General features: G+C 63.1%; 55 protein-coding genes, 3 tRNA genes, 1 other RNA gene and 1 pseudogene (1 of these 60 only partly in view). 25 read left to right on the forward strand and 35 right to left on the reverse strand.

Annotation, left to right across the window (positions count from 1 at the left end; all coding sequences use genetic code 11):
• Positions 1–340 carry the 3' portion of an OsmC family protein gene (locus RI444_RS12910; RefSeq protein WP_207604532.1) on the forward strand. The gene continues 140 nt to the left of window position 1, outside the view, so 340 of the gene's 480 nt are visible here — the last part of the coding sequence; its start codon lies beyond the left edge, outside the window; it ends in the stop codon at positions 338–340.
• Here the strand turns inward: RI444_RS12910 and RI444_RS12915 are convergent.
• Positions 337–1362: an NAD-dependent epimerase/dehydratase family protein gene (locus tag RI444_RS12915; protein ID WP_062096997.1), complete on the reverse strand. Its 1026-nt coding sequence runs from the start codon at positions 1360–1362 to the stop codon at positions 337–339. The two genes, RI444_RS12910 and RI444_RS12915, sit on opposite strands and share 4 nt — an antisense overlap.
• Positions 1363–1483: 121 nt before the next feature.
• Here RI444_RS12915 and RI444_RS12920 point away from each other — a divergent pair, with 121 nt between their 5' ends.
• Both RI444_RS12920 and RI444_RS12925 read left to right on the forward strand, forming a co-directional pair.
• Positions 1484–2161 carry a mechanosensitive ion channel family protein gene (locus tag RI444_RS12920; RefSeq protein WP_079941275.1) on the forward strand — a complete coding sequence of 226 codons (678 nt, stop codon included), beginning with the start codon at positions 1484–1486 and terminating at the stop codon, positions 2159–2161.
• Positions 2162–2213: 52 nt separating this feature from the next.
• Positions 2214–2627 (forward strand): globin, encoded by a 414-nt coding sequence (locus tag RI444_RS12925; RefSeq protein ID WP_082038915.1) that lies wholly within the window; start codon positions 2214–2216, stop codon positions 2625–2627.
• A 42-nt stretch (positions 2628–2669) separates the two neighbouring features.
• On the opposite strand, the gene RI444_RS12930 is transcribed toward RI444_RS12925, so the two are convergent.
• Positions 2670–3341: a hypothetical protein gene (locus RI444_RS12930; protein WP_207604531.1), complete on the reverse strand. Its 672-nt coding sequence runs from the start codon at positions 3339–3341 to the stop codon at positions 2670–2672.
• Between the two features lie 63 nt (positions 3342–3404).
• Here RI444_RS12930 and RI444_RS12935 point away from each other — a divergent pair, with 63 nt between their 5' ends.
• Positions 3405–4310: an acyl-CoA thioesterase gene (locus tag RI444_RS12935; protein ID WP_021470711.1), complete on the forward strand. Its 906-nt coding sequence runs from the start codon at positions 3405–3407 to the stop codon at positions 4308–4310.
• A gap of 83 nt (positions 4311–4393) precedes the next feature.
• On the opposite strand, the gene ettA is transcribed toward RI444_RS12935, so the two are convergent.
• From ettA to RI444_RS12950, 3 genes are all read right to left on the reverse strand, one after another.
• Positions 4394–6076: an energy-dependent translational throttle protein EttA gene (ettA, locus tag RI444_RS12940; RefSeq protein WP_031215996.1), complete on the reverse strand. Its 1683-nt coding sequence runs from the start codon at positions 6074–6076 to the stop codon at positions 4394–4396.
• A 76-nt stretch (positions 6077–6152) separates the two neighbouring features.
• Positions 6153–6662: a DUF6993 domain-containing protein gene (locus tag RI444_RS12945; RefSeq protein WP_242703049.1), complete on the reverse strand. Its 510-nt coding sequence runs from the start codon at positions 6660–6662 to the stop codon at positions 6153–6155.
• Between the two features lie 66 nt (positions 6663–6728).
• A tRNA-Arg gene (locus tag RI444_RS12950) sits at positions 6729–6804 on the reverse strand.
• 222 nt (positions 6805–7026) lie between these two features.
• Here RI444_RS12950 and RI444_RS12955 point away from each other — a divergent pair.
• Both RI444_RS12955 and RI444_RS12960 read left to right on the forward strand, forming a co-directional pair.
• The gene (locus tag RI444_RS12955; RefSeq protein WP_021470714.1) at positions 7027–7587 is read left to right on the forward strand and encodes a single-stranded DNA-binding protein; all 561 of its coding nucleotides are present in this window, start codon (positions 7027–7029) and stop codon (positions 7585–7587) included.
• Between the two features lie 88 nt (positions 7588–7675).
• Positions 7676–8362, forward strand: coding sequence for a DNA alkylation repair protein (locus RI444_RS12960; RefSeq protein WP_021470715.1), 687 nt, complete (start codon positions 7676–7678; stop codon positions 8360–8362).
• A gap of 52 nt (positions 8363–8414) precedes the next feature.
• On the opposite strand, the gene mptB is transcribed toward RI444_RS12960, so the two are convergent.
• Complete coding sequence (gene mptB, locus RI444_RS12965) at positions 8415–9971, reverse strand: polyprenol phosphomannose-dependent alpha 1,6 mannosyltransferase MptB (RefSeq protein WP_207604530.1); 1557 nt, start codon at positions 9969–9971, stop codon at positions 8415–8417.
• Between the two features lie 189 nt (positions 9972–10160).
• On the opposite strand from mptB, the gene orn reads away from it, so the two are divergent.
• From orn to RI444_RS12985, 4 genes are all read left to right on the forward strand, one after another.
• Positions 10161–10754 carry an oligoribonuclease gene (gene orn / locus RI444_RS12970; protein ID WP_021470717.1) on the forward strand — a complete coding sequence of 198 codons (594 nt, stop codon included), beginning with the start codon at positions 10161–10163 and terminating at the stop codon, positions 10752–10754.
• Positions 10755–10885: 131 nt separating this feature from the next.
• Positions 10886–10961, forward strand: a tRNA-His gene (locus RI444_RS12975).
• Between the two features lie 132 nt (positions 10962–11093).
• The gene (def, locus tag RI444_RS12980) at positions 11094–11666 is read left to right on the forward strand and encodes a peptide deformylase (protein ID WP_021470718.1); all 573 of its coding nucleotides are present in this window, start codon (positions 11094–11096) and stop codon (positions 11664–11666) included.
• Between the two features lie 2 nt (positions 11667–11668).
• Positions 11669–12505 carry an acyltransferase domain-containing protein gene (locus RI444_RS12985; RefSeq protein WP_069696370.1) on the forward strand — a complete coding sequence of 279 codons (837 nt, stop codon included), beginning with the start codon at positions 11669–11671 and terminating at the stop codon, positions 12503–12505.
• Positions 12506–12533: 28 nt separating this feature from the next.
• On the opposite strand, the gene RI444_RS12990 is transcribed toward RI444_RS12985, so the two are convergent.
• The 4 genes from RI444_RS12990 to rnpB all read right to left on the reverse strand — a co-directional run bounded on the left by RI444_RS12990 (position 12534) and on the right by rnpB (position 15935).
• Positions 12534–13334, reverse strand: coding sequence for an HNH endonuclease family protein (locus tag RI444_RS12990; RefSeq protein ID WP_021470720.1), 801 nt, complete (start codon positions 13332–13334; stop codon positions 12534–12536).
• Between the two features lie 130 nt (positions 13335–13464).
• Positions 13465–13674, reverse strand: a complete 210-nt coding sequence (locus RI444_RS12995; protein WP_021470721.1) for a hypothetical protein — start codon at positions 13672–13674, stop codon at positions 13465–13467.
• 73 nt (positions 13675–13747) lie between these two features.
• Positions 13748–15199 (reverse strand): glyceraldehyde-3-phosphate dehydrogenase, encoded by a 1452-nt coding sequence (locus tag RI444_RS13000; RefSeq protein ID WP_021470722.1) that lies wholly within the window; start codon positions 15197–15199, stop codon positions 13748–13750.
• Positions 15200–15549: 350 nt separating this feature from the next.
• Positions 15550–15935: RNase P RNA component class A (gene rnpB / locus RI444_RS13005), an RNA gene on the reverse strand.
• A 57-nt stretch (positions 15936–15992) separates the two neighbouring features.
• Between rnpB and RI444_RS13010 the strand changes: the two genes are divergently transcribed.
• The gene (locus RI444_RS13010; RefSeq protein WP_021470723.1) at positions 15993–16757 is read left to right on the forward strand and encodes a YaaA family protein; all 765 of its coding nucleotides are present in this window, start codon (positions 15993–15995) and stop codon (positions 16755–16757) included.
• Positions 16758–16761: 4 nt separating this feature from the next.
• On the opposite strand, the gene RI444_RS13015 is transcribed toward RI444_RS13010, so the two are convergent.
• Both RI444_RS13015 and RI444_RS13020 read right to left on the reverse strand, forming a co-directional pair.
• A complete protein-coding gene (locus RI444_RS13015) occupies positions 16762–17499 on the reverse strand; it encodes a zinc ribbon domain-containing protein (protein ID WP_207604529.1) in 738 nt (245 codons plus the stop codon).
• Positions 17500–17554: 55 nt separating this feature from the next.
• A complete protein-coding gene (locus tag RI444_RS13020; RefSeq protein WP_207604528.1) occupies positions 17555–18466 on the reverse strand; it encodes a Nif3-like dinuclear metal center hexameric protein in 912 nt (303 codons plus the stop codon).
• Between the two features lie 136 nt (positions 18467–18602).
• Between RI444_RS13020 and msrA the strand changes: the two genes are divergently transcribed.
• The 3 genes from msrA (at position 18603) to epsC (ending at position 20756) form a co-directional block, all read left to right on the forward strand.
• Positions 18603–19127: a peptide-methionine (S)-S-oxide reductase MsrA gene (msrA, locus tag RI444_RS13025; protein ID WP_021470726.1), complete on the forward strand. Its 525-nt coding sequence runs from the start codon at positions 18603–18605 to the stop codon at positions 19125–19127.
• A 67-nt stretch (positions 19128–19194) separates the two neighbouring features.
• The gene (gene cysK, locus RI444_RS13030) at positions 19195–20130 is read left to right on the forward strand and encodes a cysteine synthase A (RefSeq protein ID WP_021470727.1); all 936 of its coding nucleotides are present in this window, start codon (positions 19195–19197) and stop codon (positions 20128–20130) included.
• Positions 20131–20171: 41 nt separating this feature from the next.
• On the forward strand, positions 20172–20756 hold the full coding sequence (gene epsC / locus RI444_RS13035; RefSeq protein WP_021470728.1) for a serine O-acetyltransferase EpsC: 585 nt from the start codon (positions 20172–20174) through the stop codon (positions 20754–20756).
• 166 nt (positions 20757–20922) lie between these two features.
• Here epsC and gndA read toward each other — a convergent pair whose 3' ends face one another.
• Positions 20923–22359 carry an NADP-dependent phosphogluconate dehydrogenase gene (gndA, locus tag RI444_RS13040; protein ID WP_207604527.1) on the reverse strand — a complete coding sequence of 479 codons (1437 nt, stop codon included), beginning with the start codon at positions 22357–22359 and terminating at the stop codon, positions 20923–20925.
• 257 nt (positions 22360–22616) lie between these two features.
• Here gndA and RI444_RS13045 point away from each other — a divergent pair, with 257 nt between their 5' ends.
• On the forward strand, positions 22617–23345 hold the full coding sequence (locus tag RI444_RS13045) for a FadR/GntR family transcriptional regulator (RefSeq protein WP_031215998.1): 729 nt from the start codon (positions 22617–22619) through the stop codon (positions 23343–23345).
• Here the strand turns inward: RI444_RS13045 and RI444_RS13050 are convergent.
• The 3 genes from RI444_RS13050 to RI444_RS13060 all read right to left on the reverse strand — a co-directional run bounded on the left by RI444_RS13050 (position 23342) and on the right by RI444_RS13060 (position 26188).
• On the reverse strand, positions 23342–24391 hold the full coding sequence (locus RI444_RS13050; RefSeq protein WP_207604526.1) for an L-idonate 5-dehydrogenase: 1050 nt from the start codon (positions 24389–24391) through the stop codon (positions 23342–23344). The two genes, RI444_RS13045 and RI444_RS13050, sit on opposite strands and share 4 nt — an antisense overlap.
• Positions 24391–25161, reverse strand: a complete 771-nt coding sequence (locus RI444_RS13055; protein ID WP_207604525.1) for an SDR family oxidoreductase — start codon at positions 25159–25161, stop codon at positions 24391–24393. The genes RI444_RS13050 and RI444_RS13055 overlap by 1 nt, the downstream gene beginning before the upstream one ends.
• Before the next feature lie 67 nt (positions 25162–25228).
• A complete protein-coding gene (locus RI444_RS13060) occupies positions 25229–26188 on the reverse strand; it encodes an NAD(P)-dependent oxidoreductase (RefSeq protein ID WP_207604524.1) in 960 nt (319 codons plus the stop codon).
• Between the two features lie 67 nt (positions 26189–26255).
• On the opposite strand from RI444_RS13060, the gene RI444_RS13065 reads away from it, so the two are divergent.
• Positions 26256–27323 (forward strand): D-2-hydroxyacid dehydrogenase, encoded by a 1068-nt coding sequence (locus tag RI444_RS13065; RefSeq protein ID WP_207604523.1) that lies wholly within the window; start codon positions 26256–26258, stop codon positions 27321–27323.
• 272 nt (positions 27324–27595) lie between these two features.
• Here the strand turns inward: RI444_RS13065 and RI444_RS13070 are convergent, their stop codons facing one another.
• The 7 genes from RI444_RS13070 to RI444_RS13100 all read right to left on the reverse strand — a co-directional run bounded on the left by RI444_RS13070 (position 27596) and on the right by RI444_RS13100 (position 32547).
• Complete coding sequence (locus tag RI444_RS13070) at positions 27596–28954, reverse strand: MFS transporter (protein ID WP_043427679.1); 1359 nt, start codon at positions 28952–28954, stop codon at positions 27596–27598.
• Positions 28955–29096: 142 nt separating this feature from the next.
• The gene (locus tag RI444_RS13075; RefSeq protein ID WP_021470736.1) at positions 29097–29891 is read right to left on the reverse strand and encodes an IclR family transcriptional regulator; all 795 of its coding nucleotides are present in this window, start codon (positions 29889–29891) and stop codon (positions 29097–29099) included.
• A 252-nt stretch (positions 29892–30143) separates the two neighbouring features.
• Entirely contained in the window at positions 30144–30434 is a 291-nt protein-coding gene (locus tag RI444_RS13080) for a hypothetical protein (protein WP_062099226.1), read from the reverse strand.
• Positions 30435–30527: 93 nt separating this feature from the next.
• Positions 30528–30603: transfer RNA gene (locus RI444_RS13085), tRNA-Val, on the reverse strand.
• A 54-nt stretch (positions 30604–30657) separates the two neighbouring features.
• On the reverse strand, positions 30658–31587 hold the full coding sequence (locus RI444_RS13090) for an NAD-dependent protein deacetylase (protein WP_179014305.1): 930 nt from the start codon (positions 31585–31587) through the stop codon (positions 30658–30660).
• Between the two features lie 49 nt (positions 31588–31636).
• The gene (locus RI444_RS13095) at positions 31637–32131 is read right to left on the reverse strand and encodes a peroxiredoxin (protein ID WP_062097019.1); all 495 of its coding nucleotides are present in this window, start codon (positions 32129–32131) and stop codon (positions 31637–31639) included.
• Positions 32128–32547: a DUF3052 domain-containing protein gene (locus RI444_RS13100; RefSeq protein WP_021474829.1), complete on the reverse strand. Its 420-nt coding sequence runs from the start codon at positions 32545–32547 to the stop codon at positions 32128–32130. Before RI444_RS13100 ends, RI444_RS13095 begins: the two co-directional genes overlap by 4 nt.
• 383 nt (positions 32548–32930) lie before the next feature.
• Here RI444_RS13100 and aceE point away from each other — a divergent pair, with 383 nt between their 5' ends.
• From aceE to RI444_RS13130, 6 genes are all read left to right on the forward strand, one after another.
• Complete coding sequence (gene aceE, locus RI444_RS13105; RefSeq protein WP_316963915.1) at positions 32931–35711, forward strand: pyruvate dehydrogenase (acetyl-transferring), homodimeric type; 2781 nt, start codon at positions 32931–32933, stop codon at positions 35709–35711.
• Between the two features lie 202 nt (positions 35712–35913).
• A complete protein-coding gene (locus RI444_RS13110; RefSeq protein WP_021474396.1) occupies positions 35914–37158 on the forward strand; it encodes a PucR family transcriptional regulator in 1245 nt (414 codons plus the stop codon).
• Positions 37159–37246: 88 nt separating this feature from the next.
• The gene (locus RI444_RS13115; RefSeq protein WP_021474395.1) at positions 37247–38176 is read left to right on the forward strand and encodes an ACP S-malonyltransferase; all 930 of its coding nucleotides are present in this window, start codon (positions 37247–37249) and stop codon (positions 38174–38176) included.
• Positions 38173–39234 carry a beta-ketoacyl-ACP synthase III gene (locus RI444_RS13120; protein ID WP_207604522.1) on the forward strand — a complete coding sequence of 354 codons (1062 nt, stop codon included), beginning with the start codon at positions 38173–38175 and terminating at the stop codon, positions 39232–39234. Before RI444_RS13115 ends, RI444_RS13120 begins: the two co-directional genes overlap by 4 nt.
• A gap of 107 nt (positions 39235–39341) precedes the next feature.
• Positions 39342–39587 (forward strand): acyl carrier protein, encoded by a 246-nt coding sequence (locus RI444_RS13125; protein WP_011692310.1) that lies wholly within the window; start codon positions 39342–39344, stop codon positions 39585–39587.
• Positions 39588–39720: 133 nt separating this feature from the next.
• A complete protein-coding gene (locus RI444_RS13130) occupies positions 39721–40956 on the forward strand; it encodes a beta-ketoacyl-[acyl-carrier-protein] synthase family protein (protein ID WP_062097025.1) in 1236 nt (411 codons plus the stop codon).
• A gap of 99 nt (positions 40957–41055) precedes the next feature.
• On the opposite strand, the gene RI444_RS13135 is transcribed toward RI444_RS13130, so the two are convergent.
• The 7 genes and pseudogenes from RI444_RS13135 to RI444_RS13165 all read right to left on the reverse strand — a co-directional run bounded on the left by RI444_RS13135 (position 41056) and on the right by RI444_RS13165 (position 48177).
• On the reverse strand, positions 41056–41559 hold the full coding sequence (locus RI444_RS13135; protein ID WP_021474391.1) for a DUF3145 domain-containing protein: 504 nt from the start codon (positions 41557–41559) through the stop codon (positions 41056–41058).
• A 290-nt stretch (positions 41560–41849) separates the two neighbouring features.
• Positions 41850–42776, reverse strand: a complete 927-nt coding sequence (locus RI444_RS13140; protein WP_316963808.1) for a tyrosine recombinase XerC — start codon at positions 42774–42776, stop codon at positions 41850–41852.
• A gap of 62 nt (positions 42777–42838) precedes the next feature.
• Positions 42839–44068 carry a DNA-processing protein DprA gene (gene dprA / locus RI444_RS13145; RefSeq protein ID WP_316963809.1) on the reverse strand — a complete coding sequence of 410 codons (1230 nt, stop codon included), beginning with the start codon at positions 44066–44068 and terminating at the stop codon, positions 42839–42841.
• Positions 44065–44937 (reverse strand): annotated as a pseudogene (locus RI444_RS13150) (YifB family Mg chelatase-like AAA ATPase); the annotation flags it as partial. The pseudogene RI444_RS13150 and the gene dprA, both read right to left, overlap by 4 nt.
• Positions 44938–45245: 308 nt before the next feature.
• Complete coding sequence (locus tag RI444_RS13155) at positions 45246–45563, reverse strand: hypothetical protein (protein ID WP_316963810.1); 318 nt, start codon at positions 45561–45563, stop codon at positions 45246–45248.
• Positions 45564–46219: 656 nt separating this feature from the next.
• Positions 46220–47653, reverse strand: coding sequence for an MFS transporter (locus RI444_RS13160; protein ID WP_316963811.1), 1434 nt, complete (start codon positions 47651–47653; stop codon positions 46220–46222).
• A gap of 224 nt (positions 47654–47877) precedes the next feature.
• Positions 47878–48177, reverse strand: coding sequence for a heavy-metal-associated domain-containing protein (locus RI444_RS13165; RefSeq protein WP_133830822.1), 300 nt, complete (start codon positions 48175–48177; stop codon positions 47878–47880).
• A 285-nt stretch (positions 48178–48462) separates the two neighbouring features.
• Between RI444_RS13165 and RI444_RS13170 the strand changes: the two genes are divergently transcribed.
• The gene (locus RI444_RS13170; protein ID WP_133830823.1) at positions 48463–48858 is read left to right on the forward strand and encodes a hypothetical protein; all 396 of its coding nucleotides are present in this window, start codon (positions 48463–48465) and stop codon (positions 48856–48858) included.
• A gap of 198 nt (positions 48859–49056) precedes the next feature.
• Here the strand turns inward: RI444_RS13170 and RI444_RS13175 are convergent, their stop codons facing one another.
• The 5 genes from RI444_RS13175 to RI444_RS13195 form a co-directional block, all read right to left on the reverse strand.
• Positions 49057–51213 carry a glycogen debranching N-terminal domain-containing protein gene (locus tag RI444_RS13175; protein ID WP_133830824.1) on the reverse strand — a complete coding sequence of 719 codons (2157 nt, stop codon included), beginning with the start codon at positions 51211–51213 and terminating at the stop codon, positions 49057–49059.
• A gap of 232 nt (positions 51214–51445) precedes the next feature.
• On the reverse strand, positions 51446–52171 hold the full coding sequence (locus tag RI444_RS13180; RefSeq protein ID WP_133830825.1) for a winged helix-turn-helix transcriptional regulator: 726 nt from the start codon (positions 52169–52171) through the stop codon (positions 51446–51448).
• A 191-nt stretch (positions 52172–52362) separates the two neighbouring features.
• On the reverse strand, positions 52363–53142 hold the full coding sequence (locus RI444_RS13185; RefSeq protein WP_133830826.1) for an MBL fold metallo-hydrolase: 780 nt from the start codon (positions 53140–53142) through the stop codon (positions 52363–52365).
• A gap of 37 nt (positions 53143–53179) precedes the next feature.
• Positions 53180–53602 carry a PAS domain S-box protein gene (locus RI444_RS13190; protein ID WP_205679365.1) on the reverse strand — a complete coding sequence of 141 codons (423 nt, stop codon included), beginning with the start codon at positions 53600–53602 and terminating at the stop codon, positions 53180–53182.
• A gap of 201 nt (positions 53603–53803) precedes the next feature.
• Positions 53804–54286 (reverse strand): Lrp/AsnC family transcriptional regulator, encoded by a 483-nt coding sequence (locus tag RI444_RS13195; RefSeq protein ID WP_056387789.1) that lies wholly within the window; start codon positions 54284–54286, stop codon positions 53804–53806.
• Between the two features lie 137 nt (positions 54287–54423).
• On the opposite strand from RI444_RS13195, the gene ald reads away from it, so the two are divergent.
• Both ald and RI444_RS13205 read left to right on the forward strand, forming a co-directional pair.
• Positions 54424–55539, forward strand: a complete 1116-nt coding sequence (ald, locus tag RI444_RS13200) for an alanine dehydrogenase (protein ID WP_166183130.1) — start codon at positions 54424–54426, stop codon at positions 55537–55539.
• A 66-nt stretch (positions 55540–55605) separates the two neighbouring features.
• Positions 55606–55863 (forward strand): hypothetical protein, encoded by a 258-nt coding sequence (locus RI444_RS13205; protein ID WP_133830829.1) that lies wholly within the window; start codon positions 55606–55608, stop codon positions 55861–55863.
• Positions 55864–55969 lie beyond the last annotated feature (106 nt).

Genomic DNA, 55969 nt, shown 5'->3' on the forward strand with positions numbered 1-55969 from the left:
TCCCACGTTCCACGGTGACCGGACACGCTACAACCCTGAGCAACTGCTGCTGGCCGCCTTGGCCCAGTGCCACATGTTGTCCTTCCTGCACGTCGCGGTCAAGCACGGTGTGGTGGTCACCGGATACGAGGACAATGCCGAGGGGCTCATGAAGCTCAACCGGGACGGCAGCGGGCAATTCGAGTCGGTAACCCTCAAGCCCCGCGTCACCATCGCCGATGCCGTTGATGAAAGCCTCATGTCGCAGCTTCACCACGAAGCCAACCAAGTCTGCTTCATCGCGCGCAGCGTCAATTTCCCCGTGCTTCACGAACCAACCACGACGACGGCGGCTGCCTAGCCGGGTGGCCCGCCGCTTCGCGCACCGGCAGGACGGCCGCCCTTCCAGCGGGAGAGCAGCCTTCGTTCCGTCAGGCGGCTCAGGCCCGCCCTGCGTTCACGCTCCAGGCCCCTGCTGCGTTCGTCCTCAAGGGTGTCCTTGAGCGTTTCCTGCCAAGGCCGCAGCGCAAAGCCTGCCGCGACGGCGGCTGCGTTGCTCCGGGCTTGGAACCCTTCGTGCCCTGGCGGCAACCACAAGGGAAGCGAGTCCGGGCCGGCCCAGTAGTCGATCCCCTGCTGCACCAGCCAGTCTTCGCTGACGGGGACAACTTCTTCCGTAGCCCCGGACGCACTCCGTGACGCAGCAATATACCCCGCAAAGGGAACCACTTCCCCCACAACGTTGAAGGTTCCCGACAGTCCCCGGGCCGCACCGTAAAGAACCCAGGCTGCAACGTCCCTGACGTCGACGATCTGGGTCGGTGAGTCCGGTATGTCCGGGACCAGGACGGGGTCCGCCTTCGCGGCAAACCGGGCGGGCCAATAACCGTACCTGTCCGAAGCATCCCCTGGACCTCCGATCAGGCCGGGCCTGAGAATGTGGGCCTTCTCCCCTGCTGCCCGGCGCGTCATCTCCTCGATGGCTGACTTTGACTCGCCGTACGTCTCCGGCGTTCCGTGTTCTCCTTCCGGCAAGGGTTGGAGCAACCCGGCGTCCTCTGCTGCGCCGGGAACGGACGGATCGGCATAGACGGAGCAGCTCGAAACGAACGTCCAATGCCCCGCCCGGCCGGCCAGGGCGTCAAGGGCTGCCTTCGCGAAGACGGGATCCCGGGCCACCTCCACGACCTCATCCCAGTGACCGTCGAGGTCCGTGAAGGCCGCCACGCCAGTGGCGCGATCCGCACGGACCCAGGTGGCGCCGTCGGGCACTGCCGCGGAAGTACCGCGCGCCACGCAGGTGACCTCATGTCCGGCGGCGAGGGCTTGCCGCGTGATTTCAGCGGACAGGAAAGCCGTACCACCCAGGACGAGGATTCGCATGCGGCCACGCTACGGCGCGATCACGCAACGGCGCTAGGGTTAATGGTGGACAGAGTGTTCACCCCAGGGAGAACACGGGCCGACGACAAGGAGCCAATACACCTTGACCTTCATCTCTTGGATGGAAACCCTCACGATCGAACCGGAAAAAATCGACGTTGTCTCAATCCTCATCACCGTAGGCGTGGGCCTGCTGGTATGGACCGTGGCACGCTTCATCATCCTTCGCATCACCCGAAGGGTCGCCTCCGGCAGTTCGCTCTTCAAGAAACCGCACTTCAAATGGGTGCAACCTGCCATCCGGGCACTGGACCATGAGCGCCGCTCGCAGCGGGCCCAAACCATCGGCTCGCTGCTGACCAGCCTGGTGAGCGTGATCGTGGTGGTGATCGTCATCATCTACGTCCTGAAGTACATGAACGTCGACGTCGCACCCCTGCTGACCAGTGTGGGCATCCTGGGTGTGGCCATCGGCTTTGGTGCCCAACAGCTCATCCGGGACTTCCTCGCCGGCATCTTCATCACCATCGAAGACCAATACGGCATTGGCGACGTGATCGTCACCAGCGAAGTCATTGGCACGGTGGAATCCGTCGGCCTGCGGATCACCCGCGTCCGGGCGGAGGACGGAGCCATCTGGTACCTCCGCAACGGCGAGATCCTCCGGGTAGGCAACCGCTCCCAAGGAGACTACGTACCCATCGACACGCCTTCGCCGGACAACGACGGAGAAACCAAAGTGAGCGCCGGAGCCCCCGCAGGCACGGCCGCAAAGCCTGAGGAGAAGTCAAGTGAATGATGCCAATTCCGGGCAACCGGGCGCACCGCAGGCCGGGCCGCGACGCCAGCTGATGCAAAACGACCCCTTCAGCCAGCCTGCCTACACGGACAGCTTCTACGCGGCAGTCGGCGGGCACGACACCTTCGTGAAGCTGATCGACGTCTTCTATGACGGTGTGGCCGGGGATCCCCTGCTGCGGCCGATGTACCCCGAAGAGGACCTCGGGCCCGCCAAGCGGCGCTTCCTCATGTTCCTTGAGCAGTACTGGGGCGGCCCCACCACCTATAGCGAGGAACGCGGCCATCCAAGGCTGAGGATGCGGCACATGCCCTTCCGTGTAACGCCGGAAGCGAAAGACCGCTGGCTGTTCCACATGCGTACGGCCGTGGACTCGCTGGGCCTGTCACCCCTGCACGAGGGAACCCTGTGGGACTACATGGAGCGAGCAGCGTTGACCATGGTCAACAGTCCGTCCGCACAGTAGTTCTTCGGTTCTTCCGTTCTTCGGTTCTTGGGTTCGTCGCTGCTAGTTCCGGAAGCCGAGGCCGGCGGCCGTCCTCACCAGAACGTGTCCGCGCGATCCGCTCAGCCGGAACCAGCGGCCGTTGCGGAATACCTGCTGCTCTCCGCCAGCAAGGAAGCCCAAAGCAAAAGCGGCAAAGGCCACCCCTGCCGGGAGCTCTTCAAGCCCCGGCAGGGGCCGGCTCCAGACGGCGGCGCGGGCACTGTTGACCACGGCAGCGCCTGCCACTGCGGGTACGGCCTCTGCCACCTCGGCGATACCGGCTTCGGCTGCGGCCTTAAGTTCGACGTCGGCCATCGCGCCCAAGGCTTCCCAACCGGAGCGCGGAGCCCCGACGCCGGCCCACGACTCCGACACTGTGGACGGCGGGATGGGAAGCTCAACGTCCCCGGCACGCGAGCGGGCCAGCCGATCCAGGACGGAGGCAAGCGTCACGGTGGCGTCCGTCTGGGCTTCCTCGGCGAGGGCCATTGTCCGCAACCCGAGGATGGTGGGGGTGGATTCACCCAGGATCCGCGGCCTGAGGACGCACACATAGGCGGCCAGAACCTTGCCGGCAGCCTGCAGGCGGATGGCGCCGTCATCGATGGTTTTGGCGCGTGTCACGTAGGTCCGCAGGTCGCTGAGATCGTGGGGGTCGGCGAAACGGAAGGACTGGGTCAAGACGTCTGTCACAGCATCGACTCTACCGGCATGTCTTCGGTTGAGAGGGGTTGGGGCGCCGTCTAGAGTCGAACCATGACTGACACGAAGGCCAACCCGGACGCGGAGGCACCCGCAGAAGACCCCATGGAAGTGCTGATCGGCCTGCTGGACCTGGGCGACTTCGACGGAGCACGGACCAACGAGGACATCTTCCTGGGCCCGTCCCAAAGGCAGCCCAGGCACCGCGTCTTCGGCGGACAGGTCCTGGCACAGTCCATGATGGCCGGCATGCGCACGGTTGACGCGGACCGCGTTGCCCATTCGATGCACGGCTACTTCCTCCGTCCCGGGGACGCCAACAAGCCCATCACCTTTGGAGTCGAGCGGTTGCGCGACGGGCGTTCCTTCTCCGCGCGGCGGGTCCATGCTTACCAGGACGGTGTGCCGATCCTGTCCATGATTGCCTCGTTCCAAGTTGCGGACGAAGGGTTGGATCACCAGACTGCCATGCCGGAAGGCATCCCGGATCCCGAGTCATTGCCCAGCACGGCGGATTTGCTGTCCTCCTTCGACCACCCGTTGGCACGGCACATGTCCTCGGAGCGGCCGTTCGACGTCCGGCACGTCGACCCTGCACTCTACGTCACCGCGCCAACCCGGCACGTGGCAACTAATGCCGTGTGGATGAAAACAATAGGCCCCCTCCCTGACGATCCCAACCTGCACCGTGCTGCCCTGGCGTACGCCAGCGACTACACCTTGCTGGAACCCATCCTGCGCAAGCACGGCCTCGCGTGGATGACTCCGGGCATGAGCGTGGCCAGCCTGGATCACGCGATGTGGTGGCACCGACCGGTGCGGGTGGATGAATGGATGCTCTATGTGCAGGAATCACCCAGTGCACAAGGGGCCCGGGGCTTGGCCACGGGGCGGATCTTCAACCGGGAAGGACTGCACGTCGCCACAGTCGCGCAGGAGGGCATGGTCCGGATTCCGTGACCAACGACGAATGGCCGTCCCTTTCGGGGCGGCCATTCGTCGATATTACGCTTAGTCGATTTTGCGGTTAGTCGCGATTGCGATTAATCGCGGGTCAGGCGGCGGTGCGTGACTCGGTGCGGTTTTGCCGCGTCAGGACCGAGCCGTTCCACCTTGTTTTCCTCGTAGGACTCGAAGTTACCCTCGAACCAGTACCACTTGGAGGGGTTCTCGTCATCGCCTTCGTAGGCCAGGATGTGGGTTGCCACCCGGTCCAGGAACCAGCGGTCGTGCGAGACCACAACAGCACAGCCAGGGAAGTCCAGAAGTGCGTTCTCAAGGCTGCTCAGGGTTTCGACGTCGAGGTCGTTGGTGGGCTCGTCGAGGAGCAGGAGGTTTCCGCCCTGCTTCAGCGTCAGTGCCAGGTTAAGGCGGTTGCGCTCACCACCGGAGAGGACGCCGGCCTTCTTCTGCTGGTCCGGGCCCTTGAATCCGAAAGCGGAAACGTAGGCACGCGAAGGCATCTCGACCTGGCCGACCTGGATGTGGTCCAGTCCGTCGGAAACGACCTCCCACAGGGTCTTGTTGGGGTCAATGCCGCCACGGGACTGGTCCACGTAGGAGATCTTGACCGAATCGCCGATCTTCAGCTCGCCGCCGTCGAGGGACTCCATTCCGACGATGGTCTTGAACAGGGTGGACTTACCCACGCCATTCGGGCCGATGACGCCCACGATGCCGTTGCGGGGCAGCGAGAAGGACAGATCCTCGATGAGGACGCGATCGTCGAAGCCCTTCTTGAGGTTCTTGGCCTCAATCACCAAATTGCCCAGGCGGGGTCCCGGCGGGATCTGGATTTCCTCGAAGTCCAGCTTCCGGGTGCGCTCGGCTTCCGCAGCCATTTCCTCATAGCGGGCCAGACGGGCCTTGGACTTGGTCTGGCGGCCCTTGGCGTTGGACCGGACCCACTCAAGCTCTTCCGTGAGGCGCTTGGCCAGCTTGGCGTCCTTCTTGCCCTGGACTTCCAAACGGGCTTTCTTCTTCTCCAGGTAGGTGGAGTAGTTGCCTTCGTACGGGTACAGGTGGCCGCGGTCGACTTCAGCGATCCACTCGGCTACGTGGTCCAGGAAGTAGCGGTCGTGGGTGACGGCCAGGACTGCGCCCGGGTACGAGGACAGGTGCTGCTCAAGCCACAGGACACTTTCGGCGTCGAGGTGGTTGGTGGGCTCGTCAAGGAGCAGGAGGTCCGGCTTCTGCAGCAGGAGCTTGCACAACGCCACGCGACGACGCTCACCACCGGAAAGCACGGTAACATCCGCGTCCGCCGGCGGGCACCGGAGCGCGTCCATTGCCTGCTCCAGCTGGGAATCGATGTCCCATGCGTCAGCGGCGTCAATGGCTTCCTGCAGCTTGCCCATTTCCTCAAGGAGGGTGTCGTAATCAGCGTCAGGGTTGGCCATCTCTTCAGAGATCTGGTTGAAGCGCTGGATCTTGCCGTAGATCTCGCCAACGCCTTCCTGGACGTTCCCAAGGACCGTCTTTTCCTCGTTCAGCGGCGGTTCCTGCAGGAGGATGCCCACGGTGTAGCCGGGGCTCAGGCGGGCCTCGCCGTTGGAGGGGGTGTCCAGTCCGGCCATGATCTTCAGGATGGTGGACTTGCCAGCACCGTTAGGGCCCACGACGCCAATCTTGGCACCGGGGAAGAACGACATGCTGACATCGTCCAGAATAAGTTTGTCGCCAACGGCCTTTCGGGCCTTGGTCATCGTGTAAATGAATTCCGCCATGCCGTTAAATCTAGTGGCTAGGCGGGCAGAACTCACATTTGGACGTGGAACTCACATTCCGGCCGTGGTCTGGCGCCTACCGGACGTCACCAACAAAGCATTTCCCGCTGGCGAGGACGGGAAGCACCGTCATCACCACCCCGCCGTCGCGGATTTGCCCCACGACGCAGCTGCCTCCGGCCAAGGCGGCAGCTTCCATTGCGTCGACCTCGAGCCCGGTGGGCGTCCGGCTCACTGATACCTCCACGTTGCTTGCCGGTATGCCGGCAGCAACCAGGGCGCTCCGAACCGCTTCCCGTTCCGGTTTGGACGTCGTGGCGACTATTTTCTTGAGCGTGGCTTCGACAGTCTTTGTTGCCGCAGAAACTTCCGGCACGAGCGTAGGCCCGGGGGATGCTGTCCCGGATATGGCCGCCGGCTCGGACCCGGTGGGCTCCGATGCGGTCTGAGTGGTCTGTGCAGGCGGCGTGCAGGAGGCAAGTGCCATGGCCGCTGCGACGCACGCCAACACCATGACGCTGCGGCGTCTATGGGTCTTCAGAGGCCCAAGAGTATTCCTGCCCGGCGTTGTCCCGCTCCGTGTCATCAATTCCCCCACTCATTGCGCACTGACAGCAATCCCCCGGAACCCCTGTGGAGTTCCGGGGGTAACTGGCGCCCCAGGAGGGAATCGAACCCCCGACCGGCGGATTAGAAGGCCGCTGCTCTATCCCCTGAGCTACTGGGGCATACCGGCTGCCACGCAGGTGAAGCTGCTGGCGCCACAAAGAGTTTACAGTGCATTCCTCCCGGCCCCTGCCAAGACACCCGCCACCAACGGTCCACTGCTCCTCAACATGCTGCCCCCGCTCCGGTTATGCACATAGCGCCAAAAGGGCATCGACCCTTCCACGTGGCTGGTTGAAGCTGAAAAAGCCGGACAGGCAGCTTCCTACGTCAAAAGGATCACCATGAACGACATCCTCACCCTCCGCGGCTTCGTAGCCTCTGAGGTCAGAACCTCCACCACGGCCCGGGGAACCTCCACAGCTTCCTTCCGGCTGGGAACAACGGAGCGGCGGTACGACAGGGCCAGCAACACATGGGTGGACGGCAATACCAACTGGTACACCGTGCAATCATTCCGCTACCTGGCCGCGCATGTGGGCTGCAGCGTGAAGAAGGGCCAGCGGGTGATCGTGCTCGGAAGGCTGCGGCTCAGGCAGTGGGAGCATGAGGGCAAGGTGTACCACGTTGCCGAGGTGGATGCCGAGGCGGTGGGGCACGATCTCATGTGGGGCTCAGCCAACTTCACACGCATGAACGGCACCTCAGCGCCGGCGGAGTCAGTTGCGCTCCAGCCTCAGGACGCGGCTGAGGCTCCTGCACCTCCGGCCTCCGAGGCGGAGTGGGAATCAACTCCCGAGTCCGCGGCTCCGCCGGAAGATGACGACGTTGTGGTGAACGTTGAGACCGGCGAGGGCATGTCAGTGAACCCGCGGACAGGAGAGCTCGTGGATGCCACCGCCTGAGAGCTGCGAGTTCCGGGGCACGGGCGATGCACCGCAACGGCGGCCGCCCTCCCCGGAACGGTGACCGTCCCCGCCCTAGAGTTGAGGCATGGACAACAGCGACCTCCCCAAGGCTATTCGTTCCACCCTTCGTTCTTCGGCCGACGCCGAACGCGGGCGCGGTGCACAGGCCTATATGAAGTCCGACATGCCGTCCTTGGGAGTCCGCGTCCCCGAGGTCCGCCGAATCGTCAAGGAAGCCATCAAGCAGTTCCCGCCGCGTTCGGCGGAGGACCTTCGCGAGGCCGTCCTGGACTTGTGGCGGAATGCGGAAGTGCGCGAGGAACGTTATGCGGCCATCGATCTGACCGGCATCCGCATAGTCAGGGACGATCCCGGCATGCTGCCTGTCTACGAAGAAATCATCCGGACAGGAGCCTGGTGGGACTTGGTCGATGGTGTGGCCCACCGCCTCGGGACCTTGCTCCGCAAGCATCCGGAGACCATGACGCCGCTCCTTCTCCAGTGGTCCAAAGACAGCGACATGTGGATCCGAAGGGCCTCCATCACCGCCCAGCTGGGATCCAAGGCAGCCACGGACACCTCCCTGCTGGCCGCGGTTATCCGTCCCAACATGGACGACAAGGAGTTCTTCATCCGCAAAGCCATCGGCTGGGCGCTGCGCGAATACAGCAAGACCGATCCGGGCTGGGTCAAAGCTTTCGCCGAGGAGAATGCATCCCGGCTCAGTCCCCTGTCCGCGCGGGAGGCTTTGCGCTTGCTGTCCACGCCATGACCCCGGGAGACGCGGTCGCCCCCTAAATGATGGGGCGGGTCCCTGGCTCGTCTTAGATAATGGGGCGGGTCCCGGGCTCGTCGCGTTTCCGGAAGAGGGTCTTCGTCTTGGGGTCTACGAAAATCAGGTACACGGCGAAGAGCAAAGCGATGATGGCCGCGGCGTTCCTGGCCAAGGTGAGGGCAAGCCCAAGATCTTCACTCTGCAGGTACGGGAAGACGTCGAGTTGATCGGAGATGGCATAGACCATGAAGAAGGAGACCACAAAGTAGAGCGCCTTGACCTGCCAGTCGTTGCGGATTCCGGTCACCGCGAAAAGCGGTATCAGCCACACCACGTACCAGGACTGGATCATGGGGGCCAACAGGACGATCGCTGCGAAAGCAAGGGTCAACCGGCGCATGAGGCGGTCGTGCTCACCCCGGAAGACGAGCCATGCCACCGCGGCCAGCATGAGTACCTTGCCGGCATCGTACACCCACTTGGCCATGCCCCAGCCGTCGAGCCCGAACACGTTCGAAATGGAAGCAACCACCAGTCCGATGAGGCCAACGGGTGCATACCAAATCCACACACTGCCGGGTGCCGAGAGGCCCTTGATCCACCCGAAGCCGAAGCCATTGACCAGGCTCATGGCATAGAGCAGCCCGAACGTCAGCGCAGCAGTCAGGAACCAGAAAAGGAACTTCCGCGGCCAGGAAGCGCCCTTACCGGCCCACAGGAGGCCAATGAAGGGAAGGAATACCACAGTGATGGGCTTGACCGAGATGGAAAGCGCCACCAGCACGATGCCGAGCACTACCCGGTGCGTGGCGCAGTAGTAAAGGCCGGCCAGGGCCAGACCGATCATCAGCGAATCGTTGTGGACGCTGGCAATGAAGTTGGTGAGGAACAGCGGGTTGGCGGCCGTCAACCACAGCGCACGGTGGGGGTTGACGCCGTGAAGTTCCGCCAGCTTTGGTACGTAGATAATGCAGAGGATTACTCCAACCACTGCCACCAGGCGGAACAGCATGATGCACGCTTCAGGCTGGACGTTGGTCACCCACACCACGAACTGTTCGATCCACAGGAAGAGCTGACCGTATGGAACGGGTGCCTCGGTCCACATCTTGTCTGCGCCCAACTGGAAGTAGTTGGGCAGGGCGGAGATCCCGTTCTCGTAGGGGTTCATCCCCTCGACCATCAGCCGGCCTTGGCCGATGTAGGCGTACACGTCCCTGCTGAACAACGGGACAGTGAACATCATTGGCAGTCCCCAGGCAACCACGGCCTGAATGGTGGCTTTCCGGGCTTCCAAGCCCCACACACGGACCCTCTGGCCCAACCGGAGCCATGCCCTCACCAGAAGCATGCCGCCCACGGCGAGGAGCACGATCGACAGTCCGACGCCGACGCCCTCGGTCCGCATCCAAATGAAAAGGGGCAGGCGGCGGAGTTCGGAAACCGGAGCAAGCCAGCCAACCCCGAGCGAACCAACAACCAGGAACATGGAACCGATGAAACCGGCGATCAGCGGGGACTTGGCGTTGTCCACTTCCCCGGTGGCCGCATCTTGCGTCGGCGCAATTTTCCCTGCCTTCGAGGCGGCGGGTACGGGCACCGTCATGTGGTTTGCATCCAATCGTTTGCCCGGCATGTTTCGGGACGAAGTTTCGAGTCTCAAGGGCAGGTCACAGCGGGAAAAAGTCACCGCCATGTCCAAAAAATCGTACCATCGGAGCACTTGGATCAGCCTGAACGATAGGCTAGGCGCGTGCCTATTACTAATGAACGCATCGTCTGGATCGACTGCGAAATGACCGGCCTGGACCTCGTGAACGACGCCCTCATCGAGGTCGCCGCCCTCGTCACGGATTCCGAGCTCAACATCCTCGGCGACGGCGTGGACGTGGTCATCAAACCCGACGACGCCGCTTTGGAGCAGATGAACGACTTCGTCCGCGACATGCACACCCGTTCCAAGCTCCTGGACGAACTGCCGCACGGCAAGACGATGGCCGAAGCCGAAGCCCTGGTGCTCGAGTACATCGAAAAATGGGTTCCGGATCCCCGCAAGGCGCCGCTGGGCGGAAACTCCGTCGGCACGGACCGCATGTTCCTCGCACGGGACATGCCCAACGTCATTGAGCACCTGCACTACCGCGTGATCGACGTCAGCACCATCAAGGAACTCTCCCGCCGCTGGTTCCCCCGCGCCTACTTCCAAGCACCTGCCAAACACGGCGGACACCGGGCCCTGGGAGACATCAAGGACTCCATTGATGAACTCCGGTACTACCGCCAGGCTGTCTTCGTTCCGGCACCGGGCCCGGACACGGCCACCGCGCAACGCATTTCCAAGGAGACAACCGCTTCCGCCGAGACCCTCACCGGCTCCATCGGAGTGTGATCTGCGCCATTTTTAAAGGTTTTTTCGGCGAAACCGGCAAAAGTGGACTTTGAACCCGAAAACAGCAGGTAAGCTATTTGTCGTTGCCTTCACGGAAAGCCGGTCAAACGGTCAAATCCACGAGGCACATGGTGGGCGTAGCTCAGTTGGCAGAGCGCCTGGTTGTGGTCCAGGAGGTCGCGGGTTCAACCCCCGTCGCTCACCCCACCGAGATTGGCTGGAAAGCCGGTTTCCATGAAGGCCGCACCGGTTATCCGGTGCGGCCTTCATTTTGTTTGGGACCGGCCGGCTCCAGCGGTCCGGTCGAAGGCGTCCAGCGACTGACAAGGAAGAACTGACATGACGGTCCTGCCGATCACCATCTGGGGCGAACCTGTCCTGCATCGCCGGGCCAGCGAAGTGGAAACCTTCGACGACGAGCTCCGCACCTTGATCGCCGACATGTTCGAGACCAACGAGGCCGCCAATGGGGTTGGCCTGGCAGCGCCGCAGGTGGGCGTCGGGAAGCGGATCTTTGTCTTCAAGTACGCCAACGATGACGACGCCCCGGATGAAGGCGTGGTGGTCAACCCGGTCCTGACACTTTCAAAAGTGTCCGGCGCCCTCCCCGATCCCGACGAACATGTGGAAGGCTGCCTGTCGTTTCCCGGCGAGCACTATCCCTTGCAGCGGGCCGACTGGGCACGGGTCCAAGGCTTCGACGGCCACGGCAAGCCGCTTGATTTCGTGGCGACGGGCTGGTTCGCCCGGGTAATTCAGCATGAGTACGATCACTTGGATGGCAAACTGTACGTCAACAGGCTGGTGGACCGCTATGCCAGGAAAGCCATGAAGCAGGCCAAGAAGAACGGCTGGGGTGTCCCGGGCCTGACCTGGATGCCCGGCGTGGATCCGGATCCGTTCGGACACTGACCGTGGACGCCGCACACCTCACAGGACTCCTCGAACACCTGGACATCAGGGGTGAGGATGCGCTTGAGTGTGCCGGGTTGCTCGCGTCAAAACCTTCACCGGGAGTCAGCGACGCCATCACCGCCATGGAACATAGGCTTGGGACATTCCCTTCGGAGGGCATTCCAACCGCGGGCCAGACCGAAGCAGAGTGGATCGAGGCTTTCCTCCGCTTCGCACCGACCGTTCACGAATACCACCTCGGCCTGGGCATCAACGCAGCGACGTCCTGGGCGTCCTTGGCGGACCTCGGTTTGCAACTGCGCGTCAACCGGCGCGTCCACGGCCGGTTCGGGCTGGACACCTGGGGCTGGATGACGCTGCATATGGCAGGCAATATGTTCCGCCTGGGACGGTTGCAGTTCCACCTTGTCCGCAGCAATGGCAGCGAATCCCCATCGCCATCCACTGCGGCTTCCGGCTGGGAACTGGGCGTGCACATTCCCGAAGACGGGAGCCTCTCCCCCGGGGTAGTCGATCAGGCCTTTGCTGAAGCCCGTACCTTCTTCGCCCAGCACTTCCCGGACAAACCGGTGACTGAGGCCACCTGCGATTCATGGATGCTGGACCCCTATCTCGCGGAGCACCTTTCCGCGGGCAACATTGCCTCGTTTGCCCGGCGTTTCACGGTGAGCCACTGCACCGATGCCCCCGCCGACGCCGTGTATTTCACGTTCCGGCAACGTGGCCTTGAGGGCCTGGAGGCCCTGCCGCGGAAGACTTCCCTGCAGCGTGTGGTCCTGGAAAGAATCGACGACGGCGGAAATTGGCAGCTCGGCCACGGTCGGCTGGCCCTTTAGGCCGCCCGGACGGCCGGCAGCGAAGCCGTCATCTGGGCTGACTCACAGTTTGCTGATCCGGACAGGAACCGAGCACCCGCTTCATGGCGTCTTTCTCCGCCTGGGTGACCCACAGCCGATAAGCTGCTTTGACCGAGATCTGGCGCGCTACGTAGTGGCACCGGAAGTTCTTGTTGGGCGGAAGCCAGGTTGCGGCGTCGCCGGCCCCCTTCTTGACGTTTTGCGGGCCGTCGGCGGCGATGAGGTTCAGGGGATCGTTGGCCAGCAGTTGCCGTTGTCCTGCGGAGAGCTGCTTGGCGCCTTTCTGCCACGCGTCAGCCAATGCCACCACATGGTCGATCTGCAGGGCGGCACTGGTTTTAGGTCCGCGCCGAAACGCCATCTCTACCCCGGTGTAGGGCTCTTGAAGGCGCCCTGCCGTCACCTTGCATGGTGATCCAGCGCTGAACTCCACGGCGCTCAAATCCCTGCGGAGGACGTCGTTGCGGGTATCGCACCCGTTCCGGTCAACGTCCAGCCATGCCTGCCCAAAGGCTGCCCGATCGTAGTCGTTGGCTGTCCCGCGGCCTTTGACCTCCAGCTGTTCAAGCGCTGCAACCGCGCTCCGGGCCGGTACGCGTGCCGCTCCGGGGAGGGGTTTCATCCAGTCCGGATTGAAGACCGGGGCGGCACTGGGTCCGGTGTTCCAGGGGCCCGCGGCTTCGAACTGCCCTGCTGTGAAGAACCAGCCGAGGCCTGCCGCGAGAGCCGCGGACGCCGCTGCGAGAATGGCCCAGGCCAGGCGGTTCCGGCGGCGAGCCCGCGTGTAGGCAGGCCAAGTGCGGCTCAAGGAGGCTCCATCCGGTTGGTGACGTATTGCCCTTTGAGACTAGGACAAAGCACCGACATCGGAGCCTGTATCCACAGTGTGCAGGAGAAGTCACACGGTGGAGCAAGCCATGGGGTGGTTGTCGCCGTGGCTACTGTTCGCGCATGACGCGCCGCAGGTCTTCGGCGGCAACTTCCAGGAGAGTCCGCAATTGTGCAACGCGTTCATCGGAGACGTCCCCGGCGGCGTTGGCCTTGACTGCCTGGTCCAGAAGTTTCTGTGCCTGCTTGTGGTTTGCCTTCGCGACATCCAGCGCGTGTTCCAGCGTGGTTTCGTGTTCCAGCGTCGATTCGTTTTCCATGCACCCATTGTGGGCAGGTTTCCCGGCCGATTCCAGTGATCCGGCCGGGAAACCCCTGTCTAAGTACCGATGCTTAGGCGTTGGCTGCCTCAAGCACCGCAATGGGAGCGACCACGTCACGCGCAGGGAACGACGGCGGGTTGACCCCTGCCATCTCTTCCATCACGCGTACCACCTGGCAGGAGTACCCGAATTCGTTGTCGTACCAGACGTAAAGAACGAGGTTCTTGTCGGTGGAGATGGTGGCAAGCCCGTCAACGATGCCCGCACGGCGGGAACCAACGAAGTCCGTGGAAACGACGTCCGGGGAGTCGATGTAGTCGATCTGCTTCCGCAGCTGGGAGTGCAGCGACATCTCGCGGAGGTAGTCGTTGACCTCGTCGCGCGTGGTGCTCGTGGAGAGGTTGAGGTTCAGGATAGCCATGGACACGTCCGGGGTAGGAACGCGGATGGCGTTGCCCGTCAGCTTACCCTGCAGCTCCGGGAGGGCCTTGGCAACGGCCTTGGCAGCACCCGTTTCGGTGATGACCATGTTGAGCGCGGCGGAACGTCCGCGGCGGTCGCCCTTGTGGAAGTTGTCGATCAGGTTCTGGTCGTTGGTGAAGGAGTGCACCGTCTCAACGTGGCCGTGGACGATGCCGAATTTGTCGTTGATGGCCTTCAGGACCGGAGTGATGGCGTTGGTGGTGCAGGAAGCGGCGGTGACGATCTTGTCTTCGTCAGTGATGTCGCCCTGGTTGATGCCGTGCACGATGTTCTTCAGGTTGCCCTTGCCCGGAGCAGTCAGGAGCACGCGGGCCACACCCTTGCTCTGCAGGTGCTGGGACAGTCCCTCGGCGTCGCGCCAGCGGCCGGTGTTGTCCACTACCAGGGCATCCTTGATGCCGTAGGCCGTGTAGTCCACCGTGGCGGGGTTGTCCGAGTAGATGACCTGGATCTGGACACCGTTGGCGGTGATCGTGTTGGCTTCCTCGTCCACGCGGATCGTGCCCTCGAAGGAACCGTGGACCGAGTCGCGGCGCAACAGGCTGGCACGCTTGACGAGGTCGTTGTCCGCGCCCTTGCGGACCACGATGGCGCGCAGGCGCAGGCCGTGGCCACCCCCGGCCTTCTCGATCAGGATGCGTGCCAGGAGGCGGCCGATGCGCCCGAAACCGTAGAGTACGACGTCCGTGCTGGTGCGGTTGTCAGCGCCGCGCTTGCCGACGATGTCCGCCAGTTCGGTACGGAGGAAAGCGTCCAGGGACGCACCTTCACCTTCGGCACGGTATTTCTCGGTGAGGCGTGCGATGTCGATTGCTGCCGCGCCGAGCTCCAGCTCAGCCAATGCATTCAGCAGCGGTGCAGTCTCTTCCAACTGCAGCTCAGTGTTGCTCATCCGACGCGCGAAGCGGTGGGCCTTCAGGATGTTCATGGTGGACTTGTTGATCAGGCTACGGCCGTGGATGCTGGTGACCACGTTGTTTTCCCGGTACAGCCGGCCGATCACCGGAATCATGGCTTCGGCGAGGGCCTCCCGGCCCATCCACTTATCAAGACAAGAATCTGACGTCTGGCTCACAGAACTACCTTCCTTGGGTCAACCACATACGTCCTCGTATGCAGATGGCGTCGGCCGCCCGGAGTAGTCCTGCGGCACATGCGCCGCAGGCTTCGGTCCACCCGCAGCGCCTTGAACGAGAGCAAAGAAAATCCGCCGGCTGCGAACGCAGACCAGCGGCAGAACCTCTACGTTCGCTAACCATTCTAGGGCGCCACAGGCGCCACTTCCTCGCCGAGGGGCGTGAAATCACTCACAGCGGCGTCACAATCGGAAAGCAGGGCAGGCACAACCGAAAAGGTGCAGCCACCGCTGCAGGAAGTGCAGGGAGAGAGTGGATGGGTTGGCCGATACGCCGGGTTCTGTCATCCCCTGCCGTTGCCGGCAGAGGAGTGGCGGCCATCCATCTACGAACGCCGTTGCCGACGCCCTCCAGCAGCCTACCCGGACACTCGGGCGAGCAGCCCTCGAACGTGTCCTGTCTGGCCTTGCTCCGGGTGGGGTTTACCTAGCCTCCCCGGTCACCCGGGGAGCTGGTGGTCTCTTACACCACCGTTTCACCCTTACCTGCGCTTGGTGCGGGCACCAGAACGCGGGCGGTCTGTTCTCTGTGGCACTGGCCTGCGGGTTACCCCGAGTGGGCGTTACCCACCACCCTGCTCTGCGGAGCCCGGACGTTCCTCGAGCCACTCGCGTGGCGCGCGACCGCCTGGCCAACCCATCCGCCCTTCAGTCTACCGGCGTCAGGCGCCCGCCCTGTCACCGGTAATATCGACGGGTGCTGATTCTCCTGCCGCCTTCCGAAGGCAAGACCCCCGCTGCCAAAGGCCCTGCCATTGATTGGGAGGCGTTGAGCTTCCCGGAACTGAACCCTTACCGGGCCAAGGTGCTGGACGCATTGGGAACGGTCAGCGCCCACGAGGACGCCCTCGCCTTGCTGGGCGTCGGCGCCTCCTTGCGGGACGACGTCGAACGCAATACCCGGCTGCACGCCGAACCGGCGGCGCCTGCCCACCAGGTCTATTCGGGCGTGCTGTATGACGCATTGGGCTTTGGCACCATGACACCGACCCAGCGACGGAAGGCAACGGAGTCCATCCTGGTGGTCTCCGCCCTGTGGGGCGCCATTGGCTTTGGCGACCATGTGCCCGCCTACCGGCTGTCCATGGGAACCGCACTGCCCGACGTCGGACGCCTCGCCTCCTACTGGAAACCCCAACTGACGGCCGCCCTCGCCGGCCGCACCGAGGGGGAACTGCTGGTGGACTGCCGCTCCAGCACCTACGCGGCTGCCTGGGCTCCCCCGCCGGCGCAGACCGTCTCTGTCAACGTGTTCACGGAGGCCAACGGCAAGAGGACCGTGGTAAGCCACTTCGCCAAGCACACGCGCGGCGAACTGGCCAGGCACCTGCTGACACGTCGCGGAAAAACACCGGCCACACCTGTTCAGCTCCTCAAAGCCACCCAGGAGGCGTGGACCGCCGAACTTGTTGAGGGCACTGCACGCAAACCGCACGCGCTCAACATCATTCTGAGGGGCTAGTCGACTAGTTCCACTCGGCGGACCGGACCAGGATGCATCCCGAATCCGGGCAGAAGACGATCTCGTCGTCGGCGGCTGCTTTCACTTCTGCGAGGTCGCCGGGGCTGAGTGTCATGCCGGACCCCTCGGACTTGCCGTGGAAGAGCCGGGCCGCACCTACGCCGCGCTTGGCAATGGTCTTTTCGTAGATCGCGAGCATGGTGGGGTCCAGGGTCTCCGCAAAAGCTGCCCGCTGCCCGCGGACAACCGCCTCTTCCGCGGCAACCTCCGCGATGGCTTCATCGAGTTCGGCCCTGATGGCACCAAAAGATCCTTGGATGTCGTCCACGATCGCCTGTTGCGCTGCCTGCCGTTCCCGCAGTCCGTCCAGGCGTTCAAGGATCTCCAGCTCGATGTCTTCCAGGTCCGAGCGGCGCTTGTTGAGGGAGGCGATATCGTTCTGCAGCGCAACCAAGTCCTTGGAAAGTCCTGTTCCGCTGTTGAGCCGGGCCTCGTCCCTGTCAATCCGTGAAACCACCTGCTCCACGTCAGCTTCCGCGCGGCGCAGCTCCGCTTCGGCGTCGTGCACGGCCAGCTTGGCCGCACCGAGTTCGCCGTTGGCCACGGTGAGGGCATCAGTCAGGTCCACGATCCGGGGATCCGTCTCCAGGACCTTCCGGCGTCCGGCCAGCGACTTCAGCTTGGCGTCTAGTCCCTGCAGATCAAGCAATTTCAGTTGTTCTGCCGGTGCTGCTTTCGCCACGCTTACCTCCGCTGGTCTGTGTTTTCCCTACGGTTTGCCCGTATGTTCCTAGACTCTAGTCCCCGCCGGGAGTCAGGATGAAGTCCCAGGGATCGCTGTTGGTGCTGCTGACGCGGATCTCGACGTCGAAGCCCTGGTCCATGAGCACGTTGCCAAGCGCTTCGGCCGCGACGGGAAGCCACAGCCATTCGCTGGCGAAGTGCGAGACGTCAATGAGGTAAGGCCTGCCATTCACCGCACCTTCGCGGGCTTCAGAGGCAGGGTGGTGGCGCATGTCCGCGGTCACGTAGACATCGGCGTGGTTGGCGCGGACGGCGTCGAACAGGCTGTCACCTGCCCCGCCGCAGACGGCGACCCGGCGCACCAGGCCGTCCTTGTCGCCTGCCACCCGAACACCGCCGGCCACTGCCGGCAGCATCCCGAACACCCTTGCGGCGAAGTCGCCGAGCGTCATCAACTCGGGCAGGTCCCCCACGCGGCCGATCCCTTCTTCAGGCAAGCCGTTCGCCGCGGTTGCCAGCGGCGTGACGTTGTCCAGGCCCATGGCATCGGCCAGCACATCAGATACTCCTCCTACGGCCGAGTCCCCGTTGGTGTGCACGGTGAGCAGTCCCGTTCCGGCCTCAATGAGGCGGTGCACGGCCAGGCCCTTGGCCGAGGTGGCAGCGACGGAGTTCACCCCTTTGAGCAACAGCGGGTGATGGGTTATGAGGAGTTCGGCGCCCCATTCGATCGCTTCATCAATGACATCCAGGGTGGGGTCCACAGCGAAGAGGACTTTGGTGACCGGAACATCGGGGCGGCCAACAACCAGCCCCACCTCGTCCCAGTCCTCCGCGAGGGATTCGGGCCAGAGTTCCTCCACTGCCAGCAGGACCTGGCCCAGGGTCGGTTCCCCGTTCGCGTCGATCGTGCCAGCTTCATCGCCGGTGTCCCCGTTGGAATGGGCGGTGTCTACTGCTTCCATACTCTTATTCTTACCTACGCAGCCGGATCGGTCAGGGTCCGGCCACGGGCCAAAGTTCAGGGAGGCTGCTCGATTCCGTCACCGTCCCGTAAGGTGTTGCGGGAATCATCACGCCCTGCGAGCCATTGAAGAGATCATGAAAACTTTCGTACTTGGCGGCGGCTGCTTCTGGTGCCTTGATGCCGTTTACCAAAAGACCCGCGGTGTCAGCTCGGTTGTCTCCGGCTATACAGGCGGCCATCTGCCCGATCCCGACTACTACGAGGTGTGCTCCGGAACCACCGGGCATGCCGAGGTGGTGGCGGTGACCTTTGACGAAGCCTCGGTTCCGGAAGAGGTCATCCTCGACATGTTCTTCGCCCTGCACGACCCCACCACGTTGAACCGCCAGGGCTACGACGTGGGCACGCAGTACCGCTCCTCGATGTTCTACACCACCACAGAGGAGAAGATCCTTTTCGAGGAAGCCATTGAGCGCGCCCAGGCATTGTGGTCGAACCCGATTGTTACGGAAGTGACCAGGCTGGGTCATTTCTACGATGCAGAAGATATCCACCAGAACTACTACGCAAAATTCCCGAACCAGGGCTACTGCCAGGTGATTATTAACCCGAAGCTGGCCAAGGCCAGGAAATATTACTCCGCATGGCTAATTGCTTAGCGGGGTTTCCGCCCCGCTGGTTAGGCTGACCTCAGCAATCCCTCTTCAGAGATAGGCATACATTTTCATGGCAAGGATCTACGACGACGTCACCCAGTTGGTCGGACGCACCCCGCTTGTCCGGTTGAACCGCCTTACCGAAGGACTTGACGCCACTGTTGCGGTCAAGCTGGAGTTCTACAACCCGGCCAACAGCGTCAAGGACCGCATCGGCGTGGCCATCATCGACGCCGCCGAGAAGTCCGGTGCCCTGAAGCCCGGCGGCACCATCGTCGAAGGAACCTCCGGAAACACGGGCATCGCCCTTGCTTTGGTGGGCGCAGCCCGCGGCTACAAGGTCATCCTCACCATGCCGGAGACCATGTCCACGGAACGCCGTGTCATGCTCCGCGCCTACGGCGCCGAAATCGTCCTCACCCCGGGTTCCGAAGGCATGCGCGGTGCGGTGGAGAAGGCCCAGGAAATCGTAGCCAACACCGAGAACTCCATTTGGGCACGCCAGTTCGCCAACGAGGCCAACCCCCAGGTGCACCGTGACACCACGGCCGAGGAAGTCTGGGCAGATACCGACGGCGAAGTGGACATCTTCGTTGCGGGCGTCGGCACCGGCGGCACCATCACCGGCGTCGGACAGGTCCTGAAGGAACGCAAGCCCGGCGTCCAGATCGTGGCCGTCGAACCCAAGGACTCCCCCATCCTGAACGGCGGCGCCCCGGGCCCGCACAAGATCCAGGGCCTTGGAGCGAACTTCGTTCCCGAAATCCTGGACACCAACGTCTACGACGAGGTGCTCGACGCCACGCTCGAAGATTCCGTCCGTGTTGCCCGCGAACTCGGTGCCCGCGAAGGCATCCTGGGCGGCATCTCCTCCGGCGCGATCGTGTGGGGCGCACTGGAACTGGCCAAGCGCCCCGAAAACGCCGGCAAGCTGATTGTGGCTGTGGTCTGCGACTTCGGCGAACGTTACATCTCCACCGTGCTGTTTGACGATATCCGCGGCTGATCCTTCGCCCGCACCCACCCCGTTCCTGTAGAAAGGTCTTTGTGAGTTTCTTCGCAAGGCTTAAGGAAGACCTCGACGCCGCCCGGTCCCACGACCCGGCGGCTCGAGGTTCTTTTGAGAACTTTTTCGCCTACTCCGGCCTGCACGCCATTTGGGCCCACCGGCTGACGCACAAGCTGTGGCAGAATCCGGCCCTCCGTTTTCCTGCCCGGCTGATATCACAGCTGGCCCGGTTCATGACCGGTATCGAGATCCATCCCGGTGCCACGATCGGGCGCCGTTTCTTCATTGACCACGGCATGGGGGTGGTGATCGGAGAGACCTCTGAGATCGGTGACGACGTCATGATCTACCATGGGGTGACGTTGGGCGGCCGTTCACTGGCCAAGGTCAAGCGGCACCCGACCATCGGTGACCGGGTCACCATCGGCGCGGGGGCAAAGGTGCTGGGTCCCATCACGATCGGTGCGGACAGCGCCATCGGCGCCAACGCCGTGGTGGTGAAGAACGCTCCCCCGGAGTCCATCATCACCGGCATCCCCGCCACGTGGCGGCACAGGGATGCAAGGTCGGAGACCAAGCCGGCGGTGGACCCCGCCGAGTACTACATCGAATACCGGATCTAGCAAGCACGGTCCGGAAGAATCCCGGCGCCCCGGGATCCCTCGCCCCACGGCAGGGATCCCGGGGCGTTTGTGCCTTCACGGCCCGGGAGATCGATGCGCCCTGGGACGGCAAAGGCCGGTTCCTCCCGGTGTGTGCGGGAGGAACCGGCCTTTGCGTTGAACGTGGTTAGTGGGTGTCCACTGCCGAGATTTCGGACTTGTCCTCGCCCCACAGCGTGTGGAACGTGCCCTCGGCGTCGACGCGGCCGTAGGTGTGGGCACCGAAGAGGTCGCGCTGGCCCTGGATCAGGGCAGCGGCGACGCGCTTGCGGCGCAGGCCGTCGTAGTAGGCCAGGGAGGAGGAGAAGACCGGTACCGGGATACCCAGCTGAACGGCGGTGGCCACAACGCGGCGCCATGCCGGCAGTGCCTCAGCGATGGCCTTGGTGAAAGCCGGCGCGAAGAGCAGGTTGGCGGGCTTTTCCTCGGCGGCGTAGGCGTTGGTGATGTCCTTGAGCAGTTCAGCGCGGATGATGCAGCCTGCGCGCCACAACGAGGCGATCTCGTCCAGCTTCAGGTCCCAACCGTATTCCTTGGCGGCAGAGGTCAGCATGTCCAGGCCCTGGGCGTAGGAAACCAGCTTGGAAGCGTACAGCGCCTGGCGGACATCCTCGACGAACGTCTCGGGGATTTCGACGGCGGCTTCCGCCCCTTCCAGCAGCTCCTGGCCCAGCTTGCGCTGTTCAGCCTGCGAGGACAGTGCGCGGGCGAAGACGGACTCGGCGATGCCGGACACCGGCGAGCCCAGCTCGAGTGCGGAGATAACAGTCCAGCGGCCGGTGCCCTTCTGGCCTGCGGCGTCAACCACAACATCCACGAAAGGCTTGCCGGTCTTGGCGTCCACGTGGCCAAGGACCTCGGCGGAGATTTCAATCAGGAAGGAGGACAAATCGCCCTTGTTCCATTCAGCGAAGATCTTGGCCTGTTCGGCCGGTTCGATGCCTGCACCAGAGCGCAGGAGATCGAAGGCTTCGCCGATGACCTGCATGTCGGCGTATTCGATGCCGTTGTGGACCATCTTGACGAAGTGGCCTGCACCGTCGGTGCCGATCCAGGCGCAGCACGGTTCGCCGTCGACCTTGGCGGAGATCTTTTCCAGCAGCGGGCCGAGCGCGTCGTAGGACTCGCGGGAACCGCCGGGCATGATGGACGGGCCGTTGAGCGCGCCTTCTTCGCCGCCGGAGACACCGACGCCCACAAAGTGGAGGTCCTTCTTGGCCAGCGCGGCTTCCCGGCGGCGGGTGTCCTCGTAGTGCGAGTTACCGGCGTCGATGATGATGTCGCCGGCTTCGAGCAGCGGCTCAAGCTGTTCGATGACGTTGTCCACGGGGGCACCGGCCTTGACCATGATCAGGACACGGCGCGGCTTCTCCAGCGAGTCGACAAGCTCCTGCAGCGTTTCCGTGCGGACGAAATCGCCCTCTGACCCGTGCTTTTCAAGGAGCGCGTCGGTCTTCTCCACGGAACGGTTGTGGAGTGCCACGGTGAAGCCGTTGCGGGCAAGGTTGCGGGCAAGGTTGGCGCCCATCACCGCGAGGCCGGTGACACCGATGTGTGCTGACATCAAAACTCCAATTCGATCGTGCATAGTCCTGCAGGCAGCAGGAAGCGATTTCGTTAACAGGGGCTGTAATAAACCATACGTATTAAATTCGCGGGCCGGTAGCCTGGCTCACGTTGTGGGACAGCGCCGCGTCATAAAACAGTCTAAGATGACGCGGCTTTCCGGTGCGGGCGGCACGAACGTGCCGTACGTGCCGAAAAGGGCCGAAGCAGGCGGCCTGCCTTCCGGGCGGAGTGTGCGCCACTATGCTTACCACTATGTCAACCAGCCTCCACCACCGCGCCGTCGAGCATCTGGGAACCCGGATCGTGGGTGGCACCCTCCCCACAGGCCACGTCATGCTGGCCGAGCACTTGGAAGAAGAGCTGAATGTCTCCCGTTCCGTCGTGCGCGAAGCAGTCCGGGTGCTCCAATCGCTGGGACTGGTGGAAACCATCAAGCGGGTGGGCATCAGGGTCCTGCCTGCCCACCGCTGGAACCCCTTCGATCCACTGGTGATCCGCTGGCGGCTGGCCGGCGAAGCCCGCGGCGCCCAGTTGCGGTCGCTGGCTGAGCTGCGCTCCGCCGTCGAGCCCGTAGCTGCCGAACTGGCCGCCGGCAACGCACCGGACGCCCTGCGGCAAGAGCTCATGGACATCTCTCTTGCCATGCGGGAAGCGGGCGACGCCGGGGACACAGCCCGCTTCCTGGAACTGGATATCCGGTTCCACGCCTTGGTGCTGTCCGGCTCAGGCAACGAGATGTTCGCCAACTTGATCGGCCAGGTTACTGAAACGTTGACCGGCCGCACCGTTCACGGCCTGATGCCTGAGCACCCGCAGCAACAGGCCCTGCAATGGCACATCGATGTTGCCGAGGCGATCCATGCAGGAGATGGCCCCCGGGCCCGGGAGGCCTCGGATCAGATCATGCGGCACACCATTGCGGAGCTGGCCCCCATCTGGGAAAGCCAGCCCCGCGTCTTCGTTCCCGTAGCCAGGACCTAAGCCCGGAAGTTCAGCAGTACCTTCCCGGACTCTTCCGAGTTCTTTGCCACCTCAAACGCTTCGAGGCCGTGGTTGAGGTCGAATTCGTGCGTAACCACGGGGTCCACGGCCAGCGAGCCGTCGGCCAACGCCGTAATGACCTCGTCGATCTCGTCGTTGAAGCGGAAGGAACCGAGCAGTTCCAGTTCCCGGGTAATGGCCAACGAAATGAAGACCGGCTGGGGACCTGAGGGCAGCAAGCCCACCATCACCACCTTGCCTCCCCTGGTGGCCCCCTTGATGGCCGACGCCAGCCCGAAGTGGCTGCCCGAGGACTCGATGACGATGTCGGCGTCGACGGCGGCAATGGCCTCGGCGTCGTCGCCCTTCAGAACCGCATCCGCGCCTACCGCGCGTGCTATCTCCAGAGGCTTGTCATGCATGTCGACGGCGACGATCCGCGACGCGCCGTTGCGCTTCAGCACCGCAACAGCCAAGGCGCCGATCGGCCCGCTGCCGATCACCAGGGCAGTCTTCCCGGCAACATCCCCGGCGCGCGCTACGGCGTGCCAGGCGACGCTCGCCGGTTCCACGAGGGCGGCCGTCCGGAGATCCAGGTTTTCCGGCAAGGCCCGCAGCATCCTGGACGGAAGGTTCGAGTAGCGGCTGAAGGCGCCGTCAGTGTGCGGGTACCGCGCAGCACTGCCCAGGTAGGTGCAGCCAGGAGAAAGGTTCGGCCTGTCCTCCGGATACCGGACGTCACCCGGGGCGGGAGTGGCAGGGTGGACAGCCACCGGCGTGCCGGCTTCCGGACCACTGCCGTCCGCCGCCTGCTGGAGGACGACCCCGACGATTTCGTGGCCAAGGACCATTGGTTCCTTGAGGATGGACTCACCGGCTGCGCCATGAAGCCAGTAGTGCAGGTCCGATCCGCAGATTCCCCCGTAGGCGATCTCAACAATCGCTTCGTCGGGTGCGGGGCGGGTCAGCGGAAGGTCTTCGATACGCAGGTCGCCCTTGCCGTGGGCCACCACAGCGGGTCCGGATGCTGGAAGCGTGATGCCCATCAGACCACCACCGTCATTCCGCCGTCGACGAAGATCGTCTGGCCGTTGACGAAGTTGGAGGCCTGCGACGCCAGCCAAACAGTGGGTCCGGCGAGGTCAGCCACCGTGCCCCAGCGGTTGGCGGGCGTCCTGCCCAGGATCCACGAGTTGAAGTCTTGGTCGTCAACCAGGTTCTGGGTCATTTCCGTGTGGATGTATCCCGGTGCAATGCCGTTGATTTGCAGCCCGGAAGCTGCCCATTCCGCGGTCATGGCGCGGGTCAGGTTCCGCAAGCCGCCTTTGGCCGCAACATAGGGCGCGATGGTGGGGCGGGCGAGGTCGGTCTGCACCGAGCAGATGTTGATGATCTTGCCGCTGCCCCTGGGGATCATGTGCCGGGCAGCTTCACGGCCCACCAGGAAGGCGCTGGTGAGGTCGGTGGTGATGACGCGTTCCCAGTCCTTGACGTCAAGGTCGAGCATGGGAACCCGGTGCTGGATGCCGGCATTGTTGACCAGGATGTCCAGTGGGCCGACGTTCTTCTCGACCCAGTCCACGCCCTCAGCGGCGGAGGCAGCGTCGGTGACATCGAAAGCCCGGCTTTGGACCCGTCCTTCGGGGTAATCGGCGGCCATTGCCTGCTGCGCAGCCCGAAGCCGCTCGCTGTTGATTCCGTTCAGCACCACCGTCGCCCCGGCATCGGCAAGGCCCCGGGCGAGGGCGTTGCCGATCCCCCGGCTTGAACCGGTGACCAGCGCAACGCGGCCGGTCAGATCGAATAGTCCACTCATGGTTATGTTGATTTCCTTCGTGTTCGGGTCCGGCAAGGGCTTGTTCGTGCCGGTCGGATGGGATTTGTTAGCTGTTGGCCGGCGACCCGGCGGCCGGTGACCCGGCCGGCGGTGACCAGGCGGGAATGGCGCCCAGGTTGGCGACGGTTTGCCGGACAACGGCCAGGTCCTGGTCACCCAGCCCTTGGCGCTTCAGTTCGGCGTAAAGCTCAGTGGCGGCCGTCGCGATAGGGACAGCGGTCCCGGCTGCCCGGGCGCTGTCCAGGACAAAGCCGAGGTCCTTGTGCATGAATTTAGCGGGACCCGTGGGGTGGTAGTCCTTGGCTGCGAGGCGGGGTCCAACGACCTCCAGGACACGGCTTCCCGCCAAGCCGCCGGACAGGACGTCAAACAGGGCTTCCACATCCATGCCCGAGTGTTCGGCGAGTTCCGCCGCCTCGGCGAGTGCCGCCGTCGTACTTCCCACGATCAACTGGTTGCACGCCTTGGCGAGCGACCCGGATCCCAGTCCGCCCATGCGCCGGACCGTGGAACCCATGGTCGAAAAAAGCGGGTGAAGCCGCTCGAAGTCCTCCTCGGATGCGCCCACCATGATGGCGAGCGTCCCCTGCTGCGCGCCCACCGTGCCGCCGCTGACCGGCGCATCCACCACTACGGCTTTCCCGGCACTGGCCTCGGCCACGGTGTCACCGAACCGTCGGACTTCGATCGGGGAGACACTGCTCATGATGACGACGGCGGTACCTGCTGCCGGGGGCACGGCCCGCCACGCGGACAGCAGGCCAGTGGCTGCGTCCTCGATGAAGGGCAGGTCAGGCAGCATGAACACGATGACCGGCTCATCCCGCAGATCGCCGACGCTGGCCGCGCGCTTAATGGCCGGAACCGCGTCGAAGGCGCCTTCGGACCTGTTCCATCCCGTCACGTCCCAGCCGCCCGCAGCCAGGTTCGCGGCCATCGGAGCCCCCATCAGGCCCAGGCCTATGAAGCCTGCGCGCCTGCCGGGAGCCGATCCGGTGCTGTTCATGGGTTCGCCCTCACTTCTTCGTGGTCATATCGGAGAAATCTGTTCAATATCCTAGCCGTCATTCAGTATGATGAACACTATGACGACTGATGAACTTACCATCGCGATCGCTGTGCCCCTCGAAGCTGAGTACGTAGAGCAGATCCGTGCTGTTGACCCTTCCGTGACCGTCCTCTACGAGCCGGACCTGCTGCCCCCCGAGCGTTTCCCGGCCGACCACGCCGGCGACCCCCGCTTCGAGCGCATCCCTGAGCAGGACGAGCGCTACTGGTCGATGCTGAACAAAGCCCAGGTTCTGTACGGCTTCCCGAACGAGAGCCCGGCGGGCCTGGCCAGGATCGCCGAAAGCAACCCCCGCCTGCAATGGATCCACGCCATGGCCGCGGGAGCAGGCGGCGCCGTCAAGGCATCGGGCCTCGATCCCGAAACCCTCCGGAAGTTCCACGTCACCACCTCAGCGGGCGTGCACGCGCTCCCCCTCGCTGAATTCTCCGCTTTCGGCATCCTGAACGGGTTCAAGCGCAGTGCTGAGTTGGCCCAGGACCAGGCTGCCAAGGTGTGGCCTGAGCTGCGGACCCCCACCAGGCTTGCCAATGGCTCCAAGGTTGTCATTGCAGGCCTCGGCGAGATCGGCATGGAGACGGCACGGATCGCACGGGCCCTTGGCATGAAGGTCAGCGGCACCAAGCGCAATGTCGAAGCCATTGAAGGAATCGACGAGGTCACCACCAACGACGGACTCGCCGGCCTGGTTGCCGACGCCGACGCCGTGGTCAACACCCTGCCCGGCACCCCCTACACGGAGAAGCTTTTCAGCACCGGGATCTTCTCCGCAATGAAGCCCGGGACAGTGTTCGTCAACGTTGGGCGCGGCACGGTAGTGGACGAGGACGCGCTGCTCGAAGCCCTCAACAACGGGCAGGTCTCCTATGCTTGCCTCGACGTTTTTGCTGTTGAGCCGCTCCCCCGGGACAGCCCGCTCTGGAGCCACCCCAAGGTGCTGGTGTCCCCGCACACCTCAGCACTCAGCGCTGCCGAGAACCGCCTCATTGCAGAACGCTTCTGCAGCAACCTCCGCAAGTTCATCGACGGGGAAGATCTCCCGCACCTCGTGGATCCGGTGCACTTCTACTAAACCCGCGCCACCAACAAAGGCTCCAACCCCCGGACTGAACCGGCCGCCGGGGGTTGGGGCCTTTTGCTGTGTGGCCCACCCGCGGCGGGTTCGCGGGAATTCTGCGGGCACTCAGGGAAACTTCGCGCCGCACGGCAGCTTTCCGGCGAACACGTGGGCCCGCGAACGCCAGCTTTCCCGCGAACGCGTGGGCCCGGCTCCCGTGGAAAGCAATGGCACACGCGAAAGGGCGGCTTCGCCGTGCGAAGCCGCCCTTTCAGGGGTTTACAGCCCTACTTGGCGTCCTCCGTGCTGACGAGGTCGCGTCCCACCGTCTCCGGGGTGAAGAAGGTGGTGACGAAGGAGATCAGCGCCAGGACAAGCGAGTAGATGGCAAGGACCAGCCACGAATGGTTGGTGGCCGCCAGCAATACTGCTCCAAGCAGCGGGGCGATGCCGCCGGCGATGACTGCGGAAATTTCCCGGCTCATGGCCACGCCGGTAAACCGATACTGCGAACCAAAGAGCTCAGGAAGCAAGGGGCACTGAGGGCCGAGCATGGACTGTACGCCGATCGCGATGCCCACTGCCATGACAATCCATACCAACGTGACGTTGCCCAGGGTGACCAGGTAGAAGGCCGGAACAGCAATGATCGCCTGGAAGAGGGCACCGTAACGGTAGACCGGAACACGGCCGAACCTGTCGGACAAAGCACCGAAGGTAACCACCAGGATGGCTGCGAAACCTGCGGCAATCAGCAGGCCGACAGGGCCAATGGAGTTATTGCCCGCGAAAACACCGGCCGGCATGCTCATGAACGACACCAGCAGGGCCGAGTAGATGGAAGAGTTGCCGTTTTCTCCCATACGGAGCCCGATGCCCACCAGGACGTTCTTCTTGGAATGCTTCCACAGCGCACCGATGGGGTTCTTGACGACGTTCTTGTGCTTCTCAAGTTCCTGGAAAGCCGGAGTTTCCTTGAGCTTAAGGCGAATGAAGACCGCAACGATGATCAGGATGAAGCTGGCCAGGAAGGGAACGCGCCACAGCCAGCCTTGAAGGACCGAGGTGTCCGCCATGGCAATCAGGGCAAACGTGCCGGCGCCCAGGAGCGTGCCGAGCTGGATACCCACGAACGGCAGGGAGGCGAAGAACCCACGACGGCGGCGCGGGGCCACTTCCGAGATCAGCGTCGTTGCGCCGGCCTGCTCCGCGCCGGCACCGAGGCCTTGGATGATCCGGAGGGTCACCAGCAGAACTGCGCCCAGCATGCCCGCCTGTTCGAACGTGGGGAGCAATCCGATGGCGAAGCTGGCGGTGCCCATCAAGGCGATGGTCAGGATCAGTACCATCTTCCGGCCGAACCGGTCACCGATGAAGCCGAAGATCAGCCCGCCGAAGGGACGCGCCGCGAATCCGACGCCGTACGTCGCGAAGGACGCGATGAGGGCGCCGTCCGGCCCCAGAGGAGCAAAGAACAACGGCCCGAAGATCAAGGCCGAAGCCAAGCCGTAGATGTAGAAGTCGTAGTACTCCAGAGCGGAACCTACGGAACTGGCCAGCGTTGCCCTTCGAAGCTGGTCCGGTTCTACAACCGCGTCGTCAGCCTCCGCTGCGAGCTTTGCATTGGTTTGAGTAATCACAAGCACTCCCTCAACATCACGCGAGGCCCCCGTTGGCCCGGCGAGATAGTGATGGCTTCAACCGCCAAGGTCACTATACTGAACAGCGTACAGCGAGTTGAATCACATGCCAATATTGAAATCAGATTTATTTGCAGGTCGGAGCTTGTCAGCCCATAGGGTTGCCCAGGGATCGGGCCAATTCTTTCAGCTCTTTGACCATGAGCGCGCCCTGCTCTTCGGAATAAGTGGCCTTCAGTGCTGTCACCGACAGTCCAAGGCTGGGTCCATGGGCGCCGTGAGTTGGCACCGGCACGGCCAGGCAAACGACGCCGACGGTCGACTCCTCATCCTCGAAGGCGAAGCCTTGCTTCCGTATGGTCGCAATCTGGGCCTTTAGCTCCTCGGCCGTCCTGAGGGAATTTGCCGTCATGACCGGCAGTGCCATGCCGTCCGGGAACATGGCCTCAATGTCGTGGTCGTGGAGTTGGGCAATCAGCGCCTTGCCCACGCCGCACAGGGACACGGGCATTTTGTCGCCGATGTTGGATGTCAGCCGGACAGCGGGGTGGCCCTCATAGCGGGCCAGATAGATGACGTGGTCACCGTCGAGCATGGCGATGCGCACGGTCTCCCCGGAGAGGGTGGGCGCTTGCTCGCAGTACTTGTAGAACTCCTGGACCTCATCAAGACGGCTCAGATACGCAGCGCCGAGTTCAACGAGCTTGCGCCCCAACGCGAAATCGGCTCCTTGGCGGGTGATAAGCCGCGCCTCTTCCAGGGCAAGCAGCAGATTCGAGGTGGAAGATTTGGGAATCCCCAGCTCCCTGGCGAGGTCACTCAAGGTCAGTCTCCCCGAAGGGGACCCGGCGAGGGCGTCCAGCACTGCGGCAGCCCGGGTCACGGCCGGAGCCGGCGACGATGCTCCCAACCCTTCTGAACGGGCGGTTCGGGAATCAGCCATGATTCTCCTTCGTCGTTGGATCCTGCTGTTCAGTCTGCTGAACAGATCCCATCATAGTGGGTTTTGGAGAGTGAGAACCTACGATTCCCGTCCCGGCGGTTCCGGCAAAAGACACAGAACTGCCCATTGCCGTGATTGCTTTCCATTCATCCGGAGTTCGCTGTATATTCTTTTTCGAGCTCTCCACCGCGGCATCCCCCAATAGTCGCGGTGGAGAGCTCAGCCATTTCCAGGGAAACAGCGGGTCCTGCCTTAGGCGACAGCGTGCATTTCTTCCCTGATGCACCACCCTCCGCCGGCGCCGTCGCGCACGAGTTCCCATGTGGCCAGGGCCGAACCCGGGTTGCCACCGAGGCGGACCTGGACCTGGCACACTTCAATGTCCACCCTGCCCTGCCCGCGAGGCATGCGCTTGGCGGTCTCCCACCAGGCCACCCGTTCAAACCAGCGAACGGGCTCGACCGCTATCTGCCATTCCCTGGCTCCCCGCACCACCGACTCGGGGGTGCCGTCAGCTGTGTTACGTATATAGACGTGCTCCATACCGAGGACACTAGGGGCAGGTACTGACAGGATTGCTGCCGGCAAAAACAAACCCCCGGCTTCTTCCAATGGGAAGATGCCGGGGGTTTTATGTGGTGGGTCCTACCGGGATCGAACCGATGACATCCACGGTGTAAACGTGGCGCTCTACCAGCTGAGCTAAAGACCCTTGCTTGGTTCCGTACGTTCAGCACGTCAACCAACGAACAACGACTCTACATGATCATCCGGCAGAATGACCAATCGAACGTTCCGCTTGATCCAGATCGGGCAAATGCCCCGCCAAATAGCTCAACGCTCCGCTGACGCCCAGGTCCAGCTTCAGCGTTGCGAACTCATCGCCACGGGTGATGCCCCTGTTGATGATGACCACCGGCTTCCCCGCCTTGGCAGCATGGCGGACGAACCTCAGCCCGCTCATGACGGTTAGAGACGATCCGGCCACCAAAAGGGCGCCGGCGTCGTCAACCATGCCATAAGCCCGCTGAACACGATCCTTGGGGACGTTTTCACCGAAATAGACAAAGTCAGGTTTGAGGGTTGCCCCGCAGACGGGACAGACGGCCACCACAAAGGACGTGATGAGTTCCGGATCTTCCACGGTCGCATCCGCATCAGGAGCCATCTCCACCACGCCGGCCTCGACGGCTTTCTGGACAAAGCCCGGGTTCAGCTCCTCGAGGATGGCGGCGAGCAACTTCCTGGAAAAGGTGTGGCCCTGCTCCAGGCAGATGACTTGGTCGAAGCGTCCATGGAGGTCCACCACGTTGACGCTGCCTGCGTCTTCGTGGAGCCTGTCGACGTTCTGCGTAATGAGTCCGCTCAGGAGGCCGCGCTGTTCCATGGCTGCCACAGCGGCATGGCCCACGTTCGGATTGGCGCGGCGCAGATGCGACCATCCGATGTGGTTGCGGGCCCAGTACCGCCGGCGGTTTGCCGCGCTGCGGACGAACTCCTGGTAGGTCATGGGCTTTCTTGGCGCCGATCCCGGTCCCCTGTAATCAGGTATTCCGGAATCCGTACTGAGGCCTGCGCCGGTGAGGACAGCCAGTCGCTTGCCTGCCAGGACCCCATGCGCTTCTTGCAGCCCGGCAACCTCGGCTGGTTCCAAAGCTTCCATGGGTGCGGGGTCCTGGCTGGCGAAGCCTGTCATGCCCACGCCGGGCGTCACGTTGCTCACAGCCGGCCCGGGAGGTGCACTGCTACTGCTCCGCCAAGGCAGACAGCGCGGCACGGTATTCTTCGAGGTCGCGTGCTTGCCCCCGGGGGTTGACTACCACGTAGCGGACGATGCCATCTGCATCGATGATGAACGTTCCCCGAAGAGCCATCCCGCTGTCTTCGTCGAAAACGCCATACTGACGGGCTACTTCCCCGTGGGGCCAGAAGTCGGCCAGAAGATCAAACCCGTAGCCCTCTTTTTCGGCGTAGGCGCGCAAGGAAAACTTACTGTCCACGGAGATGGCGAGCACTGCAGCGTCAGCGTCGTCAAAGGCCCCGATATTGTCCCGGAGCTCACAGAGTTCACCGGTGCAGATTCCTGAGAAAGCAAAGGGATAGAAAACCAGGACCACGTTCCGGCCCCTGAAGTCCGACAACCGGATGGGCTCGCCGTATTGGTTGGACAACTCGAAGTCCGGCGCCGGTTCCCCGGCCGCAGGTACGGTCGCCGGGAGGGATTCGCGTACTTCCGTCACTTGTTCTTCTTTGCCACGAGCCGGGTGGCACTCCAGTCCTTGGAAACTCCGGCCGAGGTTGTCAGGTGGAGCCCGGACGTGGGCGCTGCATCCTGGATATCGGCCGGGGAGACGTAATTGGGACGGCCGGACTTGGGCGTCAGGACCCAAACCACTCCGCCCTCCTTCAAAGTGGTGAGCGAGTCCATCAGGGCATCCACCAGGTCACCGTCGCCGTCGCGCCACCAGAAAATCACGGCATCGACGACGTCATGATCGTCTTCATCCAAGAGTTCTGATCCGGTGAAATCCTCGATATCGTCACGCAAGTCGAAGTCGACGTCGTCGTCATAGCCGCGTTCCTGAATCAGATCCCCATCTTTGAAACCCAATCTTTCCGCCACATTTACCGATGTGGCGGCGTCGGCCTCGCTCACGTTTCCTCCTTTTGAAGTGACTTCCATTACTAAAGCCAACACCCTTTGGGCGCCCGCTTCAAGCCGTCGCAGCTGCGGGCGGCCACTTTCCACCTTACTCCGAGGGCTTTTGCCCGCGCGGAAACTCCATGTATCCGGCCATGCCACACGTCCGGGTGTGACATACAACGCCTGTGAACGGGTGCGGCTACGCATACCGGCGCCGCGAAAGCTAGAGTGGCCATGAGCGCTTTGGCTGCAGGGCGACCGCCCCGAAGAAATCCACTATGGACAGCCATTCGCTCACAAGACCTGCCCGGCGCATCCGACCGGGCTGTTGAAACCGAGATGTCGCACACGACGCGTTCATGACGGGCAGTTACCCTGCCGGACCTGAGGCGCCGATGGATGCGCCTAAAGGAAGGTTGGACGTGGCTGCAGGAGAAGAGACCTCACACATCCTCAGCGGGTTGACTGCCCAGCTGCCTGATCGTGATCCGGAAGAGACTGCGGAGTGGATTGAGTCCCTTGATGCGTTGATCGCTGAGCAGGGTACTGAGCGTGCGCAGTTCATTATGCGTTCGTTGCTCCAGCGTGCCGGTGCCCGGAGCGTGGGTGTTCCGATGGTGACCACTACTGATTACGTGAACACGATTCCGGTGGATCAGGAGGCTGAGTTCCCGGGTAATGAGGAGTTCGAGCGCCGGTACCGGGCGTATATGCGGTGGAACGCGGCGGTGATGGTTCACCGGGCGCAGCGCTCCGATATCGGGGTGGGCGGGCATATTTCCACGTACGCGGGCGCGGCGACGTTGTATGAGGTGGGTTTCAATCACTTCTTCCGCGGCAAGGACCATCCTTCGGGCGGGGACCAGGTGTTTTTCCAGGGCCACGCGTCCCCGGGCATGTACGCGCGTGCGTTCATGGAAGGGCGGTTGAGCGAGGAGGATCTGGACGGGTTCCGGCAGGAGAAGTCCAAGGAAGGCCATGCCCTGTCTTCCTACCCGCACCCGCGCCTGATGCCGGGGTTCTGGGAATTCCCGACCGTGTCGATGGGTATCGGGCCGATGAACGCGATCTACCAGGCCCAGTCCAACCGGTACCTGCATAACCGCGGGATCAAGGACACCTCCGACCAGCAGGTCTGGGCGTTCCTTGGTGACGGGGAAATGGACGAGCCCGAATCGCGGGGTTTGCTGCAGCTGGCAGCGAACGAGAACCTGGACAACCTGAACTTCGTGATCAACTGCAACCTCCAGCGCCTGGACGGGCCGGTGCGCGGCAACGGCAAGATCATGCAGGAACTCGAAGCGTTCTTCCGCGGCGCGGGCTGGAACGTGATCAAGGTCGTCTGGGGCCGGGAATGGGACTCCCTCCTGGAAGCGGACCACGACGGTGCGCTGGTCAAACTCATGAACGAAACCGCCGACGGGGACTACCAGACCTACAAGGCCGAATCCGGCGGGTTCGTCCGCGAACACTTCTTCGGCCGCACCCCGCAGACCAAGGACATGGTCGCGGACCTGAGCGATGAACAGATCTGGAACCTCAAACGCGGCGGCCATGACTACCGCAAGGTCTACGCCGCGTACAAGGCAGCGACCGAGTTCAAGGGCAAACCCACCGTCATCCTGGCCAAAACCGTCAAGGGCTACGGCCTGGGCCCGCACTTCGAGGGCCGCAACGCGACCCACCAAATGAAGAAACTGACCATGGAAGACCTCAAAGCCTTCCGTGACCACCTGCGCATCCCGATCAGCGACGAACAACTCGACGCGGACCTCTACCGGCCCCCGTACTACCACCCCGGCATGGACGCCCCGGAAATCCAGTACCTCATGGAACGCCGCAAAGCACTGGGCGGATTCCTGCCCGAACGCCGCCCCGGCCACACCCCCGTGACCCTGCCCGAAGCCAAATCCTACGACATCGCCAAACGCGGATCCGGGAAACAACAAGCCGCGACCACCATGGCCTTCGTGCGCCTGCTCAAAGACCTCATGCGCGATAAAAACTTCGGCCACCGCCTCGTCCCGGTCGTCCCGGACGAATCACGCACCTTCGGCATGGACGCGTTCTTCCCGACCGCGAAAATCTACAACCCCAAAGGCCAGAACTACCTCTCCGTGGACCGCGACCTCGTCCTGGCCTACAAAGAATCCCCCGCCGGACAACTGATCCACCCCGGCATCAACGAAGCCGGAGCCGTCGCAGCATTCACCGCCGCCGGAACCTCCTACGCCACCCACGGCGAACCCCTGGTCCCGATCTACGTCTTCTACTCCATGTTCGGCTTCCAACGCACCGGAGACTCCTTCTGGGCCGCAGCAGACCAAATGACCCGCGGCTTCATCATCGGCGCCACCGCAGGACGAACCACCCTCACCGGCGAAGGACTCCAACACGCCGACGGACACTCCCCCCTGCTCGCCTCCACCAACCCCGCCGTGCGCACCTACGACCCCGCCTACGGCTACGAAATCGGCCACATCATCCACCACGGACTCGAACAAATGTACGGCGACGACGCTGACGCGGATAAGAACGTCATGTACTACCTCACCGTCTACAACGAGCCCATCACCCAACCGGCCGAACCCGCCGACCTGGACATCAACGGACTCCTCAAAGGCATCTACCAACTCGCCCCCGCACCCGAAGGGGACCCGAACCGGCCCACCGCACAAATCCTCGCCTCCGGCGTCTCCGTGCCCTGGGCCCTGGAAGCCGCCCGCATCCTCAACGAGGACTGGGGCGTCGCCGCGGCCGTCTGGTCAGTAACCTCCTGGAACGAACTCCGACGCGACGGACTCGCCGCCGAAGAACACGCCTTCCTCAACCCCGGCCAGGAAACACCCACCCCCTTCATCACCGAACAACTCCACGGCCACAACGGACCCGTCATCGCCGTGTCCGACTACATGAAAGCCATCCCCGACCAAATCCGCCAATACATCCCCAACGACTTCGCCTCCCTCGGAGCAGACGGCTTCGGCTTCTCCGACACCCGCCAAGCCGCCCGCCGCTACTTCAAAAACGACACCCACTCCATCGTCACCAAAACCCTGCAACTTCTCGCCGCCAAGGGCGAAGTCGCAGAAGACGCCACGGAGAAGGCCATCGCGAAGTACCGGCTGCTTGACGTCAACGCCGGCACCACCGGAGGCGCAGGCGGGGAGGCCTGACCTTTCGCCAAGGCCCAGGCCAGTCCCCCGGCTGGCCAAGCCCGGCAACAATCCGCACGGCGGCTTCCACCGGAAGGTGGGGGCCGCCGTCGGGCTTTAAGCACGCCGTTTGCAGCGCCACGCGGTGACGTGAGCCGCACCATGCGAAGTTGTAGCCTTCGCACAAATGGAGCTTGGTCTTGATGCACCGTATGCTCATTCCATGGCCGAGCCCACCAAGACCACTACCAAGCGCAAAGCAGCCCCGCCGGCGGTGTCCCCGGAGAAGGCCGAGACCTTGCGCCAGCTCCGCGCAAACGTGGGACAACTGTCCACCAGCACCATGCGACAGCTGGAGAAATCACTGCCCTGGTACAGCCGGTTGAGCTCGGACGAACGCTCCGCGCTGGGACTTGTTGCGCAAAACGGCATCGCGGCTTTTGTGACCTGGTATGAGCGGCCGAGTTCCCCGTCCTGGATCCTGACCGACGTCTTCGGCAATGCGCCTACCGAACTGACTCGCTCCATCAGCCTGCAGAAAGCGCTGCAGCTGATCCGGATAGTGGTGGAGGTAGTGGAGGACCAGGTTCCGGTCATCGCACCGGAGTCCGACCAGCCTTCCCTGCGCGAAGCAGTGCTGAGGTACTCCCGCGAGGTGGCTTTCGCTGCAGCCGACGTGTATGCCCGCGCGGCCGAATCCCGCGGTTCGTGGGATACCCGGCTGGAAGCGCTGATCGTGGACGCCATCCTCCGCGGCGAGAACACGGACGCCCTGCGCTCCAGAATCGCGGCGCTGGGCTGGAAAGCCCAGGAGAGGTTCACGGTGATGGTGGGCAATTCCCCTTCAGAACCGAGCGCCAGCTATGTCAGCGAACTCCGCCGCACGGCCGGACGTTTCGCGGAGGACGCCCTGGTGGGAATCCAGGGCGACCGTTTGATCCTCATTCTCGGCGGAGTCCAGGATCGGGACACCGCCTATGTAAAACTGAGCGAACTCTTTGCCCCCGGCGCGGTGGTGTACGGCCCCGAGGCCAGCTCCCTGCTCGAGGCCAGCAGTTCCGCCCAGGCCGCCTTCGCGGGACTGACCGCGGCCCGTGCATGGCCGTCCGCTCCCCGGCCGGTAGCCGCCGACGACCTGCTGCCTGAACGTGTTGTCTCCGGAGATGACGCAGCGCGAAGGTCCTTGATCAAGAACATCTACCGCCCCCTGCTGGCCGCCTCGAACGGGCTGGTTGAAACCCTGGGCACCTACCTTGAGCTGGGACATTCGCTGGAAGCCACGGCGCGCGAATTGTTCGTCCATGCCAACACGGTGCGCTACCGTTTGAAGCGTGTTTGCGACGTGACGGGCTGGGATCCCCTGCTGCCGAGGGAAGCCTTCGTGCTCCAAACCGCCTTGGTGGTGGGGCGCCTTTCAGCCCAACCGAAGGCCGCTGCCGACCGTCACGCATCGCGTTCACAGAACTGAACCGTTGTAGACTTCCTACAAACTGACCCAGTGAGCTTGGTGTACCGAAACACCAGTGGATCACGTGGCAATTTGGAAAGCTGGATACGTGCTTGCAATCGTCTGCCCTGGACAGGGCTCCCAGACCCCAGGTTTTCTGGCCCCTTGGCTGGAACTCCCCTCCGTCGAAGGCCAATTGGCCAAGCTGAGCGAGATCGCAGGCATCGACCTCAAGGCCCACGGCACCACCTCTGACGAAGAAACCATCAAGGACACTGCCGTGGCACAGCCGCTGATTGTGGCCGCGGGCCTCGTCGCCGCCAAATCCTTGTTCGACGTTGAACTCAATACCCTTCCCGTTATTCTTGCGGGGCACTCGGTAGGTGAAATCACCGCTTCCGCACTTGCGGGCGTCCTTACGGACGAGGAAGCCATGACGTTCGTGCGCGAACGCGCCAACAGCATGGCAGCCGCTGCGGCCGTCACTCCCACGGGCATGAGTGCCGTGGTGGGCGGGGACCCGGCTGACGTCCTCGCAGCCATCGAGGCTTCCGGCGCTACTCCGGCCAACGTCAACGGCGCAGGCCAGACCGTCGCTGCCGGCACCTTCGAGCAGTTGAAGGCCCTTGCGGACAACCCGCCTGCCAAGGCCCGCGTCATCCCGCTCAAGGTCGCCGGCGCTTTCCATACCTCCCACATGGCACCGGCAGTGGACGCACTTGAGGCACTCAAGCCCTCGCTTTCGCCCCAGGACCCTACGGTTCCCCTGCTGTCCAACTACGACGGCAAGGAAGTGAAGGCGGGTTCCGCCGTCGTCGACAGCCTGATCGCCCAGGTCTCCCGGCCGGTCCGTTGGGACCTCTGCATGGAGAACCTGGTTGAGCGCGGTGTTACCGGCGTCATCGAACTGGCCCCCGCGGGAACCCTCGCCGGTCTCGCAAAGCGCGGCATGCCGGGCGTCAAGACCGTGGCAGTCAAGACGCCCGAGGACCTGTCTGCCGCCCTTGCCCTGTTTGCCGAACTGGAGGGAGAAGCATGAGCACGCCCGTATTGAAGAAGGCTCCGGTTCACGAAAACAGCCGTATCCACGGGATCGGCGCCTACCGGCCCGACGTCATCGTCACCAATGACGACGTCTGCCAGTGGATTGATTCTTCGGACGAATGGATCCGCCAGCGCACCGGCATCATCACCCGCCATCGCGCCGCTGCCGATGTCAGCGTGATCGACATGGCCGAGGGCGCCGCCCGCGACGCCCTCCTGCAGGCGGGCATTGAGGCATCCCAGTTGGGCGCCGTCATTGTCTCCACGGTCACCCACCCGTACGCAACGCCGTCGGCGGCTGCTGCACTCACCGACCGTTTAGGCGCGACGCCGGCACCTGCCTTTGACATCTCCGCCGCCTGTGCGGGTTACTGCTACGGGGTTGCCCAGGCGGATGCGCTGGTGCGGTCCGGAGCCGCCGACTACGTCCTGGTGGTTGGTGCCGAGAAACTTTCGGACGTCATCGACAACCATGAACGCACCATCTCGTTCCTCCTCGGCGACGGCGCCGGCGCCGTCGTGGTGGGACCTTCGGACACTCCGGGCATTGGCCCGTCTGTCTGGGGATCGGACGGCAGCAAGTGGAACGCCATCGGCATGACCCACTCGCTGGACGAAGTCAGGAAGCTGGGCGAATCAGCCCGCCACTCGGACGAGACAGACGATCCCGCCATCCTCTCCGCCACCCAGGACGTGTGGCCCACCCTGCGCCAGGACGGCCAGACCGTCTTCCGCTGGGCAGTCTGGGAAATGGCGAAGGTAGCCCAGCAGGCGCTGGATGCCGCTGGCATCGAAGCAAGCGACCTGGCTGCTTTTGTCCCCCACCAAGCGAACATGCGCATCATCGACGAGATGGTCAAGAAGCTGAAGCTGCCCGAGTCGGTGGTCGTTGCACGTGACATCGCCCAAGCAGGCAACACGTCCGCGGCTTCCATCCCCTTGGCCACCCACCGGCTCCTTCAGGAGAACCCGGGCCTGAGCGGAGGCCTGGCGTTGCAGATCGGTTTCGGCGCCGGCTTGGTCTTCGGCGCCCAAGTGATCGTGCTGCCGTAACCGGAGCCGTGTCTCCAGCCAACTGAATACGCAGTCAAAACCCAAACCGTAATCGCGGTTTGCCCCCTTTCCGGCAGCAGCCGGCACAACAAGAAAAGGAGCCAATCATGGCTAGCAACGAAGAAATCCTGGCCGGCCTGGCTGAAATCGTCAACGAAGAGACCGGCCTTGCCACCGAAGCCGTGGAACTGGACAAGTCCTTCACCGAGGACCTGGACATCGACTCCATCTCCATGATGACCATCGTGGTCAACGCCGAAGAGAAGTTCGGCGTCCGCATCCCGGATGAAGAGGTCAAGAACCTCAAGACCGTGGGCGACGCCGTCAGCTTCATCGCAAACGCACAGGCCTAGTCCTGGCACCAGCTGTGCCGGGCCGGGGTTGCTGATCCTGCGCCCGGCACAGCCGCATTACCGCCCAAAGTTTTTTTCTGCCGCCCCTGCATGAACTGCAGGCGGGACGGCACATCCGACAGAGAGTGATCGCATGGCACGCAAAGTAGTCATAACCGGTCTGGGGGCCACCACTCCCATCGGCGGCGATGTTCCCACAATGTGGCAGAACGCGCTGAAAGGGGTCTCAGGAGCCCACACCCTCGAAGACGAGTGGGTTTCCAAGTACGACCTCCCCGTGCACTTTGCTGCCAGGTGCTCGACACCCGCACTGGACGTCCTGACGCGCGTTGAAGCCAAGCGCATGGACCCCTCAACCCAGTTCGGCGTCATCGCCGCGCGCGAGGCCTGGGCAGACGCAGGAATCGAAGGAATTGACCACGACCGCCTTGCAGTGGCCTTCGCCACCGGCATCGGCGGCGTCTGGACGCTTCTGGACGCCTGGGACACCCTCAAGGAAAAGGGACCCCGCAGGGTCCTGCCCATGACCGTTCCCATGCTGATGCCGAACGGCGTTGCCGCCGCAGTGAGCCTCGACCTGGGGGCCCGCGCCGGAGCCCACACGCCCGTCTCGGCCTGCGCCTCCGGCACGGAAGCACTCCACCTTGGCTTGGAGCTGATCCGTTCGGGCAAGGCCGATGTGGTCATGTGCGGCGGTGCCGAAGCGGCTATCCACCCGATGCCGTTGGCTGCCTTCTCCTCCATGCAGGCCCTTTCCCGTCGTAACGATGAGCCGGAGCGCGCCTCCAGGCCCTACGACATCGACCGCGACGGCTTTGTGATGGGTGAAGGCGCCGGAGCATTGGTGCTTGAAGCCGAAGAGCACGCGATCGCCCGTGGCGCACGCATCTACGCCGAGTTGGCCGGAACGTCGGTCACGGCAGACGCCTACCACATCACGGCTCCGGACCCTGAGGGCCTCGGTGCTACCCGTGCGCTGAAAGCAGCCATGTTCGACGGCCGCATCCAGGCCGAGGACGTGGTTCACGTCAACGCCCACGCCACATCCACTCCTGTGGGCGACAAGCCGGAGTACACGGCGCTCCGCGCTGCCCTGGGTACCCACGTGGACAACGTCGCAGTATCGGCCACGAAGTCCCAGATGGGCCACCTCCTGGGTGCATCCGGCGCCGTCGAAGCTGTCCTCACGGTCCTGGCTGTCTACGAACGCAAGGCACCGGTAACCATCAACCTTGAGAACCAGGATCCGGAAATCCCCCTTGACGTCGTGACGTCGGTGCGGGACCTCCCTGCCGGGGACATCGTGGCCTTGAGCAACTCCTTCGGATTCGGCGGACACAACGCAGTCATCGCGGTCCGTAACGTCTAAAGCGGGTCCTTGAACAGGACGCGCAGAACCAGCAGGGCCCCCACCGCATATGGTGGGGGCCCTGCTGGTTGCTATGGGAACGTTGGAGGCTTGAGGTAGTCAGCCCACCTGGTGCAGCCAGCGAACAGGTGCGCCTTCGCCGGCATGGCGGAACGGTTCGAGCTCTTCGTCCCACGCTTCGCCGAGGGCAAGGGAAAGCTCATGATAGACCGCCGAAGGATCGCCGGCACCGGACTCGTAGGCGTAACGAATGCGGTCTTCGCTGACCATGACGTTGCCGTGGACATCGGTGACGGCGTGGAAGATTCCGAGTTCGGGCGTGTGGGACCATCGGGCACCGTCCACCCCGGGACTCGGCTCCTCGGTCACTTCGTACCGCAGGTGTGCCCAGCCCCTGAGCGCAGAGGCCAGTTGGGCACCCGTGCCCGGCTGGCCAACCCACGACAATTCGGCCCGGAACATTCCGGGCGCAGCTGGTTGCGGGGTCCACTCAAGATCGGTTCGCTTATCCACGACCGATCCAATGGCCCATTCCACGTGCGGGCACAAGGCAGTCGGAGCCGAGTGCACGAACAGGACACCGCGGGTTGTTGCAATAGACATTCCATCCTCCATAGCTGTAGGTACGTCTTCCCCAACGACCTCTGCATGGACGACATCACTGACTTATGCCGTGAACCCTGCGGGATATTCAGTTATTTGAAGACGATCCAAACCCGATGGTCGCCGCTATTAAGAACCAGTCTTCCACAATGGAATCGCTTTGCTCGATTGTGGCACACGAGTTCATTGTGGCAAACAAGGAACCCTCAACTTGAAATTGAAGGTTCCGCAGTGGTGCTTACATTTTGCCGTACACGTCACTTTTCCGCCAGTGCAACATTTGCCGGGCGCTAGGCTCTCGGGTGCGCTTGCCGGTAACTGTTGCGCAATCTTTCCACGGAGACATGTGTGTAGATCTGGGTAGTGGCAAGGCTGCTGTGACCGAGGATCTCCTGCACTGCCCTGAGATCGGCGCCGCCGTCCAGCAAATGGGTGGCCGCGCTGTGGCGCAGGGCGTGCGGACCGGTAGCGGCGGTGTCGCCGAGGGCTTCGAGAAGATTGCCCACGACGCTCCTGACTTGCCGCGGGTCCACGCGCTTGCCGCGCTGCCCCAGGAAAAGCGCGGGACCGCTCAGGGGGACAACCAGGTCCGGGCGTCCGCGTCGCAACCAGTCGTCCAGGGCAACGGCAGCGGGGACCCCGAAAGGAACCGTGCGCTCCTTATTGCCTTTGCCCAGCACCCGCAAGGTCCGCCGGTCAGGGTCTACATCGTCGACGTCCAAGCCGGTCAGCTCACCCACGCGGATGCCAGTGGCGTAAAGCAACTCCACCATGGCACGGTTCCTCAGCGATAGCGGGTCCCCCTCCGCGGCGGCGGCATCGAGTTCATCGACCACCCTGCTGATTTGCCGCTGATGAAGGACCCCGGGCAATGACTTGCTGCGTTTTGGAGCCTGCAGGCGCAGGGCGGGATCACTCTGGATCAGTTCTTCGCGAAGAGCCCACTTCGTGAAGAACCTGGCAGTCGCGGCCCGGCGGGCCAAGGTGGACCGCGCCATGCCCGATTCGCTTTGCGCACCCAACCAACGGCGGAGCGTTCCAAGGTCCACCGAGCGAAGATCAGTGGTCCCCTCCTGTGCCGCGAAGCCAAGAAGGCTCTCAACATCCGACATGTAAGCCCGTACCGTGTGGGCCGACCTGGCCCGCTCCGCTTCCAGATAACGCCTGAAGCCCTCGGCCGCTCTTCCAAACTCCGGGGGCAGTGATTGTCCATCCACCTTTCCACTTTGCCACTGTCCGGTGCGGGATCGCTGCAGGACGTGGCACTAGCCTCTGACCATCAAGCGTTCCCGCTCCGTTTCCACGCCCCCCTTTCCGAGGACGCGAGCCCAAGAAGTCCCAAGCGCCCCAAACCCGCCCGAACTGCATCGGGGCTCAGCCCTGCCACGGTGGCAAGCTTGTCCACGGAGCTGGCTGAGCGCAGTGGCAGCGCATCCAAAAGGATAAGGTCCTCAAGTGACAGCCCGTCCTGCGGCTCCGCCGGAGTCTCTTTGTCGGCAGCCATCCATTCGCCGCTCCTGCCGGACAGTTCGGCAACCTCTCCCACGTCGGTGACGCACACCGCTCCGCCGTCCCTCAGGAGCCTGTGGCATCCGGCGGAGTTGGCACTATGGATGGAACCGGGAACGGTGGCGACGATCCTTCCGATGGATTCGGCATGATGGGCGGTGTTCAGGGCCCCCGAACGCCATCTGGCCTCGACCACGACCGTCACCGAAGCCAATGCTGCGATCAGACGGTTGCGCTGGAGGAACCTGTATCTGGTGGGGGCTGAACCGGGTGGCACCTCGGCGATCAGCGCTCCCTGATGGGTGACAGTCCGCAGCAGATCTTCGTTGCCCGCCGGATAGAAGCGGTCCACTCCCCCGGCCATCACGGCAATGGTCGGCATGTCGGAGGCGCCGCCGCTCAAAGCACCCCGATGCGCACGGGCGTCGATGCCGTAGGCACCACCTGACACAACCGAGTAGCCGCGCTGGGCCAGGCCATGGGCGAAGTCCCCGGCCACAGAAGCACCGTAGCTGGTGCTGTCACGGGAACCCACCACAGCAATGATCCGCCGGGGCGAAGGAATCGGGCGCTCGGGGCCGCGCCACCACAGGCACAACGGTTCCTGAAGTCCCAGGTCCGCCAGCTGTCCAGGCCACAGTTCGTCTCCGGGAATGACCAGTCGCCCGCCCAGTCTCCTCATCGTCGCAAGGTCACGCTCGGGCGCCAGATCACGGACGCGCGGCGCCCAGCGTCGTTGGCTTGTGGCCATGCCAGTCCACGTTGGGGTGGTGCCATCCTGCGCGAGGAGTGCCGTAATTTCCCGCTCCACTGAGGCACCCGCTGAGAGCTCTCCGGTAGCGATGCCAAGAGCATCAAGGGCGCCTACAGCCCTCACCAGCGCCAGCCCGACGATGTCCTGCGGTTCCATCAAACGCGACAGCGCCGCCCTGGCGATGCGCTCCTTCTCCTGCACGGTCAGTTCCGCCAACTCCGTTGCTCCCTTCGATGTTCCGTTCATGGCATTGCGTTCGCTTGGCGCAAGCCCAAGGCTTGCCCGACGTGGTCCGGTGCCGGCGCATCCGCGTGGTCCAAGTCGGCCAAAGTCCATGCCAAACGGAGGACGCGGTCATACCCCCGGGCCGTCAGGATCCCCCGTTCCAGCGCCGTGTCCAGAATCCTGGTGGTCCCTGGCTGAAGGCGCAGTCCGCCGCGCAGCACACGCCCCGGCACCTGCGCGTTGGTCTCGAAGCCGTACTCCCGGAGCCGGTCCACCTGACGCTGCCTGGCCGCCATGACCCGGAGGGCCACATCGGATGTGCTCTCCTCGGTACCGCTGTGCCCGAAATCGGCCATCGAGACACGGTCCACCTGCAACTGGATGTCCACCCGGTCCAACAGGGGGCCGGACATCCGGCCAAAGTACCTCCTGCGCATCAACGGCGTACACGTGCAGTCTTTGCCCTTGCCGGAAGCATTGCCACAGGGACAGGGGTTGGCCGCCAAGACCAGCTGAAACCGCGCAGGATAGGCAGCTGTCCCGGCGGAGCGATGAATGACGAGGGCCCCGTTCTCCAACGGTTGGCGAAGGGCATCGAGGACCCTGCGTTCAAACTCGGGTGTTTCGTCAAGGAACAGCACGCCCCTGTGTGCCCGCGAAGCCGCCCCGGGGCGGGGCAGGCCCGATCCGCCGCCGATGATCGCGGCTGCTGTAGCGCTGTGGTGTGGACTCTCGAAGGGCGGCCGCCGAATCAACGTCACGGGTGAAGACCGCACAGCCGCAAGGGAATGGATTGCCGTCACTTCCATGGCAGCTGTGTCCCCAAGGTCCGGAAGAAGGCCCGGGAGACGTTCTGCGAGCATTGTCTTACCGGCCCCCGGCGCAGAGGGCATCAACATGTTACAGATGTTGCCCTGCAATTTTAGCACAATTGGCCAACAGCTAGTGTGATTAATGCATGATGATTCATCATGCAGTGCACAAGGAATCAGTCTTCAGACGAGACAAGACGAGCGAAACACATATCTGAGAGCCGACCACCAGTGCGAGCCCGCTGATCAACGCTCGTCTGGTTCAGTTGATGTCCGCGCGGCGCATGCTGGGCCCCGGCAAATCCAGGGGTTCTCGCCAGCCCGGTCTGCATGACGAAAAGAAAGAACCCCGACAGCCGGGGCTGTCGGGGTTCCGTCGAGGCCTGTCAGGAGCCGCTGATCTTCCCTGCCGCGATGAGCTGCTGGGCGCGATGCTGCTGCTCATCGTCGCCAAAGCGCGCCACCGCCGTCATCAGATCCATGCCGTCCTCAAGTCCGCCATAGATGTCCTCCAGCCGCTCGCGCGAGCCGCCGAGCAGGCTGATACCGCCCAGCGCGTTGATCTGCTCGAGCTGCAGGTACGCGCGGTACACGAGGTCGACGTGCACACCGTCATCGGCGGTGAAGGGGTTCGGGACGTAGTCGGCGTCCGGCGTAAGGCCATCCGTGTCGAGGCCCAACCGGGCCAGCTCGTTCTTGTTCATGGATGCTTCTCCTTGGTTTTGGGACTGTCACTCGGCTGTGACGACTCTCGATCTGAGACGGTCAGGATGCCCCCGGCCGGGCTCCGCCTGGCTGGAACGCCTGCGGGCCGACCATGATGATCACATTGATTTGGACGTCACTTACCTGGCGTACCAGGACGTCATCGACGCCTTTCAGCATACCGATGGGTGGACCAGCAAGCGTGGCAGGAAAGCGTAAAGACCATGTGTGCGCGCCCTGCTGACATCGAAATTCTGGCTGATTGGTGGACGGTAACCAGGATCGGTCCGACCAGCTCTGGGGTTCTCGTGGGTACCGCAGACCTACAAATTCCGTTGCATGTCCTCCAGAATGGGGATACACCAGGGCTAGGCTGGCGGAACACAAAGTCGGAGGAGGATCCCCTGAAGCGCAGAACCGGGTTGTTAGCGGCCAGGAATACTGCCCACAGGGGCGGGGAAGCCCGGGTCAACCGCCGCTTCGAGGCGTTTCGCGAGGTCCGCCGGCTATTGAACGGTGACCCGGTGGTATCTAGGCGAGGCTCTAGCTGCGCTTTTCGAGCGGACGATACCTGTCGCCGAGCATGCGCGCCCAGGCACAGGGGCGCGCATGCTGTACCTTCTCGTCACTGGAGACAGTCCCTGTCCGGGTCCGCCTAATGAATTCCGGCCGCAGCGGGGGCGTTGGCCTGTGCCGCGGTTCGGGAAGGCAAGGTAGCTGCAGCCAGTATTCCTGCAGCCACCAGCAGCCCAGCCGCGACGGCAAGTGCGCTGCCGTATCCGGCGACCAGTTGGCCTGCCTCGGTGACGGCCGAATGCTGGCTGCTGTTGCTGACCGTTGCAGCAACGCCTGCCAAAACGGCCAGTCCGAGGGCAACGCCGATTTGCTGGGCCGAGTTCAGCAGCGCAGAGGCAATTCCGGCCTCGGTTTCCTTCGTGTGATATACGGCGGCCTGGGTCAGGGCGATAATGCCGAGACCGAACCCAAGGGCGAGGATGAACATGGCCGGTGCCAGGTGCAGCCAGTAGTTCGTGTTTACCTGGATGAAGGAGAACCAGAAGGCAGCCCCGGCACTGAGCAGTGCCCCCGCTGCTGCGATGAGGCGCGTGGCCATCTTCAGCAGCAGCTTAGGCGCGGCCCCTGCCCCGAGCACCAGCCCTGCCGCGAACGGCAGCCAGCTGGCACCGGTCCGCAGAGGGCCGTAATGCTGAACCTGCTGGAGATAGAGGGTGATCACGTAGAAGCTGCCCATGGGACCAATGGCTAGCAGCAGCATGGAGGCGTATGCGCCAGCGCGGCCACGGTCCCGGAACAGCCCCAGTGGGACCAGCGGCGTGCTGCTGCGGGATTGCAGGGCGATGAAGGCAGCCAGCAGCAGGGCTGCAGCGGCTACCAGACCAAGGCCCAGAGGGTCAGCGAAACCCTCCTCGCCAAAGCGGGTAATTGCGTACACCAGGGCGACCATGCCGCTGGTTCCCAATACGGCGCCCCTGACATCGAGACTCCCGGCGTGCCGTCCTGCGCTCACCAAGGTCCGGCTGCCCAGGAGCACGAGGATGCCGATGGGTACGTTGATGAAAAAGACCCACCGCCAGCCGAGGGTGTCGGTCAGGCCGCCACCAAGAAGCAATCCCACCACAATTCCGAGAGCGGACATCGCGCCGTACAGCGACAGGGCTGCATCACGGGTCTTGCGTTCGGAGAAGGTTGTCGCAATGAGGGCCAGGGCGTTGGGCGCAACCAGTGCTGCTCCCAGCCCCTGAACCGCTCGGGCGGCGATGAGGGTCTGGCTGTTGGGGCCAAGACCCCCGGCCAGCGATGCGATGACGAAGAGGGCGAGACCGGCCTGCAATGCATGCCGCCGTCCGTAGAGATCGCCAAGCCGACCGCCCAGGAGCAGCAGAGCCCCGAACGTGAGGTTATAAGCATTCACAATCCAGGGCAGATGCACGGCGTTCACCCCGAGTTCCTGCTGGATGCTAGGCAACGCGATGTTCACGATGGAGTCGTCGAGCACCAGCATCAGCTGTGCGGTCGCGATCACCAGCAACGGCACCAATCCGCGCCGCTGTCCTGTTTTTCCGGTCATAGCATGTCCTCTACAAATTGGCGGGCAGCAGAGCCCGCAGAAAGTTCAGGGGGTACCCGAGTCGGGTGTTTTTTGGGGTTGCGCGGCCTGCTGGGGTTCGGGTGGACCCCGCTGGCCAGTTGTGGAGGGATTCATTCGCCCGCGGGCGCGCTTCGATGCCTCCTGTTTCGGGAGGGGGCGCCAACTTCTGGGCCGTTTTTGCGGCGTGAAGTTCCAGGGAATTACTAGCCGCTAACCACGTAACCGGCGGCAATGACGGCTTGGCGTACAGCAGCCGCGGCGGCTTTGCCGCCCATCAGGAGGCGGGAAAGGCCACCAGGAACGAGCTCAATAGCCACAGAATCCACTCCCTCAAGGACCAGGACGGCCTTCTCGACTGTCTGGGCACAATGCCGGCAGGTTAGGCCCTCGAGAGTGAGCTCAGCAGCGGAGGAGGTGGGCTGCGAAAAGACGTTGGCTGTGCAGCAACTGCATCCCGCACTCGAGGCGAGGGGAAGCTCAGTGCGGTTTCCAGATTCAAACATGTCAGTTTCCATTCCTTGATGGAGCATCAATGGGCGCTGGGGTTGACGGGCCGTGAAAGCGGGTGTTGGCACCGGCCGGGACATGCCTTGTCACTGACAACGCATCCACTATACCCCCCGGGGGTATAGTGCGCAACGTGGGTAGATTTGAGCGCCGTTTATGCGTGCCTGCGGTATGGGGGTCAGTACAGCTTTCGTACTTGTCCGGTAGAGAGAGCAGGTCGCTGAATTGAAACAAGGCGTCACTGCGGACGCTTTACACGACGAAGGAGCAGAGGAAGAACTATGGCTGTAGACCTCACACGTATGCAGAAGGCCAATTTTGTCGACGAGGACAAGTACGAACTCATTACTATCGGGCGGATCACGAAAAGGATGGTGACCCTTGACGGGGCCAGCGCCCTTCTCGTCCGTTTCCCGGTGGGAGCATCAGTGACGGAGGATGCGGTCAAGACCGGAATTCTCGACACGGATATGTGTCCCATGCCGCATGTCGCCTACATCCTGGAAGGCAGTTTGGGGGTGCGCCAGCGTACCGGATCCGAGGAGGAATTCTCAGCCGGAGATCTTATGATGCTGCCGCCGGAGCATGAAGCATGGACCGTCGGGGACAGGGACTGCGTCTTTATCGAATTCATGCGTGGGACCAGTGACGTCTACGACTACTGGCCGGAGCACTGAGCGGGCGCGTAGGCGCCATGTGAAGTGCGGGCACGATGAGCGCTGAAGATAGCGCTCATCATGCCACGTCTCCCGTTGGGCAAGTCGCCGCGCCTAACGGGAGGCGTGCCAGAAGTCATCATCTAACTGTTCGCCGGCTTCGTCCCAGAGGGGATGGCGGCGCTGTAACATCGAGGGTGTCGACGACAGTCAGGCTGCCTACTTCCGTCGTCGGCGGTCTGCCTGTTCGACCAGTTCCGTAATCCATGGCCGATGTCCGCGTCGAAATTCCATCCACTCAGGCAGGCCCTGAATAGAGGGGCCGGACCTATCGATGTCGATGGTGATCCGGCCGCCACCCACAGGTGCGTTGGTGATGTGCAGATCACCATAGGCTTCCGGAAGCACAGGATCCATCCACAGTCCCCGACGGGAGACATGAACGTCGTACCGCATCAGGTTCGTCACCAGGAGGATCGGGGCCGTTGCTGCCCAAGCCTGGGGCGAACACGCCGTTGGATAGGGTACGGGTTCGGCGAACTGATCACGGCTGAAGCCGCAGAAGAGCTCGGGCAAGCGCCCGCCCGAGAATTCGGCGGCTTCCAATATCGCAGTGGTAATGCGCTGTGCTTCCGCCACGAAGCCGTATCGCAACAGACCGGCAGCGATGATTGCATTGTCGTGGGGCCATACCGAGCCGTTGTGATAGCTGGCCGGGTTATATGCGCCCATGTTGCTGGCCAAGGTCCGTATACCCCAGCCGCTGAACATCTCCGGAGACATAAGCCGCTCGGCAACCTGCGGAGCCTTGTCCTCGTCTACGAGTCCGTAGACCAGACAGTGGCCCATGTTGGAAGCACACGCGTCCACCTGTCGCTTCCTGCCGTCGAGTGCGATTGCATAGTACCCCCGGTCCGGCATCCAGAACTGCTCGTTAAATCTCCGCTTCAGTTCCGCCGCCCGATCGGCGAGATCATCTCCCCGTGCCGTGTCGCCCGCGTCGTATGCCATCCAGGCACGCGCGGTATACGCAGCATAGACATAGGCCTGGACTTCACAGAGCGCGATCGGGGGCTCCGCAAGTGTTCCATCGGCAAAATTGATGCCGTCCCAGGAGTCTTTCCAGCCTTGGTTTATCAGGCCCTGGTCGTTGAGCCGTTCATATTCGACGAAACCGTCGCCGTCCTTGTCCCCGTAGTGACGTATCCATTCCAGGGCGCGGTCCGCGTGGGGCAGCAAACCGGCGATAATATCTGCTCCGAATCCCCACCGGCTGACGGCTCCGAGCACATCCACAAATAACGGAGTCGCGTCGACGCTCCCGTAGTAGGCTGAGTTGCCTCCAAGGGCCAAACCGGCATTGAGGCTAAGCCTTACTTCGTGCAGGATCTTGCCGGGCTCCTCCTCGGTCAGCGGGTCCACGATGGTTCCTTGCCGGTCCGCCAGCGTCTGCAGCGTCCCCAAAGCCAGTGAGGGATCCACCGGTAACGCCATTTCCGAGGCCCACAGGGAATCCCGGCCAAAGAGCGTCATGAACCACGGCGCACCTGCCGCCACCACAACGCGTTCGGGATGATCCGGATCCTCGATCCGGAGGGCACCCAAGTCGTCGTAGCTCCGCCGTAACGTACGCTCAATGGATCGGTTACCCATGCGAACGACGGGAATCCTGGCAACCCATTCCTTGCGGCGCCGGTCACTGGGGGACAACTCCTCCCCCTCAGGGTGGACAAGGGTGGCGCTCCGGCCAGAGCCTTCAACCTCAACCCGGGCACTGACGACAGCGCTCCAGTCCCCTTGCGGTGGGACAGATACCAGAAAGGTGACCCCCTCCGGCTTCACCTCTGCTCCCGGAGCCTGAATGACGACCCGTTTTCGCATGCCTTGCCAGACACCGGAAATGGTCAGCTGGTCCCCATCCACGTACCGGGTTGCGTCCCACGCACGCTGGATCCGGGCTTCCTTCACTTCAAAAAGGTCCGCGAAGTCAGCTTCAACCTCGAGGGAAATCGCGCATTCGACGGGTTTGGTTGAATAATTGCGGACGGTAAGTCGCTCCTGAATACCCGCGCCGACTTCCCGCAGGCGCTCCACGATCAGCGGGCTGTCGGCATATCCGTCGGAACGGGGAACGCGACCTGCAAACAGGGCCCGGAACGGCTCGCGCGTCTCGGCAGCGAGGGACTCAAGCGGATGACTGTTGACTGTCAGGTTCCAGCGGGACAGGAATCGGGTGTCCTGCACGAACAGGCCATGCGGGTGCTCGGGATGAATGTCGCCATTGGGCAAAGAAATGCAGAACGAGGTTTCCTCGACCAGGGTGACGGTCCCTGCCCCTACTGGGCCGGCAGCCGTGTCAGCATTCCATCCAGCCATCCTGGTTCCTCCAAGAAAGCAGCGCCGGCACAACGTGGTCTCTTAGACACGCTTGGGCGACGGCACCTCTGTTTACTTGACCCTACTCTCCCCCGGCTAAGGGGTGTAGACCCTGTTTCATATCCCTGCATGGCATCCAGAAACAGGACCCAGTGCAACGTACCTGTATAGCAGGAAGCCGGGAAACGGCGGGCCTGTCAACCGCGGGGCACCGTATGGTGGGCGCTGACCGTTAGGAAGCTGCCCGAGGGGCGAACCAGCCGGAGAAGTCCGCAGCCCACTCTTGCGGGCCAACAAACCCGATGGAGCCCAGCTGCCGCGCCTCCTCACAGCGGCGCAGACCCCACCAGAGGTCGTAGAGCACCCGCGGGGCGACATGAACCTGAAGATCCGGGACACGTTCTGCGCGGCCGATGCTCGCGGTTGTCTTGCTGTTCTCTGTGCAGATCCAGCCATGAAGGGGAGCTCCCCTGACGTTGTCGAACTCGAACCCCAGGACAATCGACTTCCTGGGCAGGGAATCTGTCACAAGGCTGCGGCCCATGTGTTCGAGCAGCGTGCCAAGCCCTGTCCGCAGGTCATTCTCAAAGGGCGCATGCCAATGACTCGCCCAGAGGCCCAGCGACTCCAAGGTCTGCCGCAGCGCGTAGCCGACCGGCGTCAGTCTGTAGCGTCGTGAGCCGCGGGGGCCGGTTTCATCGTTGCGAACGACAAGCTCCAGCTGGACCAGGCGCTTGAGCCGCTGGGAAAGCAGTGTCCGCGAAAGGTCAGGCAGGGCCCGGGACATATCGTTGAACCCCATTTCACCGCAGAGGAGTTCGCGCACGATCAATAGGGACCAGCGGTCACCCAGCAGCCGCAGCCCTTGTGATATCGACCAATAATCGGCACTCGGGCGCCCTGCTGTTTTCGCCAGGTCGTCTTGTTCCCGGGTGAACTGCTCCGCAATGGTCGTCATCGTCCCTGAGCTCCAAGCGATCCGTGAGTTGTGCTGCCACCATTCTTCCCGACCCTTCGAGGTGCTGTGTGTGCGCCACGCACATAAGTTGATGCCCGCCTGTCCGTCGCAGGCCTTCACCGGTTCTGCCTTTAAGCAAGAATCGAAGGTTGGCCGATAACCGTCCAACCTTCGATTCTGCGGTCCGTTTGCTAGAGCCGGATGTCTGCAGACTCCCCCGGTTTCAAGGCGATGAGGAGTTCGCTGAGCCCGGCATCGGCGAAAAGCTTGCTGATCTGGTCCGCATTCTGGCTGAAATGTTCCCACGAATCCTCGTGCACTGGAACGACCTTCTTGACACCCATGATCTTGGCCGCCTCCAGGGCCCGGTCATTGCTGAGGGTGATGTACGCGCCATCTGCGATCACATCGAATTTTGCGCCGCCGACGAAGAGCACAGCGATATCAATGGCTGGAAAACGATCCGCAATTTCGCGCACGATATCCAGCTCGGAGTTATCACCGCTGATGTAAATCGTCGGCATGCCCTCTGCTTCGAGGACAAAGCCAATAACGGGCCCGAGTGCGTCCCACACGCCCTCCGGGCCATGATGCGCCGGCACTGCCGTGATTTTCATCTGCCTGCCATCGGGAAGCGTAACGGTATGAGTCTCGTAGTCGCTGGTCCCGCGGACGTTGGGGCCGAAGTTCTTCGCAGCCTCCGTCGTGGTGAGGGCAAGCGGCACCATCGTCAGAAAACCCCGGCCGGCCACGTCCAGGTTGTCGATGTGCTCGTGGGAGGCGAGTGCCAGGTCAACGTGGCCAAGCTCCTCGGGGGTGGCGCTGGGGGCGAGCTTCTTGATGACGGGTCCGGCGATTGGGTGGTGGTAGACCTGGGGGGAATCGAAGGTGGGGTCAGTGATCATCCGGTAGCCGGCGATCTCGAGGAGCAGGGTCGGTCCTCCAATGAGGGTTGCTTTGACGTCGTCCATAATTTCAGTCCTTTATCGGGTCGGTGGCGGCCGGGGTTCAGCTCTTGCTCGTCATTTGAGCCGTGATGTCTTCCGCCCCGTGCAGGACATAGACGAGCTTGCCGTCATCGTCGAAAGCCGGAGCGTTCAGGGGCTGGAACCACCGGGGCTCGAAAATCCCGTCTGAGTTCTCGATGTCATAGCGAACAGGCGGAAGAATATCGATCTTGCCGGTTTCGACAACACGCTCGATGGAGCTGCGCAGAATCTCTGTTCCCTTGGCGTCAGGGTTGTCCGGGTTGTCCGGAAAAGCCTCGAGGATGTCCATGCCGACGATTCCCTCGCGGCTCTTTCCCGTAGATGCAAGGAACGAGTCAGTGGCAGCGACGATCGTTCTGTCGGGGGTGACGATGATGTATTGGTTCGGCAGACTTTCGAAGATTTTCTGAAAGTCGGGGTTATGTGCATCTGAGGATGACACTTCGACTCCTTTCCCTGATGAGCGACTCTTTCGCGTCTCGTATTGCCATTGCAGCAGGTGGGGCCGCCCCCCACTAGTGCAATACATGGACTGGAAGGAGTCAGCGTCCCTGCTGTTTCGCCGACCAGGGCCTGCCGCAGATGTCGGGAAAAACGGGGATGCCCTTTGGCTTGGGCCATCGGCGGCATTTGTCCCAGATCCCTAGAGTCCGAAGGCGGTTCCGTGGCCATGCTCGAACACGAGGTTGGTCTGGGTGCCTGCGACGGCAGGATTCGATGACAGATGGTCCAGTACGAATTGACGGATGTGCTCGGTATTCCTGGCCGTGATGTGGATCAGGAAATCATCTGCACCGCCAAGAACGAAGAATTGCTTGATCTCGGGCAGGTCCCGCAACTCATTTCCGAAGGCATTCATCAGGTGCCGGGCCCCAGGCCTAAGCCGCACGCTGACCAGGGCCTGGAGGGGCAGGCCCATTGCTTCGGGTGCGACTTCGACGGTGAAGCGCTTGATTACCCCCGACTCTTTGAGCGCCTTGAGGCGGGCAAGACAGGTTGACGGCGCAAGTCCGAGGGCCTCCGACAACGACTGATTGGTACGCCTTGAATTATTGGACAGCAGGCCAAGAAGCTTGTGGTCCACTTCGTCCAATGGCACCTGTTGCAGTTTCTGCGAGTCCGACACTCTGTAACGCTCCTCACAATGCAGGAATTAATGAGCTGCTTCCATTCTGCCGCAGATCCTGCGAGCAGGGCTCACGTTTCCGCATTTTCTGTCATTCTTTTGCCCACAAGCATCAATCCCCTCAGAAAGCATGAGTCATGATCATCTCCGTCCCCAAGGAAATCAAGAACAACGAGTTCCGCGTCGCGATCACTGCCGCCGGCGTCCACGAATTCAAAGCAAACGGCCACGACGTGCTCGTGGAAACCGGCGCCGGCGCCGGTTCCGGCATCAGCGATCAGGAGTACGCCCTTGCCGGAGCCGAGATCGTCGAGACCGCAGAGGAGGCCTGGGCGCGGGCCGACATGGTGATGAAGGTCAAGGAACCCGTGGCATCCGAATACCGGCACTTCCGTGAGGGCCTGCTACTTTTCACCTACCTGCACCTTGCAGCGGAACCCGCACTGACCCAGGCGCTTGTCGAATCCGGTGTCACCGCCATCGCGTACGAGACCGTTCAGGAAGGCCGGGCACTGCCGCTGCTCGCCCCGATGTCCGAAGTGGCCGGCCGGCTCTCCGTCCAGGTCGGTGCGACCTCGCTCATGGCGCCGGCAGGGGGCAAGGGTGTGCTGCTCGGCGGCGTTCCGGGCGTCCGTCCCGCCAAGGTTGTCGTCCTCGGTGCAGGCGTCGCCGGCACCAACGCCGCGGCCATGGCGCTCGGCCTCGGCGCCGACGTCACCATCCTGGACATCAACATCAACCGGCTGCGCGAGCTGGACGCCCAGTACCAGGGCCGCCTGAAGACCGTAGCGTCCAACTCATACGAGATCGAAAAGTCCGTTATCGATGCTGATCTCGTCATCGGCTCCGTCCTGATCCCGGGCGCCAAGGCACCCAAGCTCGTCACCAACGACCTCGTGGCCCGGATGAAGCCCGGCTCGGTGCTCGTTGACATCGCCGTGGACCAGGGCGGCTGCTTTGAAGATACCCACCCCACCACGCACCAGGAACCCACGTACAAGGTCCACGAGACGATCTTCTACTGCGTGGCCAACATGCCCGGCGCTGTCCCGAACACCTCCACCTACGCCCTGACCAACGTCACGCTCCGCTACGCGGTGGCTTTGGCCAACTACGGCGTCAAGGGTGCTTTCGACCGGCTCCCCGCTCTCGCCGGCGGTCTGAACGTGGCGGCAGGCAAGGTCACCCACAAGTCTGTCAGCGATGCCCACGGGCATGACCTCGCCGACTGGCAGGACCTGGTAACGGTTTAAGGCATCGGCCGTGTCTGCCCGATAGAAGGCAGACACGGCCCGCTTCACAGGAAGGGAAAGCATCGAATGGCATTTCACCTGCAACCCAAGTGGCAGCCGCTGATTGGCCAGCCGGTCATTGTTAAACTTCAGGATGAGGAGATCCGGCGCGGAGTTGTCGATGCAGTCACCGACGATGATCAAATCCTGTGGCTCGACAGTGACGGCGCTGAGCCCCGCCGGCTATTTCACCGGGCAGACGGTTTCAACGTGTGGGTCGACTACAAGTGGGAAACCGAGAGGTTCAGCCGTTGCCCTGACTTCCAGCGGGAGGCTGCATCATGAGGGGCGGGCAGTCCAAGGCGGCTGGATACGTACAGCATCGGGAACGGTTTCACAGTGATAATGAATTGTCAGCAGCAATCACCAGGCTGCGTTCCCAACGGGACAA

Origin of the sequence: Paenarthrobacter sp. AT5 (assembly GCF_032764245.1) — a bacterium.
GTDB lineage: Bacteria > Actinomycetota > Actinomycetes > Actinomycetales > Micrococcaceae > Arthrobacter > Arthrobacter ureafaciens.

Excerpts from the sequence above, each read along its gene's own strand:
- RI444_RS12915 (WP_062096997.1), bottom strand. The coding sequence starts at position 1,362 with ATGCGAATCCTCGTCCTGGGTGGTACGGCTTTCCTGTCCGCTGAAATC.
- RI444_RS12920 (WP_079941275.1), top strand. The coding sequence starts at position 1,484 with ATGGAAACCCTCACGATCGAACCGGAAAAAATCGACGTTGTCTCAATC.
- RI444_RS12925 (WP_082038915.1), top strand. The coding sequence starts at position 2,214 with ATGCAAAACGACCCCTTCAGCCAGCCTGCCTACACGGACAGCTTCTAC.
- RI444_RS12935 (WP_021470711.1), top strand. The coding sequence starts at position 3,405 with ATGACTGACACGAAGGCCAACCCGGACGCGGAGGCACCCGCAGAAGAC.
- ettA (WP_031215996.1), bottom strand. The coding sequence starts at position 6,076 with ATGGCGGAATTCATTTACACGATGACCAAGGCCCGAAAGGCCGTTGGC.
- RI444_RS12945 (WP_242703049.1), bottom strand. The coding sequence starts at position 6,662 with ATGACACGGAGCGGGACAACGCCGGGCAGGAATACTCTTGGGCCTCTG.
- RI444_RS12955 (WP_021470714.1), top strand. The coding sequence starts at position 7,027 with ATGAACGACATCCTCACCCTCCGCGGCTTCGTAGCCTCTGAGGTCAGA.
- RI444_RS12960 (WP_021470715.1), top strand. The coding sequence starts at position 7,676 with ATGGACAACAGCGACCTCCCCAAGGCTATTCGTTCCACCCTTCGTTCT.
- mptB (WP_207604530.1), bottom strand. The coding sequence starts at position 9,971 with ATGACGGTGCCCGTACCCGCCGCCTCGAAGGCAGGGAAAATTGCGCCG.
- orn (WP_021470717.1), top strand. The coding sequence starts at position 10,161 with ATGACCGGCCTGGACCTCGTGAACGACGCCCTCATCGAGGTCGCCGCC.
- def (WP_021470718.1), top strand. The coding sequence starts at position 11,094 with ATGACGGTCCTGCCGATCACCATCTGGGGCGAACCTGTCCTGCATCGC.
- RI444_RS12995 (WP_021470721.1), bottom strand. The coding sequence starts at position 13,674 with ATGGAAAACGAATCGACGCTGGAACACGAAACCACGCTGGAACACGCG.
- RI444_RS13000 (WP_021470722.1), bottom strand. The coding sequence starts at position 15,199 with ATGGGCCGGGAGGCCCTCGCCGAAGCCATGATTCCGGTGATCGGCCGG.
- RI444_RS13020 (WP_207604528.1), bottom strand. The coding sequence starts at position 18,466 with ATGGAAGCAGTAGACACCGCCCATTCCAACGGGGACACCGGCGATGAA.
- msrA (WP_021470726.1), top strand. The coding sequence starts at position 18,603 with ATGAAAACTTTCGTACTTGGCGGCGGCTGCTTCTGGTGCCTTGATGCC.
- cysK (WP_021470727.1), top strand. The coding sequence starts at position 19,195 with ATGGCAAGGATCTACGACGACGTCACCCAGTTGGTCGGACGCACCCCG.
- gndA (WP_207604527.1), bottom strand. The coding sequence starts at position 22,359 with ATGTCAGCACACATCGGTGTCACCGGCCTCGCGGTGATGGGCGCCAAC.
- RI444_RS13045 (WP_031215998.1), top strand. The coding sequence starts at position 22,617 with ATGTCAACCAGCCTCCACCACCGCGCCGTCGAGCATCTGGGAACCCGG.
- RI444_RS13050 (WP_207604526.1), bottom strand. The coding sequence starts at position 24,391 with ATGGGCATCACGCTTCCAGCATCCGGACCCGCTGTGGTGGCCCACGGC.
- RI444_RS13055 (WP_207604525.1), bottom strand. The coding sequence starts at position 25,161 with ATGAGTGGACTATTCGATCTGACCGGCCGCGTTGCGCTGGTCACCGGT.
- RI444_RS13060 (WP_207604524.1), bottom strand. The coding sequence starts at position 26,188 with ATGAACAGCACCGGATCGGCTCCCGGCAGGCGCGCAGGCTTCATAGGC.
- RI444_RS13065 (WP_207604523.1), top strand. The coding sequence starts at position 26,256 with ATGATGAACACTATGACGACTGATGAACTTACCATCGCGATCGCTGTG.
- RI444_RS13075 (WP_021470736.1), bottom strand. The coding sequence starts at position 29,891 with ATGGCTGATTCCCGAACCGCCCGTTCAGAAGGGTTGGGAGCATCGTCG.
- RI444_RS13080 (WP_062099226.1), bottom strand. The coding sequence starts at position 30,434 with ATGGAGCACGTCTATATACGTAACACAGCTGACGGCACCCCCGAGTCG.
- RI444_RS13090 (WP_179014305.1), bottom strand. The coding sequence starts at position 31,587 with ATGACAGGCTTCGCCAGCCAGGACCCCGCACCCATGGAAGCTTTGGAA.
- aceE (WP_316963915.1), top strand. The coding sequence starts at position 32,931 with ATGGATGCGCCTAAAGGAAGGTTGGACGTGGCTGCAGGAGAAGAGACC.
- RI444_RS13110 (WP_021474396.1), top strand. The coding sequence starts at position 35,914 with ATGGCCGAGCCCACCAAGACCACTACCAAGCGCAAAGCAGCCCCGCCG.
- RI444_RS13120 (WP_207604522.1), top strand. The coding sequence starts at position 38,173 with ATGAGCACGCCCGTATTGAAGAAGGCTCCGGTTCACGAAAACAGCCGT.
- RI444_RS13125 (WP_011692310.1), top strand. The coding sequence starts at position 39,342 with ATGGCTAGCAACGAAGAAATCCTGGCCGGCCTGGCTGAAATCGTCAAC.
- RI444_RS13130 (WP_062097025.1), top strand. The coding sequence starts at position 39,721 with ATGGCACGCAAAGTAGTCATAACCGGTCTGGGGGCCACCACTCCCATC.
- RI444_RS13135 (WP_021474391.1), bottom strand. The coding sequence starts at position 41,559 with ATGTCTATTGCAACAACCCGCGGTGTCCTGTTCGTGCACTCGGCTCCG.
- dprA (WP_316963809.1), bottom strand. The coding sequence starts at position 44,068 with ATGAACGGAACATCGAAGGGAGCAACGGAGTTGGCGGAACTGACCGTG.
- RI444_RS13155 (WP_316963810.1), bottom strand. The coding sequence starts at position 45,563 with ATGAACAAGAACGAGCTGGCCCGGTTGGGCCTCGACACGGATGGCCTT.
- RI444_RS13160 (WP_316963811.1), bottom strand. The coding sequence starts at position 47,653 with ATGACCGGAAAAACAGGACAGCGGCGCGGATTGGTGCCGTTGCTGGTG.
- RI444_RS13165 (WP_133830822.1), bottom strand. The coding sequence starts at position 48,177 with ATGTTTGAATCTGGAAACCGCACTGAGCTTCCCCTCGCCTCGAGTGCG.
- RI444_RS13170 (WP_133830823.1), top strand. The coding sequence starts at position 48,463 with ATGGCTGTAGACCTCACACGTATGCAGAAGGCCAATTTTGTCGACGAG.
- RI444_RS13175 (WP_133830824.1), bottom strand. The coding sequence starts at position 51,213 with ATGGCTGGATGGAATGCTGACACGGCTGCCGGCCCAGTAGGGGCAGGG.
- RI444_RS13180 (WP_133830825.1), bottom strand. The coding sequence starts at position 52,171 with ATGACGACCATTGCGGAGCAGTTCACCCGGGAACAAGACGACCTGGCG.
- RI444_RS13185 (WP_133830826.1), bottom strand. The coding sequence starts at position 53,142 with ATGGACGACGTCAAAGCAACCCTCATTGGAGGACCGACCCTGCTCCTC.
- ald (WP_166183130.1), top strand. The coding sequence starts at position 54,424 with ATGATCATCTCCGTCCCCAAGGAAATCAAGAACAACGAGTTCCGCGTC.
- RI444_RS13205 (WP_133830829.1), top strand. The coding sequence starts at position 55,606 with ATGGCATTTCACCTGCAACCCAAGTGGCAGCCGCTGATTGGCCAGCCG.